Origin of the sequence: Mesorhizobium sp. WSM1497 (assembly GCF_001672455.2) — a bacterium.
GTDB classification, from domain to species: Bacteria; Pseudomonadota; Alphaproteobacteria; order Rhizobiales; family Rhizobiaceae; genus Mesorhizobium; species Mesorhizobium ciceri.
In genome coordinates this window covers 1353616-1410428 of the sequence record NZ_CP021070.1, presented here as the reverse complement: position 1 = coordinate 1410428, position 56813 = coordinate 1353616, and the positions used below count along the sequence as shown (strand labels likewise).

The following is a 56813-nucleotide window of genomic DNA, read 5'->3' as shown; positions in this document are numbered from 1 at the left end:
AACGTATGCCGCTGCCGAGATCCATCCCGGAGACAGCCTTGGTGACCTCCGCCTGCACGGCCGCGACCTGGGCGCCTGCGGCAACGTTTGCCTGGACGACCACCGTGCGCGCGCCGTCGATACGGTTGAGGATACCAACCGTCGGCTCCGGCTTGCGCACGACGAAATTCGAGATCGGCACCGAGCCTTGCGAGGTCTGCACCCTGAGCTCGTCGAGCGTCGACAGCGTGCGCCGGTCTTCCGGCAGACGCAGCCTGATGTCGACGGCGTCGTCGGCGCCGGCAGGCCGGTATTCCGAAAGCTTCAGCCCGTTGGTCACCAGTTGCACCACTGTGCCGACAGCGGTTGGGCTGATGCCATATTGCGCTGCCTTGGCACGGTCGACCTCGAGCGCCCAGTCGACGCCGGGCGGCGGGAGGCCGTCGGAAATGTCGATGACGCCAGGCACCTTGCCGATGCGTGCCGCAACCGCGCGCGCTTTGTCGTCGAGCCCCTTGGGGTCGACGGCCGAAAGCCTGATCTGGATCGGCTTGCCGGTCGGCGGACCGGCCTCCGGCACGCGCACCTCGACATCGACGCCGGGAATGCCGGCCATGACGCCGCGCAAATCGTTCAGGATCTGGTTCGCCGACTTGCGCTCGCGCCAATCTATGAATTCGTACTGGATGACGCCGACGACGTCTTCAGGGACATCCTGGCCGCCGCCTTGTGTCTTGCCGACGCGGGTGTAGACCGACTTGATGCCGGGCCAGCCGAGCATCCTGTTTTCGGCAATCTTGGTCGCCGTATCCATTTCGGCCAGCGAAAGGTTGCCGCGCGCGTGCACGTAGAGCAGGCCGTAGTCGGGCTCGACACTGGGGAAGAATTCAACACCGGCGCCATATTTCGAATAGGCAAAGCCGACGCCGAACAGCAGAGCGACCGTCAGCAAAACCACCGTAATCGGAAACCGCACCGCCTGCTTGACGATCGCCATGTACCAGCCGTCGCGATTATCATCCTCATGATGCTCCGGCGCCTTGGCGAAGATCGCCCCCAGCGTCGGCGCGAACACCAGCGCATAGAGCATCGAGGCCGATAGCGTCACGATCAGGGTGATCGGCATGTACTTCATGAAGTCGCCGATGATGCCCGGCCAGAACAGCAGTGGCGAGAAGGCGGCTATGCGCGTCATCGTCGCGGCAATGACCGGACCGGCCATGCGCTTGGCGGCCAATGCGAAGGCTTCCGCCTTCGGCATGCCCTCGCTCATCCGCCGTTCGGCGAACTCGGTGACGATGATGGCATCGTCGACCAGCATGCCGACAGCCAGGATCAGGCTGAACAGCACGATCATGTTGATCGTGTAGCCCATCATCGCCAGCAGCAGGATGCCGATCAGGAAAGACGACGGAATGGCCAGGCCGATCAGCAGCGAGGCACGACCCGACAGCGCGTAGAGGATGACGATGAACACCAGGATGACGGCGATCATGACGTGGTTCTGCAGATCGCCGAGCAACTGGTTGACGAAGACCGACTTGTCCTGCGTGTAGGTGACGTTCATGCCTTGCGGCATCGTCTTGACATAGGCGTCGGACACCTCCCTCACCTTGGCGAGCGTGTCGATCAGATTGGCGCCGATGCGCTTCTTGACTTCGATGGCGATGGCCGGCTTGCCATTGAGGCGCGTGATCGTCGTGGCATCGGCGAAGGTCGAGCGGATCGTCGCGATGTCCTTGGCCTGCACCACGGCATTGGGGCCGGCGACCACGGGCAAGGCCGCCACGTCCTCGGGCGTCTCGATCAGTGACGGCACCTTGACGGCGTATTTGCCTTCCGAGCCTTCGATATTGCCGGCGGCGACCAGACTGTTGGAGGCCCCGACAGCGCCGATCAGCTGATCGAGTTGCAACCCGTAGGACGACAGTTTCATCGGATCGATGACGACTTCGACAAGATCGTCGCGCGTACCCTGCAACGAGCCCTCCAGAACGCCTGGCACTTCCTGGATACGGTCGCGCAGTTCGCGCGCGGCGGCGGTCAGCACGCGTTCGGGCAATTCGCCCGACAGGGTGACGACGAGGACGGGGAATTCGGAGATGTTGACTTCGGTAACGACCGGCTCTTCGGCCGCCTGCGGCAGGTCGGCCTTGCCGTCCTGGACCTTGGAGCGCGTGTCCTGCAAGGCCGTCGCCAGATTTGTCTGCGGCTGGAACTCGACCAGCACATAGCCGCCGCCCTGGAAGGCGGCCGAGCGCATTTCCTTGAGGCCTTTCAGGCTCTTCAGCTTGCTTTCCATCGGCCGCAGCAGAAGGCGCTCCGAATCCTCCGGCGAAATGCCCTGATAGATCAGGCTGATATACATCATCGGAATCGGAACGTCGGGCTCGGCTTCCTTCGGCGTCGACTGATAGGCGACCCAGCCGGCGAGCAGAAGGAAGACGAGGACCGAAATGGTCAGGCGGGCATTGTTGATTGCGAGTCTGACGATATCCATGGCTAACGCCTGTTCTTGAATTTCACGAGCTGCGTCGCAGCCAAGTGTCCCCGCCCGGGGTCTGTCCGCCGTACCCCATGCTACTGCGTGCCGGCGGTCGCTTCGCCCAGCAGTTTCTGGATGGTTGCCTGGTCGGCTTCGACCGGCTTGACCTCATCGCCTTCCTTCACCAGTTCCTGGCCGGCAACGATGATGCGCGCATCGGCAGGGATGCCGCCAAGCACCAAGCCGGTCGGCGTGTCGTCGACGAGGTCGATGGGGAAGAACGCAACCTTGTTGTCCTTGCCGACGGCACGGATGCCGAGGTCGCCCTTGTCGCCGAGCGTCACCACCGAGCGCGGCAGCAGCACCGCATCGGTCGGCAGCGCGCTGAGTGCGATTTCCGCCGTCATGCCGGCCGGCACGGAGCCGTCGGCATTGGGGACGGCAACCTCGACGCGGAAGGTGCGGGTCGCCGAAGAGGCGTCGCGGCTGATGTAGCGCACGGTGCCTTCGACGGTCTGGCCGCTGACCAGCCGTATGGTGGCCTTGTCCCCGAGTTTCAGGTAGCCGAGATCGCGCTCGCTGACTTCGCCGCGGGCAATCACCGGATCGAGCTTGAGGATGGTTGCCACCTCGCCGCCCTGCATGATGGAACTGCCAAGTTCCACCGGCACCCGGTCGATAACGCCGTCGAAGGGCGCCTTCACCTCGTTGCGGTCGAGTTCGGCCTGTGCCGTTTCCAGTTGCGACTGCGCCGAGGTCAGGTTCGAGCGCGCGGTGTCGAGCTGCAGCTTCGGCAGATTGCCGGTCTTCATCAGCCGCAAGGCTGCGTCCAACTCGGCCTGGCGCTGCACCACCAACTGCTTTGCATTGTCGACCATCGAGATCTTTTCTTCCGCCGCAAGCATCAGCACCAGATCCCCCGTCTTGACGTGATCGCCTTGCTTGACAGGCAGCTTGTCGATGACACCGGCGACGCGCGTCGCCAGCACCGCCCGCTTGTCGGCTTCGGTCAGCCCGGAAATGCGGATGGCGCGTGCATAGGTCTTGCGTGGCGGCGTCACCACCGCAACGGTGCGCAGCGGTGCCTTCGGCTCGGCTTCAGCCGTCTTCGGCTTGGCCGCGTCCGGCGCCTTGGCCTGTTCGGCTTCGGCTGCCTTGGCTTTGTTGGCGGCTACGCTGCCGACCGACGAAAACTCGCCTGTCGCCATCCACGCCGCGAAACCAATGAGCACAACAATGGCTGCAAGCTTGTGAAACCTGATTCTCGGCATCGTCGTTGTTTTCCACTGCGGGTTCGGCCAGCGTCCTCATAACGCGGGCGCGTCGCCGATATGGGTGCGCGCCAAGCCGTGTTCAATTTGCCGTGATCGGCGAAGCGCGCTTCTACATCAAAGTTGCACCGCAATATAGTCTGAAAGTTGCAAGATCATTGCCCCGGCGGACAAGATGCGCCCGCCGCGGCCCAGTCTTCGATCGCTTGATACGTCGCTTCGGCAGAGCCCGGAGCCGGTTCACGATCCGGCCCCGGCGCCCAGCCCCAGGCGACCAATCTGTCGTCGCGAACATGCAGCGCGATGTCCTTCAAGCTGCGGTTGCCATTGCGCAGGGGATCCTTGATCTGGGCGCAGATTTCGGCCGAGGATTTGCCAAACCAGGCCATCTCGGCCGGCGCCAGATGCCAGTTCTCGGCCCCGGGCGGCCCGTGCAATGCCTTGGAATTGCTGGAGAAATGGCAAGTCGTGCAGCGCAGGCCCGGATTGCCGAAGCCCGACCCGTCAGCACCGCGCTGGACATTGAAGGCGTGAACGCGCGTACCGCGATAGTGCGCACCCGACCATCGCGGCCGGTCGTCCGCGATGACAGTCGGCGCAGCGCGGATGCGAGAACACCGCATAGACCTTGTCCCATTCGGACAGGCCTTTCGCCGCGTCGACGGTCGCCGGCGCCGGCGTCTGGCTCTCTTGCGCAATTGCAAACGGCGCTGCGAGCACGAGCATGGCAGCAGGCGTCAGCATGATGAGGAGCTTCTTCATGCGAAGGCCACCGTTTTCGACAGCGGCAGCGTGCGGATGCGCTTTCCGGTGAGCGCGAAGATGGCGTTGGCGAGTGCTGGAGCCGCCGGCGGTGTGCCGATCTCGCCGACGCCGCCCATCTTGTGGAAATTTTCCAGGATGGCGACTTCGAAGACCGGGCACTGGAAGATCCGCATGGCATCGAAATCGTGGAAGTTCGACTGTTCGACCATGCCGTCGGCGAAGGTGATTTCCTGACCCATCGCCGCCGAAAGGCCGTAGATGGCGGCGGAAATCAACTGCGCCTCGATGATGCCGGGATCTAGCGCGGTGCCGACATCGGCGGCGATCCACACCTTCTCGATGCGGATGCCGGCCGGCGTGTCCGCCACCTGAACGATCTCGCCGACCCAACTGCCGAAGGACAGCGTGAAGGCCATGCCCTTGGCCTTGCCGGCGGGCAGCGCCTCGCCCCATTTCGCCATCGCGGCGACTTTCTCGACCACCTTCACCGCCGAGGGATAGGCGGCCATCAGTCTCTTGCGCATCTCGACCGGATCGATTTTTCCGGCGACCGCGATCTCGTCCATGAAGCCCTCATGGAAGAAGCCGTTGACCGAACTGCCGACCGAACGCCAGGAGCCGACAGGGATGGAGACCGGCGCCGCGATACCCCTGACCCGATAATTCGGGATGGTGTAGGGCTGGTCATAGGCGCCATCGACAATGGTCTTGTCGGGACCGAGCGGCGATACCGAGGGGAACAGCCGGCGCAGCGTACCGGCAATCACCGATGGCGAGGCCATCTTCATGTCGACCGCGATCGGCATGCCATCGTCACCGAGCCGCGCCTGGAACTTGCCGATAGCAGCCGGCCGATAGGCGTCGTGCCGCATGTCTTCTTCACGCGTCCACGTCACCTTGATCGGGCGTCCGCCCGTCTCCTTCGCCATCAGCGCGGCACACAGCGCGTAGTCCATCTCGACGCGCCGGCCGAAACCGCCGCCCATGAAGGTGGTGTGCACATTGATCTTGTCCTGCTCGATGCCGACCGCGTTGGCGCAAAGCTGCCGCACCAGGGTCGGCGCCTGGTTGCCGCACCAGATGTCGAGCGCACCGTCCCTGAACTGTGCCGTGGCGTTCATCGGCTCCATCGTCGCATGCGCCAGATAGGGTACGGCATAGTCTGCCTCGATGATGCTTTCGCGCGGCGCGTCGGCAAAGGCGGTTTCGACATCGCCATTGTCGCGCATCACCGACCCCTTGGTGGCAAGCGCCTGCTTCAGCACATCTGAAATGGCGGCGCTGCTGAGCGGATATTCAGGATCGGACCACTGGGCGTCGATCGCCTCGGCCGCCTTGAATGCTGCCCATGTATTATTCGCGATGATACCGAAGCCATGGCCGTAATTCGTCTCGAGCGGCACGATCTTGATCACCCCAGGCATTTTCTCGGCTTTGGAGAGGTCCGCCTTGACCGGCTTCGACCAGAAGCGCGGGCTCATCTTGACCGTGCCGTAGACCATCTCCGGCAGCCGGACATCGATGCCGAAGATCGGCGCCCCGGTGAGCTTTGCCAGCATGTCGATGCGCTTCTGCGGCTTTCCCAGCAGCTTCCAGTCGGCCCGGTCCTTGAGCCTGACTTCGGCCGGCGGCGCCATCGCGGCGGCAGCCGCGGCGACCGCGCCGTAGGTCAGCGATTTGCCCGACGCCTTGTGCAGGATCGAACCGTCGGCCGTTTCCAGATCGGCCGCCGCGACACCCAGTTTTTGCGCTGCCGCTGCGACCAGCATCTGCCGGGCAGCGGCACCCGCTTGCCGCATCTTGTCAAAACCGTCGCGTGTCGAAGCCGAACCGCCGGTGCCCTGCAGGGCAACGAATTTACCGACCACACCGAGACCGGAACGCACCGCCTGCGCGGTCATGCTTTCATCGAAGAAGGCGAACGGACCGCCCTCCTCGAGGATCGCGGCGTTGTAGTAGGCATGGGATGCCGGTCCATGCTCGACCATGACCCGGTCGAGCCCGACGTCGAGTTCCTCTGCGACCATGGCCGCAAGCGTCGTCGAAATGCCTTGCCCCATCTCGGCGCGCGGCGCGACGATGGTGATGGTGTTGTCGGCGCCGATTTTCACATAAGGGTTGAACGTCGCCTCGCCCTTGCCAAGCTCGGCCTCGAGCGGGTTCGGGAACGGCTTGCGATAATAGTAGTAGCCGACGGCAACGCCGCCAGCGACAGCGGCAGCGCCAATCAGAAACGTGCGGCGGGCGATCTTTCCGACGCTGGCCATGGTCAGAGCCCCGCCGTCTTGAGCGCCGCGGCCTTTTTGATGGCCGAGCGGATTTTGGGATAGGTGCCGCAGCGGCAGAGATTGCCGCCCATGGCGTTGTCGATGTCGGCATCGCTTGGGTCGGCGACTTCATCGAGCAGCGCCACCGCGCTCATGATCTGGCCGGCCTGGCAGTAGCCGCATTGCGCGACCTGTTCCTCCAGCCATGCCTGCTGCACCGGATGCAGTCCGCCTGCCGTGCCGATGCCTTCAATAGTCGTGACAGCGCCGCTGACCTGCCCAACTGGGAGTGAGCAGGAACGCGCCGGCTGACCGTTGACATGCACGGTGCAGGCGCCGCAGGCGGCGATGCCGCAGCCAAACTTTGGCCCGGTCTTGCCAATGAGATCGCGCAGTGCCCACAGCAGCGGCATGTCCGGATCGGCGTCGATATCGAATGACTGACCGTCGACGGTGAGGCGCATGGGGATACCCTTTGTTGTCGTCCACTGCCAAGGGCGAAGCGGCCTCCCGGCCGTTTCGCTCCGATACAGATTGACAAATTTCGTCATTTTGTCAATTAGGATTTTGCAGGATAGAATTGCTCGATGAACCAGATCGAAGACATCGCCACCGCCGATCCCAAACGCGCCCGTATTCTGGATGGCGCGATGAAGGTGTTTTTGGCCTATGGCTTCTCGCGCACCACCATGGACGACATCGCCCGTGCCGCCGACATGTCGCGCCCGGCGCTCTATCTCCTGTTCAAGAACAAGACCGACATTTTCCGCGCCATCGCCATGATGATCCTGTCACGCTCGGTCGAGGCGGCAAGGTTTGCCCTATCCGGCGACGGCCCTTTCACCGAGCGCATGATGCGAGCCATCGATGAGGCCTTTATCTTGATGATGAGCGCGGTCGTTGCCTCGCCGCACGGCGCCGAATTGCTGGACATGAAATCGAGCCTTGGCGATCTGGTGGGCTGCTGGCGCGGCGGGCTTGGCCAACACATCGGCGCCGCGATAGAGGGCGAGGCAGCCAGGAACGGCGTCGATCTGGCGGCCAGGGGCCTGTCGGCGCAACTGCTTGCCGACATGCTGCTCGACGGGCTGGAAGGCATGAAGGCGCGGATCAGAGATCCGGAAGGGCAGCGGCAGGCAGCCGCTGCCCTGATCAGGGTGATCGACCTGACCTTGAAAGCATGATTGCGGACCAATCGATGCACATCGATTGGTCGCTCAGGCGCGCCGGCGCTCTGCCTCCGGGTTCTTGCGGGCCGCAAGAAATTCCTTGACCCGCCGGCCGGGTGCCGGACCGCGCACCGGCTTGTAGCCGTCATCCAGTTCGCCGGAGAGATCGAGCGTCGGTCGCTTGCCGACGGCGTCGTAATTCTCTTCCAGCCAGTCGCTGGCGGCGGTGCGGCCGAGATCTCTGAGGTAGGTCAGAAACGCCCATTCGGCGTTGACCTTCGAGGACGCCGACAGGTCCTTGAACGCCTCGTCGGCATCGATGCGGTGCATGCGGATGTCGCGGTACTCGCCATGTGGCAGACGGCCGGCGGCGATCAGCTCCTTGACGAAGGCAATCGAGCGGAATTCGCGCAGCAGCCCGGCGTTGAAGGTGATCTCGTCGATGCGGTTCTGGATCTCGTTGGCGCTTCTTGGTGTTCCCTCGCGCACCACCGGATTGATCTGCACCAGAAGCACGTCCTCGGTCGCAGCCGTCTTGAAGAACGGATAAAGCGCCGGATTGCCGCCATAGCCGCCATCCCAATAGGGCACGCCCTTGATCTCGACGGCGCGGAACAATTGCGGCAGGCAGGCCGAGGCCATCACCGTATCGAGGTCGATCTCCCCGTCGGAAAAGACGCGCAACTGTCCGGTCTCGACATTGGTCGCCGAGATGAACAGTTCCATCGACTTGCAGGCGCGGACGTTCTCGAAATCGATCTCCTGCTGCACCACGTCGCGCAGCGGATTGAGGCCGAGTGGGTTGGCGACATAGGGCGAGAACACCCGCGACATGGTGTCGAAGAAGAGATAGCCGGGCGTGTTCTCGATCGACCAGTTGCCCCAGGCGACGTCCCACGGCATGCGCTGCACCGGGCTGAACCGCCCCTTGGCCGCCACCGCGCGCCAGAAATCGTCAAGTTTTTGCCGCGCGCCTTCGACACCGCCGCGCACATATCCGTCGGCCAGCGCCACCGCGTTCATGGCGCCGGCGCTGGTGCCGGACACTGCTGATATCTCCAGCCGTCCGTCCTCCAGCAGCCGGTCGAGCACACCCCAGGAAAAGGCCCCGTGCGAGCCGCCGCCCTGAAGCGCTACGTTGATCTTCTTCGTCTCCTCCGCCTTGCCGTTCTTGGTCATGGCGTCGTCCTTGATCTGTCCCTTTGGGTGGATGAGAGAGTTTTGCGCCTCACGCGGCGGTCCAGCCGCCATCGACCGAGAGATGCGTGCCGTTGACCTGCGCCGCCGCGTCCGAGCACAGGAACACCGCCGCTGCCGCGATCTGCTCCACCGTGACGAATTCCTTGGTCGGCTGCTTGTCCAGCATGACCTCACGGATGACGGTCTCGCGGTCCATCTGATGGGCTTTCATCTGGTCGGGGATCTGCGCCTCGACCAGCGGCGTCAGCACATAGCCGGGGCAGATGGCGTTGCAGGTGATTTTTTCGCGCGCCAGTTCGAGCGCAACGGTTTTGGTCAATCCCATGATGCCGTGCTTGGCCGAGACATAGGCCGATTTGAACGGCGACGCGACCAGGCCATGCGCCGAGGCGATGTTGACGATCCGGCCGCCGCCGGCCTTTTTCATCTGCGGGATGGCGGCCGCGATGGTGTGGAACGCCGACGACAGGTTGATGGCAATGATGGCGTCCCATTTCTCGATCGGAAACTCTTCCACCGGCGCGACATGCTGGATGCCTGCATTGTTGACGAGAATATCGACCGAACCGAATGTCTCGGCCGCCTTGGCGATCAGCGCCCGGCATTCGGCCGGCTTCGACATGTCGGCCTTGATATAGGCCGTCTTCACCTTGTGCCGTCTGGCGATCGCGTCAGCGATGGCGTGGTCGGCAGCCGTGTCGGAGAAGGAGTTGACGACGACATTATGGCCTTCGGCCGCCAACGCCTGGGCGATGGCCAGGCCAATGCCCGATGTGGAGCCGGTGATGACTGCGGTTTTTCTGGCGGCCAAGGTCGAAATCCTCTGGTTGCGGCAAGAGCGATCTTATGTTGCAGTGCAGCATATATGCTCAATGCGACGCAATAACAGCGGCCAGAATTTTTCGACGAGATGAAATTTTCGTCATGGGCGGCCACACGGCCGCTCACCAGGAGGATCCTGATCGGATCGGTGTCGCTCGCCAGGCGCCGAAAGAACCTCAGGCGACCAGGTCCGGCACCGGCCCGACATAGCGCGACTGCGGTCGGATCAGCCGTCCAGTCGTCTGCTGTTCACGCGCATGCGCGATCCAGCCGGCCACGCGCCCGGCGGCAAAGACATTGCTGAAAGCTTGCGGCGGAAAGCCCGCCGCTTGCAGCACCAGCGCGGTGTAGAACTCGACATTGGTCTGCAGCGAACGCTGCGGCTTTGCGATCCTAAGCACCTCGAGCGCCGTTTGCTCGACGGTCTCCGCAAAGGCCAGCCGGCGACCGGTTTCGCCCTCGCCGCCGAGTTGCCGCACCACGGCCTTCAGCACATCGGCGCGCGGATCGCGCACACGGTAGATGCGATGGCCGAACCCCATGATGCGCCTGCCGCGCGCGATCTCGTTGCGCAGCCAGCCGGCGGCATCGCCATGCGCCTGGATCGCATCCAGCATCTCGATGACGGGGCCAGGCGCGCCACCATGCAGCGGCCCTTTGAGCGCGCCAAGCCCGGCCAGCACAGAGGATGTCTGGCCGGCCTGCGTGGAGGCGACCACGCGCGTCGCAAAGGTCGATGCGTTGAGGCCATGGTCGCAGACGGTCACCAGATAGGTGTCGAGCGCTTTTGTGAGCGCCGGCGAGGCGACGCGACCACTCAGCATCCTCAGCATGTCGGCGGCATGATCGGTGCGGCTGTCCGGCGCGATCGGCTGCTCGCCGCGCCGCAGGCGCAGCAGCGTCGGCGTCAGCACGGCGGGCGCCGCGATCAGCAGCAAGGCGTCGGTCAAGGTCTCGCCATCCGGCAGCTGCGCGATGCCGGCGCGCATGGCGCTGTAGACATCGAGGGGCGCCAGCAAAGGCAGCGAGGGCAAGAGCCGTTCGAACACGTCCGCACGCGCCTGTCCCAGCGCCCGCGTCAGTTGCGCATCATCGGGAAGGTCGTTGAAAAAGCCATCCAGCAGCAGCCTAACCACCTGGGCATAGTTCCAACGGCCGGCCAGTTCCGGCAGCGAATGACCTCGGATCGTCAGACGGCCGCCAAGACCATCCACATCGGAAAGCACGGTTTCCGCCGCCACCACATCATCGAGCCCATTCGCCATAGCCTGTCTCCTTGAAGCATTTCCGGATCGGAGATAGAGATGGGCAACGTTTCCATCAATCTTGATCAATAGAATCAATATCAGGGCTCGATATGTCCGAGTGGTTGTCCCGGGAAGAGGCGCTGGAGAGGCTCAAGGTGCGGGCGCAGACGCTGTACGCCTATGTCAGCCGTGGGCGCATCGGCATGCGGCCCGACCGCGCCGATCCGCGCCGCAGCCAGTACCGCGCCGACGATATCGCCGCACTGGCGACCCGCCGGGCGCGCGGCCGCAGCCCGTCAGTCATCGCCGAAAGCGCCATCGCCTGGGGCGAGCCCTCGATCGTAACGGCGATTTCGACCGTCTCGCACGGTCGGCTCATCTATCGCGGGCAGGACGCCGCAGTGCTCTCCGGGCACGCCACACTGGAAGAAGCCGCCGCCGTTCTCTGGGCTCTGCCGAAACCGGTGGCTTTCGAAGCAGCGTCGCCGGACGCACCCCATCAAGCTGGCCGAGCCTCGGCCTTTGCGCAACTTGCCGTGCTTGCCGGCCAGGGGCGCCCGTCGCTCGGGCGCAGCGCCGCCTCGCTGCATGCCGATGCCGCGCACGCGGTCGGCGTGCTGGCCGCCGCGCTGGGCGCACCGGCGGGATCAAATCCCGTCCATCGGCGGCTTGCGCAGGACTGGTCGGTGGATGCCGGCCGCGCCGATGCGATCCGCCGTGCGCTTGTCCTGCTTGCCGATCATGAACTGAATGCGTCGACCTTCGCCGCGCGCGTCGCAGCCTCGACCGGCGCGCCGCTGGCCGCTTGCCTGCTGGCAGGGCTCGCGACGCTGTCAGGCCCGCGCCATGGCGGCGCCGGCGAGGCGGTGATGCAACTGGCGGAGGATGCGGCGCGGCATGGCGCCGATGCGACGATCCGGCGCTGGCTCAGCCATGACCGGCCGCTGCCGGGGTTCGGTCATCAGCTCTATCCTGACGGCGACCCCCGCGGGGCGGCGCTGCTGTCGGTGATCGAGGTTGACGGCACACTATCGTCGCTGCGCGACGCTGCCTTTGCGGCGACCGGCGCGCTTCCCAACATCGACTTTGGGCTGGCCGCGCTGACGCGCAGCCTAGGCTTGCCGCGCGATGCACCGTTCCGCCTGTTCGCGCTCGCACGCAGCGTCGGCTGGGCCGCGCACACGGTCGAACAGATAACAAGCGGAAGTGTCATCCGGCCGCGCGGCCGCTATGAGGGCGTGCTGGTGTAAGGCCGCAAGAACGCCAGGCGCTCAGGACATCGTGTCGAGCTTGCGCTGCATGGCCGCGATCTGGTCCTTCAGTTCCTGAAGATCGTCGGGCTTGTCAGGCGTTTCCTTCCTGGCCGGCTCGGGCGACGTCGCAGCGGCTGGCGCGGAGCCAGCGGGCGGGAACGGCGTGAACAGCCGCATCGCATTCTGGAACATTTCCATGTTGCGGCGCGTCTGTTCCTCCAGCGCCTTGATCGGCGTGGTGATCTTCATCATGTCGAGCGGCGACTTGCCGAGCGCCCCCTTCATCTGCTCGCGAAAGCGCTCCTGCTCCTTGGAAAAGGCAAGCATCGACTGTTCGAGGAAGCTCGGGACGATCATCTGCATCTGGTCACCGTAATAAGCGATGAGCTGGCGCAGGAACGGGATCGGCAGCATGTTCTGCCCGTCCTTGTTCTCCAGTTCGAAGATGATCTGGGTCAGCACCGGATGCGTGATGTCGTCGCCGGTCTTGGCGTCCTGGACGGTGAACTCCTCGCCCTTCTTGACCATCTCGGCGAGGTCCTCGAGCGTCACATAGGTGCTGGTGCCGGTGTTGTAGAGGCGGCGATTGGCGTATTTCTTGATGATGATCGGATCGTCTTTAGCGGCCATCTACATCCTCCCGGGGACACCGGCGCGCCTCTGAGTAAGCCGCCGATAACGATTGTGCCTTTTTTGAGGATATGCGCAAAAGCCTCACAATTCCAAGCAGTTTGTGCAGTGCGGGATCACTAAATGCTGCATGGCAGGCAAAATATGCTGCGCAGCAATGGACGAATGGCCGCCATGGCAAGGCATGGCCTGCTTGCGGCGCATGGGCGCCATGCCCATTTCCGGTTTGACTTGGGGTTGGGAAAGGGCAAGAAAAGTCCCCAACGACAGAGCAACACCCTTGAAGTCTGGAGAAGAAAATGTCCGCTTCCATCGTCATTGCCAGTGCGGCGCGCACGCCGGTCGGCTCCTTCAACGGCGCTTTCGCCGCCACCCCGGCGCATGAGCTCGGCGCCGTCGTCATCACGGAATTGCTGTCACGCGCCGGCGTCGAACCAGGCGAGGTCGACGAGGTCATCCTCGGCCAGGTGCTGACCGCCGCGCAAGGCCAGAACCCGGCCCGCCAGGCATCGATCAATGCCGGCCTGCCCAAGGAAACCACCGCCTGGGGCCTCAATCAGGTTTGCGGCTCGGGCCTGCGCGCCATCGCGCTCGGCATGCAGCAGATCGCCATCGGCGATGCCAAGGTGATCATCGCCGGAGGCCAGGAATCGATGTCGCTTTCGACGCATGCCCAGCACCTGCGCGCCGGCGTCAAGATGGGCGACTTCAAGCTGATCGACACCATGATCAAGGACGGGCTGTGGGACGCCTTCAACGGTTACCACATGGGCAACACAGCCGAAAACGTCGCGCGTCAGTTCCAGATCACCCGCGAAGACCAGGACCAGTTCGCGCTCGCCTCGCAAAACAAGGCCGAGGCCGCGCAGAAGGCCGGCAAGTTCAAGGACGAGATCGTCGCCGTCACCATCAATGGCAAGAAGGGCGACACCATCGTCGACCAGGACGAATACATCCGCCACGGCGCCACGATCGACGCCATGACCAAGCTGAAACCGGCTTTCGACAAGGACGGCACGGTAACCGCCGCCAACGCCTCCGGCATCAATGACGGCGCCGCCGGCGCGCTGCTGATGAGCGAAGCGGAAGCGGTGAGGCGCGGCATCACCCCGCTGGCGCGCATCGTGTCCTGGGCAACCGCCGGCGTCGATCCGCAGATCATGGGCACCGGACCCATTCCCGCCTCGCGCAAGGCCTTGGAAAAGGCCGGCTGGTCGGTCGGCGATCTCGACCTGGTCGAGGCCAACGAAGCCTTTGCGGCGCAGGCCTGCGCCGTCAACAAGGACATGGGCTGGGATCCCTCGATCGTCAACGTCAATGGCGGCGCCATCGCCATCGGCCATCCGATCGGTGCGTCCGGCGCTCGCGTCTTCAACACGCTGGTCTTCGAAATGCGCCGGCGCGGCGCCAAGAAGGGTCTGGCTACCCTGTGCATCGGCGGCGGCATGGGCGTCGCCATGTGTGTCGAAGCACTCTGAAGAAAGTCACTAAACGGGCGGCGTGCATGCATGTCGCCCAAAAGTGCGCAGCGGTTTTGGGAACACCGACATGCATAAAACCAAACAGCTGAAGCGCATCGCCTGAACCTACTTCAGCGCGACGCGCTTTAGCCGCCCGTTCTGTATCCAGTGCCTGCCAAGCCCGACAACAGGGCGATATCAAAAAAGGGGAAATGCATGACCAAGGTAGCAATCGTCACAGGCGGATCGCGCGGCATCGGCGCGGCGATCTCGATCGCATTGAAGACCGTCGGCTATTCGGTTGCGGCGAACTATGCCGGCAATGATGCCGCAGCGGCGAAATTCAAGGCTGAGACCGGCATTCCGGTCTACAAATGGTCGGTCGCCGACTATGATGCCTGCGCCGCCGGCATCAAGCAGGTCGAGGCCGATCTCGGCCCGGTCTCGGTGCTGGTCAACAATGCCGGCATCACCCGCGACGCCATGTTCCACAAGATCACGCGCGAGCAGTGGAAAGAGGTCATCGACACCAACCTGTCCGGCGTCTTCAACATGACGCATCCGCTGTGGAGCGGGATGCGCGACCGCAAGTTCGGCCGCATCATCACCATCTCCTCGATCAACGGCCAGAAGGGCCAGGCCGGCCAGGTTAACTATTCCGCCGCCAAGGCCGGCGATATCGGTTTCAGCAAGGCTCTCGCCCAAGAGGGGGCGCGCGCCGGCATCACGGTCAACGTCATCTGTCCCGGCTATATCGCCACCGAGATGGTCAAGGCGATCGACGAGAAGGTGCTCAACGAGCGCATCATTCCCCAGATTCCTGTCGGCCGCCTCGGTGAGCCCGAGGAAATCGCGCGCTGCGTCGTCTTCCTCGCATCCGAAGATGCCGGCTTCATCACCGGCTCGACCATTACGGCCAATGGCGGCCAGTATTTCGCCTGACGACGGCGATGTAGGCGCAGAGATCGACGGGCCGGCGCGCCGGCCCGTTTTCGTTGGCGCCATGGTCCTTCGAAGTGACAGCACGGCTGCTGACCCAATCCGGCACGCAGAGGCTAACAGCGGCCCGGCCGGCCTGTGCGAAACCTGCTTCCAAGCCTGTGGATTCTCGGTGGATAAGCTGTTCACAACACAAGATATTGGGGTGAACAAAACGGGAAAATTCCGCTATCGCTGATTCGTCGCCGATTCGTTCCGGCTTTGAGCTGAACGTTAACGACGACAGCCGGAATCGCCTGCTAGTTGCTTAACGCGGATTAAGAAAGATCAACAATTTCATAACCTTGGTCGAGGCATGCCAAGCCACTGTGATCGTTTATCGACAAAGGTTAATGGCAATGCCCTCTTAGCACGAAACGGGCCAGTTCAGCGATTCAGCATGTGGTGCGTGTCGTGGTCGCGAAATCCACATATAGCCGTGAACAAAAGCTGAATCTGCAGGAGTCACTGATTCGTCGCCGATTCGTTCCAGACTCGTTCTATCCGTTAATCCGCATCTGATTGAGAGCTTGACAGAACCACCTTCTGGCCGCCGACGGAACATTCCGCTTTCGCTTCGCGCCCGAAATCCCTATGTGTCGCCTGTCATACGCGCCCATTTGAGGCACGCTCCCGACAACCAGAGGCCAGAAGCCTTATCTCCAGGTCCCGGAAGCCTTATTCTAGGTTGATGAACATCCAGCCCAAACACACTGAGCCGCTGATCCTGTCGGGCCGCGACGTGACCGCCGTGCTCGGGCCGACCAACACCGGCAAGACCCATCTCGCCATCGAGCGCATGGTGGCGCATGAGAGTGGAATCATCGGCCTGCCGCTCAGGCTTCTGGCGCGCGAGGTCTACGCCCGCGTCTGCGAAAAGGTCGGCGCCCACAAGGTTGCGCTGATTACCGGCGAGGAAAAGATCCAGCCACCGGGCGCCAAATATTCGGTCTGCACCGTCGAGGCCATGCCGCGCGAGACCGACGCCGCCTTCGTCGCCATCGACGAGGTGCAGCTCGCCGGCGACCTCGAGCGCGGCCACATCTTCACCGATCGCATCCTGCACCTGCGCGGCCGCCAGGAAACGCTGCTGCTGGGCGCCGCCACCATGCAAAGTATCCTGCAGCGCCTGCTGAGGGGTGTCTCGGTGGTGACGCGGCCGAGGCTGTCGCATCTTGCCTATGCCGGCTCCAAGAAGCTGACCCGCCTGCCGCGGCGCACGGCGATCGTCGCCTTTTCCGCCGACGAGGTCTACGCCATCGCCGAGTTGATCCGCCGCCAGCAGGGCGGTGCCGCCGTCGTGCTCGGCGCGCTCTCGCCGCGCACCCGCAACGCCCAGGTGGCGCTGTTCCAGTCCGGCGATGTCGACTACCTCATCGCCACCGATGCCATCGGCATGGGTCTCAACCTCGATCTCGACCACGTCGCCTTCGCCCAGAATCGCAAGTTCGACGGCTTCCAGTACCGCAATCTGACGGCGGCCGAGCTTGGCCAGATCGCCGGCCGCGCCGGCCGGCATCTGCGCGACGGCACGTTCGGTGTCACCGGCCAGGTCGACCCGCTGGACGAGGATCTGATCAAGAAGATCGAAGGCCACGACTTCGACCCGGTGAAGGTGCTGCAATGGCGCACCGCACATTTCGACTTTGCCAGCCTCAACGCGCTGAAGCGCTCGATCGAAACCAACGCCCCGGTCGAGGGACTGACACGGGCATTGCCTGCCGTCGATGCACAGGCGCTCGAGCATCTGTCGCGCGACGAGGACATCCGCGCACTCACCACCAATGCCAAGCGCGTGGCGCTGCTGTGGGAAGCCTGCGCGCTGCCCGACTACCGCAGGATCGCGCCGGCCCAACATGCCGACCTCATTGCCTCGATCTACACGGACCTCGCACGCCACGGTCATGTCGACGAGAATTACATGGCCGAGCAGGTGCGCCGCGCCGACACAACAGAGGGCGACATTGATACGCTCTCGCATCGCATTGCCCAGATCCGCACCTGGACATTCGTGTCGAACCGGCCCGGCTGGCTGGCCGATCAGGCACACTGGCAGGAAAAGACGCGCGAAATCGAAGACAGATTGTCGGATGCGCTGCATGAGCGGTTGACGAAACGCTTCGTAGACCGCAGGACTTCCGTCCTCATGCGGCGCCTTAGAGAAAATACCATGCCTGAAGCCGAAATTAGTTCTACCGGAACCGTCCTTGTCGAAGGCCACCATGTCGGCGAGCTGCAAGGGTTCCGCTTCACCGCCGACCAGACCGCCGGCGGCGAAGACGCCAAGGCGGTGCGCACCGCTGCCCAGAAGGCGCTGGCCGCCGAGTTCGAGGCGCGCGCCGAACGCTTCGGCGCCTCGGCCAATGGCGATATCGCGCTCGGGTCGGATGGCACGCTGCGCTGGATCGGTGCGCCGATCGGCACGCTTGTATCAGGCGAAGACGCGCTGAAGCCGCGGCTGGTGCTGCTGGCCGACGAACAGCTGACCGGCCCGGCGCGCGACAAGGTCGCCGCGCGTGCCGAGCGTTTCGTCAATTTCCAGATCGAGTCGCTGCTGAAGCCGCTGGTCGACTTGAAAAATGCCGACCAGATTTCCGGCATCGGCCGTGGCATCGCCTTCCAGCTGGTCGAGAATTTCGGCCTCATCAACCGCCGCGACATCGCCGAGGAGATGAAGTCGCTCGACCAGGAAGGCCGCGCAGCCCTTCGCCGGCTTGGCGTGCGCTTCGGCGCCTACCATGTCTTCGTGCCGGCGCTGATCAAGCCGGCGCCTGCCGGGCTGGTGACGCTGCTGTGGGCGCTGAAGAACGACGGCAAGGACAAGCCAGGTTTTGGCGACGTGGTCCATGCGCTCGCCTCGGGTCGCACCTCGGTGGTCATCGACCCCGCCTTCGACAAGACCTTCTACAAGCTTGCCGGCTACCGCAATCTCGGCCGTCGCGCCGTGCGCATCGACATCCTGGAACGGCTGGCGGATCTGATCCGTCCGGCGACCAACTGGAAGCCCGGCCTCGGCCAGCGCCCGGACGGCGCCTATGACGGCCAGTCCTTCATGGTGACGCCGCCGATGATGTCGATCCTCGGCGCCACCGCGGACGACATGGAAGAGATCCTCAAAGGTCTCGGCTACCGTGCCGAGCCGAAGCCGGCCGTCGAGGTCAAGGCGCGGCTCGAAGCACAGGACAATGCCGCGCGCGAAGCAGCGATGGCGAAGCTTGCGGCGGAAGAGGCTGCACGAGCCGAGCAGACCAAGGCGGCGGACGCCGCAGCAGAGGCAGCAGTCGAAGGGTCGGAGCCGGCATCGGACGCAGTGGCCGTTTCGGAAACGGCGGCCGAAATGACCTCCGACGCCGCGGCGGAACCTGCTGCGCCTGCCGTGGGAGAACAGGCGGACGCTCCGGTCGAAACCGTGCAAGACGAAGCGCCTGTTGCCGAGGCTGCTGCTGAACCGGCACCGGTTGAACCGCAGGCAGAGGCTGAAGCTGCCGAGACTGAAGCCGCAGCGGCAGAAGAAGTTGCACCGGCCGAGCTGGTGTCAAATGCCGCGCCGGCAACGGACGCCGCGCCGGACGAACCCGTGACGGTGACTGAAGCAGCCACCGGGGAACCCGCCCCGGAAGCCGAAGCGCCAAAACCCATCCTGTTGTGGCGTCAGGGTCGTTTCGAACAGCGCCCGCGCAACCGCGACGACAACCGCAGGAACAATCGCCCACGCAACGGACAAGCGCGCGGCCGAAGCGATGCGCCTGCGGACGCCGGCGCACCGAACGCCGCTGCACCCGGAGAGCGTCCGGCCCATGAAGGACGGCGCGATGGAGCCGGCAAGCCGCGCTTCGACCGCTCGAAGTTCAAACCCAAGCCGCAGGCCGAAGGCGAACAGCGACGTGACAGGCCGCAGGGCGAGCGTCCCGACCGCCGCGAAGGCCGTCCCGACTGGAAGGGTGGCAGGCCGGATGGCAAGGGTGGTCCGCAAGGCGGCAAGCCCGCCTTCCAGCCAAAGCCGCGCGAGGAGCGCCCGGTGCGTTTCGATCCGGATTCGCCCTTCGCCAAGCTCGCCGCTCTGCGCGACCAATTGAAGAAGTAGAACCCGGCTCGCTTCGATGGTTGCCGAAGGCCGCCAGCGCATCGACAAATGGCTGTTCTTCTCCCGCGTCGTGAAATCGCGCTCGCTGGCGGCGAAGTTGGTCGTCGCCGGCCGGGTCCGCATCAATCGCGACAAAGCAGCGCAGGCTTCCGATCAGGTCAAGCCAGGCGACGTCCTGACCATCACGCTCGAGCGGCGCATCTTCATCTGGAAGGTCCTCGGCGCGGGTGCGCGACGCGGCCCGGCCGAGGAAGCCCGTACGCTCTACGAGGATATGTCGCCACCGCCCGCACCGAAGGGCGAAGCCCCTCCCGATGCAATTCCGGGGCTGCGCGAGGCCGGCAGCGGCCGCCCGACCAAGAAGGAACGTCGCCAGACCGACCGATTGCTCGGCGAAGATTGATGCCTGGCGTCCAAAAACAGGCGGCGCTTGCCAGGATAACGACGTGTTTGAAGCAAAACTGAACCCGGCAAACAGGAAGCCCTGCATGAGGTCGCCGGCCTCTGGGGCGCCGGCTGCCTGGAATTCCATTTCGAAACGCTGATGCCGACAGGAATGGCTGCCCTTGCAAGCAGCGGCCAAAGGCGTTACCTGACGGAAAAAGCCCAACAAAATGGGACGTCCCGGAGCCGACCGATGACCTATGTCGTGACCGACAATTGCATCAAATGCAAATACATGGACTGCATCGAGGTCTGTCCGGTCGATTGTTTCTACGAAGGCGAGAACATGCTCGTCATCCATCCCGACGAGTGCATCGACTGCGGTGTTTGCGAGCCGGAATGCCCGGCCGACGCGATCAAGCCCGACACCGAGCCCGGCCTCGACAAATGGCTGCAGGTCAACACTGAATACGCCGAGAAATGGCCTAACATCACCGCCAAGAAGGAACCGCCGGCAGACGCGAAATCCTTCGACGGCGAGGCCGGCAAGTTCGAGAAATACTTCTCCGCCGAGCCCGGCGAAGGCGATTGACAATACGGCCGCAGAGGCCGGTATTACGCAGGGTAAGAGGCACGTCACATTAACCGGCTTGACAGCCGGCGCCGGGTTGTGGCCTTCGCGTATGCAGCAAAACCTTGATTCTTCCGACTTTTTGTGTTACATCAGCGAAACATGCCGGTGACACAACGTCGATTTATGGCGCAGACGCCCCAAATCACTGAAAGGTGAAAATCCCATTCGGACCAGAGCGATCTGGGCCAGGCGGTCGCGATGTTGCGGTTTGCCGGTCCGGCTTTTCCGATGGGTTCATCTGTTGTGCGGCTAACGGTCGGTTTCTCCGATCGCGCGAGTTCGGGCCGGCAGGACGCCGGTACCACAACAAGGAGTTCAGTGCGCAATGGCAACGATCACCCCGCAGAAGAAGTCCACCGCTGCGCGTCACGGTTTCAAGACCGGCGAGTACATCGTCTACCCGGCGCATGGCGTCGGCCAGATCGTCTCGATCGACGAGCAGGAAGTTGCTGGACACAAGCTGGAACTGTTCGTCATCGACTTCTCGAAGGACAAGATGCGCCTGAAGGTGCCGGTCGCCAAGGCGACCTCCATCGGCATGCGCAAGCTGTCGGAAGAGGATTATGTCGAGCGCGCGCTGAAGGTCGTGCAGGGCCGCGCCCGCGTCAAGCGCACCATGTGGTCGCGCCGCGCCCAGGAATATGATGCGAAGATCAATTCGGGCGACCTGATCTCGATCTCGGAAGTCGTGCGTGACCTCTACCGCGCCGACAACCAGCCGGAGCAGTCCTATTCCGAGCGTCAGCTCTACGAGGCGGCGCTCGACCGCATGGCCCGCGAGATCGCGGCCGTCAACCGCATGTCGGAAACCGAAGCCGTGCGCCTGATCGAGGTCAACCTCAACAAGGGCCCTAAGCGTGGCGCCAAGGCCGACAATGAAGAGGCCGAGCAGGAAGAAGCTGCCTGATCTTTCTCACCTTTCGAGAAATCCTGCCAGAAACGATTGGAGGCTCCGGTTTGACCGGGGCCTCTTTTGCTTTCGGGCGGCAGCTTCGAGGTTGGTAGGCCCTGCGCATCAGCATGCTGCATCGCGGCTTGCCGGCACACCGAGCCGTCGAGCGCGCGTTTTCGTTTTAACGTGTGTCGCCACTTATCGCCTTGCCGCCAAAGCAGACCGCGGCAATGGTCTCGCGCAATTCCTCGTCGGCGATCGGCTTGTGCAGGATGCGGCTGCCGCTGGCGCTGATCTCCTTGAGGCGCGCCGGCGACGTATCGCCAGTAATGATGATGGTCGGGACAAGCCAGCCGATATGGGCGTGAAGCGCACGGATCGCGTCGGTGCCGGTGGTGTCATTCTCGAGACGGTAGTCTGCGATGATCAGGTCGACCGGCGCATCGCCGGCAGCCAGCGCCGCCGTATGGGCCTCCTGCGCCTCTGCGGCGGAGCGGCCGGGATAGACACGATGTCCCTCCAGGCTGAGCAAGCGCACCATGGCATCGAGAACGTCGCCCTCGTCCTCGACCACCATGATGCCGGCGGCACTGCTGGCCGGCGATGTCGTGTCGACCTCCAAGCGAGCTTGCACCGCGCCGGCCTTCGCGACGGTGATGGAAAACAGGGAACCGCGCCCGGACGTCGAAGCCAATTTCAGGGGGTGCCCCAACAGCTCGGCGGTGCGGCGAACGATGGCGAGCCCGAGTCCCAAGCCTTGCGTGCGGTCCCGCGCCGGGTTCTGCAACTGCACGAACTCCTCGAAGACCATCCCCTGCTGATCGGCGGGGATGCCGGGGCCGCTGTCGAGGACCTGTATCTCCACACATGCGCCGCGCCGGCGACAGCCCAGCAGGACACCACCTTGCTTGGTGTAGCGAAGGGCATTCGAGACCAGGTTGTTGAGGATGCGCTTCAACATCATCGGGTCGCTGTCGACGTAGAGACTGCTGTCTACCACCCGCCACGTAAGTCCGCGTTGTTTTGCCTCGGCGGCGAATTCATTGCGAAGATCACCAAAGAGGTCGCGCAGCGGCACCGCCTCGCTCGCGACCGTGACGATGCCCGCATCGAGCCGCGAGATATCGAGCAAAGCGTTGAGCAGCCCACTGAAGTTGCTGACAACCGATTTCGCCCGGCTGGCCAGATCGCGCGCCTCGCCGGAGGGTACGTCGCCGCGCTGCCCCAATATGGCAAGCGTCGAGACCAGCAGGCTCAGGGCATGGATCGGTTGGCGCAGATCGTGACTCGCCGCCGCCAGAAAACGCGTCTTGGCACGGTCGGCGGTCTGCGCCCTGTCGCGTTCCTCTTGCAGGTGCTCGACCAGCGTTTCGTTCTCCAGTCGCAGGCTGACGGTTTCGCGCAGCATGCGGTAGGTGATACGGCAGTAGTAGAAATTGATCGCCACCAGCGATGCGAGCAGGAACAGGAAGGCGCCGGAAATATCGCTTTGGGTGGTCAAGCAGCGCAAGGCGACCGGCACCACCGTGGCCAGGATGGAACCGACCAGCGCCGGCGGAAAGGCCGACAGCGACGGCACCGTACCGCAGACGAGACCAGTCAGGACGATGACCGTGAAGGACAGCACGATCGGCGCCTCGGGCATAAAGCCGACCCAGCCAAGCACCCCCCACAGAAGGCCCGACATACAGGAAAACGCCGTGGCCAGCCATGCCCAGTGCAAGATCGAGCCGCGATCCCTTGAGCGGCTGAAAAAACGGCGCGACGCCAGCACCCGGATAGCCGTCAGCAGATACAGCGCCGCCAGCCAGCCGGTCAGCCAATTGGCGGAAACGGCCGTTCTCAGAACATAGACCGCCGCCATCGAGATCACGATGTTGGAGATGACCACGCCGTAGGAATTGCGATACAGGAGTTCGACCAGGGCCTGGCGTATCTTGTCTTCCTGCATCGAATCCCTCCAATTGTCCCAAGTAATTCTCCGGCCGGTCTTCCCCGGTACCGTTGATCTACCGGCAACCTGTTTCGCATAAGTTGGCGATCGATCCATATACGCCGCTGCAGCCCTGGATGGTGCCCCGATGAACCGCTCGCTCACCGCCATACTCGCCGACGACCATGCCATCGTGCGCGAGGGGCTGAAGCTGCTTATCTCGGCTATGGACAATATCTCGGTCGTCGCCGAGGCTGCGGATGCCGAGGCGCTGCTTGGCCAGCTGCGAAGCACGCGCGCCGACCTTTTGATCCTCGACCTCGGCATGCCAGGTGTGACCGGGATGCAGTTTATCGCCACCATCAGGACCTTGGCGCCACGCCTGCGGATCGTGGTGCTGACGGCCAATGTCGAGCCGAGGACAGTACGCGCCGCGCTCAGCGCCGGCGCCAACGCCTACCTGACCAAGGATGGCGATCCAGAGGAACTCGGCGCTGCCATCGAAGCGGTCAAGAACGGAGGCACCTATCTGGCGAAAACCGTTCGCTTCGCGGTCAGCGATATAGGCAGGGAAAGCGAGCCGATAGCCGCGCAGGAAATCCTGTCCCCGGTACCGCTGACGCGGCGCGAACGGCAGATCCTTCAACTGGTGGCGCAAGGCATGATCACGCGCGACATCGCCGAACGACTGGGCATCAGCCTGCCGACCGCTCGCAAACATCGCGAAAATCTGATGGGCAAGCTCAGTCTCCACAACACCGCCGAACTGACCGCCTACGCGGTTCGTCTGGGATTGCCCACCGGCTGATATCGCAGCCGCGACAATGGGCAACCCGGCAACGTCCCCTTAACCATCGGCAGATTAGCCAAACCCGATCATCATCCAAATACGGCATCCGCCGTATGTTTTCGGCCTGCCCCCCGGCCTACTCCTCCCACGGCTTGATCATGGGAGGAGCTGTCATGCCATCGCTGGATCTCTGGATTCCGTTCGCCCTCGCAACGCTCGCCTTCGCCTGCATGCCAGGACCGGCGATTCTCTACATGACAGCGCAGACGCTGGCCCATGGCCGTCAGGCCGGATTGATGGCGGCACTGGGTGTCCATCTTGGTTGTTACGTGCACATCCTGGCCGCGGCGGTCGGGCTCGCCGCACTGATGGAACACGCGCCGGTCGCTTTCTTGGTGATCCGATGGGCGGGCGCCGCATATCTCATTTCGCTGGGCCTTGCCATGTTCCTGGGCTGGAACCGGATGGGTGAGGATGGTGCCAGGCCGGCCCCGAATACATTTCGCGACAGCATGGTCGTCGAGATCCTCAATCCCAAGACGGCACTGTTCTTCCTGACCTTCCTGCCGCAGTTCGTGGATCCGTCAGCCGGCATGGCCGTCGGGTTGCAGTTCCTCATCCTCGGCATCATCGTCAATCTCATCTTCTCGATGGCCGACCTTGCGGCGGTCGGCATCGCCTCGCTCGCCGTTGGCCGGTTCACTGGCGCCGGATGGGTGATCCCCAAGACATGCGGTTCGATCCTCATCGGACTTGGCGTGGCGCTCGTCAGCCATCATATCTGAACCTGCAAATGAAGAGCCGCGATTTCGGGGGAGATCTGACGGTGAAATTTCAGCGGCTGCTGGCGGCAAGGCCCGATATGCCGAAGGATGGCTGACGGCCTGCTCGCGCATCCGGCAAGATATACCGGAACCGGCGCGCCTTCGGGGCCATCGCCCGAATTCTACAGACCCTAGGCCGCGCCTACCCGCCGCCGCCTTCCTTCTCAGCCTCCTGCTTCAGCGTCGCAATGAACCGCTTCGTCCGTTGCTGCTCCGGATTGTTGAACAGCACCGCGGCCGGTCCCTTCTCGACGACGACGCCGGCATCGAGGAACACCACTTCCTTGGCGATCTTGGAGGCGAGGCGCAGATCATGCGTCGCCATCACCATGGTCGTGCCTTCACTGGCGAGCTTGCCAAGCACGTCGACCACCTCTTGCGCCAGTTCCGGGTCGAGTGCCGAGGTCGGCTCGTCGCAGAGCAGCACTTTCGGCGACGGCGCCAAGGCGCGGGCGATCGCCACGCGCTGCTGCTGGCCGCCCGACAGCGTCGCCGGCCAGGCGTCGGCCTTGTGCGCCATCCCCACCTTCTCCAGCAGAGCCAGCGCCCGCTCGCGTGCCCTCTCAGGCGCCCATTTCAGCACCGTCACCAGCCCTTCCATGACGTTCTCGATCGCGGTGCGATGCGGAAACAGCTGGAAGTTCTGGAACACCATGCCGGTCTGCAGCCGCAGGCGCTGGATATCCCTGGCCGGAACCCTGCCACCAGGATGGAATTCGAGCGTCTCGTCGCCGATGCGCACCGTGCCCGAGGTCGGGATCTCCAGGAGGTTGATGCAGCGCAGCAGGGTGCTCTTTCCCCCGCCCGACGGGCCGACCAGCGCAGTGACGCTGCCTTCGGCAATGGTGACCGTCACGCCCTTCAACACGAGATTGTCGCCAAAGCGCTTTTCGATGTTGCTGAGGCCGATCATGAGCGTGCCTCCAGGAAGCCGCCATAGCGGTTGAGCCGGGTCTCCAGCCGCGTCTGCAAGGCCGACAGCACCGAACTCAGCGCCAGATAGAGGATCGCCGCCTCGACATAGAGGATCAGCGGCTCATAGGTGGTGGCGACGATGCGCTGCGCCGCCTGGAACATCTCCGGCACGGTGATGGCGGCGGCCAGCGACGTATCCTTGACCAATGAGATGAAGGTGTTGGAAAGCGGCGGCACCGCGACCCGGCCGGCTTGCGGCAGGATGGTGCGCCGCATCGCCTGGCTCCAGGTCATGCCGATCGAATAGGCCGCTTCCCATTGGCCCTTCGGCACCGAGCCTATGGCCGCGCGGATGATTTCCGACGTGTAGGCGCCGATGTTGAGCGTGAAGCCGATCAACGCCGCCGTGAAGGCGTCGAGCAGGATACCGACCGACGGCAGGCCGTAGAAGATAAGGAACAGCTGCACCAGCAGCGGCGTGCCGCGGAAGATCCAGACATAGAAGCGCACCAGCGCGACCAGCGGTTTCGGACCAAACAGCCGGGCAAGCGCCGCACCCAACCCAACGGTCAGCCCAAGGACGAAGGACAACAGCGTCAGCGGCACGGTGAAGATCAGCGCCGCCCACAACAGCGAAGGCAGCGACTCCAGCATCAGTTGCAGCCAGTGCGGCACGTAACATCCTCCAAATAAGTCGAGGCTTCGTCGAGGCGCGACATATCACGACAAAAGCGGCGGACCGTCAAAGACGGCTCGCCGCTCGATATGTCCTGTGGGCCGCGGAGCGGCCCGCCTCATAGATTACTTCGAAACGTCCTGGCCGAAATAGGTGTCGGAGATTTTCTTATAGGTGCCGTCGGCCTTGATGTCGGCCAGCGCCTTGTTGATCGCCGCGACCAGCTCCGGATCGCCCTTGCGCACGATGACGCCGGAATAGTCGGCGTTTTCCTCTTGCGCGGCGATCTTCACATTGGCGTCGGGCTTTTGCTTCTTGAAGTCGAGGAACGACAGGCTGTCATTGATCGTGGCGTCGGCACGGCCTGTCAGAAGCAGCTGGATCGATTGGTCGAAGCCATCGGTGCCGACCAGCTCGGCGCCGTTCGTTTCGGCCAGCTTGCCGAAATTCGAGGTCAGCGACTGCGCCGACTTCTTGCCCTTGAGATCGGCAAAGGTCTTGATGTCTGTGTTGTCGCCGCGCACGATCAGCACCGCCTTGGAGGCGATGTAAGGATCGGAGAAGTCGTACTTGGCCTTGCGGGCATCGGTGATGCCGACCTCGTTGATGACGGCGTCATAGCGATTGGCGTCGAGGCCGGCGATCAGCCCGTCCCACTTGCCTTCGAGGAATTCGACCTTGACGCCGAGCTTGTCGGCGATCGCCTTGGCGATTTCGACGTCGAAGCCGACCAGTGCGCCCGAAGTGTCATGATAGGTGAATGGCGCATAAGTGCCTTCCGTGCCGACCTTGATGACCCCGGCCTGCTTGATCTGGTCGAGATTGGCGCCGGCATGGCCTGCGGTGACAGCCAAGGCCTGCAGCGTTCCGGCGATGATGAGCGACTTGAGCCATTTCATTTTTCTGTGATCCCGTCCTTGGCCGGCCGACCGGCATATTGTGAGCGCTGGAAACTGACAGATGCAAGCCGAAAAAATAAGGAGCAGAATTCCAAAAACAACCAGTTTCTGAAATCGCATACTCAAACTGGCGCTTTCCAGCCGACACCAGAACTGTCGCGGATCATCCCCGGAGCCCGTCGGGCAACACAATCCCGCAGCCACGGTCGCGGAACCTTTCCCGCGCATGGCAGTTCTGGCTGTTCTAGGGCACGGCGCCGCCATTTCAACCCGGGCGCCAGCCAAGTTTGCAAAGTCATCCGCACCACCCAGGGAGCGCCTCATGATGGAAGACACGGCAGGACGGATCATGGTCCGCGCGGCAATGAAGGCTCCCTACCTCGAACGTGACGAAGAGCATCGGCTTGCATTGCTCTGGAAAGAGGACAACGACCAGAACGCGCTGCACAGCATCACCGTCGCGCATATGCGGCTGGTCATTTCCATGGCCTCCAAATTCCGCCATTACGGCCTGCCGCTCGGCGACCTGGTCCAGGAGGGTCATGTCGGACTGCTCGAGGCCGCCGCCCGCTTCGAGCCGGAGCGCGAGGTGCGGTTCTCGACCTATGCGACATGGTGGATCCGGGCCTCGATGCAGGACTACATCCTGCGCAACTGGTCGATCGTGCGTGGCGGCACCAGCTCGGCGCAGAAGGCGCTGTTCTTCAACCTGCGACGCCTGCGCGCGCGGCTGGCGAATGGCGCCGAGCCACTGTCAAACGCAACGCTCTATCGCGAAGTATCGGAAGCACTCGGCGTCTCCGAAGCCGACGTGGCGATGATGGATTCGCGGCTGTCGGCTCCCGACTCCTCACTCAACATGCCGGTTGCCGACGATGCGGGTTCGACCGAGCGCATGGATTTCCTGGTCTCGGACGATCCGCTGCCCGACGAGATCGTCGGCGACAAGATCGATGTCGCGCGCCGCTCGCTCTGGCTGAGGGAGGCGCTTCGCGCGCTCAACGCACGGGAGTTGAGGATCATCGAGGAACGCCGGCTTAACGACGAGGGCGCGACGCTGGAAGCGCTCGGCGAAACCCTCGGCATCTCCAAGGAACGCGTCCGCCAGATCGAGGCCCGCGCCATGGAAAAGCTGAAGGTCGCGTTGGTGAAGCAGAATCCGGAGTTCATGGCGACTGCCGCCTGAACGGCGGCAGGCGTCCGGAGGTGCCTACTTGTCCGTGACGATCTTGACCTTGTCGCCGGCCGAAACCGCCGCACCAGGCGACAGCGCGTTGAGGACGCGGAACAGGTCGAGCTTACGGTCGACGCCGACCATCTGCGCCGAAAGCGAACCCATCGTCTGCCCAGGCTGGACAGTGACGACGCGGATGCGCAGCGGCTTCAGCGCCGCCTTTTCGGCGGCACTCAAGATCCGGAACGAGCCGCTGACCGAGCGGGCGATTGTGTCCAGCGACGTGCTGGCCGAAGGGGCCGCGGTCAGCAGCCGGTAGACCTGGCCGCCGGCGCGGATCACCGCAATGTCGAACTGCCAGCCTTCGGCGCCGGCATGCGCGGTCGCTGCCTCGTTGCCGTTGATGGTTTCCTGCCTGACGCTGCTGTCGACGAGACCAGCCACCCAGCCGCTGCGGATATAGTCCGTCAGCGCCCGGTTCTTGTCGATCGACACGCCATCGAAACGGATCGCTATGTCGCCGGGGCCGGTGGCCGTCACCGCTGCCGCCGAATTGTCGATGATGAAGCCGTCCGGTACCGTGAACGAAACGCCAAGGCCCGGATGCAGGAAGGTTTCGCCGCGCACATAGCCTTCTTCCGGCGTGTCGCCATAGAGCAGGCCGTCTATGCCGGCGAGGAAGGAATCGCGGTCGCGCGTGCCGACGCCCGGCGCGCCGAACTGGCGGGCATGGCGCTGCGCCAGATCGATGCGCTGCGGCGTATTGGGGTGCGTGGCCAGGAAGTCGAGGCTGGCGTCGGTGGCGCCGCTGATCGAGCGGAAATCCGTGTAGGCCGACATTGATTGCAGGAAGCGGCCGGCGGCGAAAGGATCGTAGCCGGCCTCGCCGATCGACTTGATGCCGATGGCGTCGGCTTCCAGTTCCTGGTTGCGCGAGAATTGCGCGAGCCTCAGCTTGCCGCGGATCAACGCCGCCTTGGCGGTCGGGCTGTCGCCGAGCACATCGGAAACCACCTTGGTCGCCAAGCCTTCCTCTGCCTCGAGTTGCTGGCGCTGCAAGCCGTGATTGGCGGTGACGTGGCCCATCTCATGCGCGATGACAGCGGCAAGCTCGGCCGAATCATTGGCCAGCGCCAGGAGGCCGCGCGTGATGTAGAGATAGCCGCCCGGCAGCGCGAAGGCATTGACATTGGGCGAATTCAAAATGGTGATGCGATAGGTCTGTGTCGGGTTGGCGGACACCACCGTCAAACTACCGACCACCTTGGCGACCATGCGCTCGAGCTTGGGATCGGAATATTCGCCGCCATAGGTCGCCAGGATGCGCGGATGCTGCGCCCTGGCCAATTCGGCGAGCTTGTTGTTGGCGCCGACATTGTCCACCGTGATCGGCTTGTCGGAAGGCTGGAAGCCGGATTCCTGAACTTCCGGCGGCGTGAACATCTGGCAGCTTGCCAACGCCACGGCAAAGCCGGCCAGCGCGAGAAAGCGCGCCAGCGGTTTCATTCCCAATGTGTTAGCGCCGATCGCCAGAACGGCTTCCTTTCGGGTCCCGGCACATGACATTGAAAATCGGGGACGATCTTCAGAATGTTCACGTGCCATATCTCAAACTGCTGCAGTATCCGCGGCCCATCCCAGGGGCGGGCGCCGGATACTGCAGGCAAATCACGGCCTGTGCCGGACCGGTAGGGCGGACCTAGCCACACTCCCCCGGTCATGGCAAGCAAACGCCACATCGCCTGGAGCCGGTTTGACCGTAAATTATGTCCGCTTCCGGGCAACATCGCGTGATGTGGAATATCCGGCACCCGCGCCGATATAGCGCCGGAACGCCTCCGGACCAGCCCCGGCGAAGAAATCATCAGCCTTGCCGGTGGCGGCGACCAACCCATTGTCGACAAACACCATATGCTCGCCGATGCGGCGTGCATCCTCCGGCTGGTGGGTGACGAATAGCACTGTCATGGCGCGTTCGGCATGAACGGCGGCAACCAGGTCCAGCATCTCGTCGCGCAAAGCCGGTCCGAGCGAAGCGAAGGGCTCGTCGAGCAGCAACACCGGTCGGTCGCGCACCAGCACGCGGGCCAGGGCGACGCGCTGACGTTCGCCCCCGGAGAGCTCGCGCGGCAGGCGTTTCTCCTTGCCCGCAAGACCGGTGCGCGCAAGCGCCTCGGCGACCGCGGCGCGGTCCGCCTCGGTCAGCCGCAGGGATGGCGAGCGGCCGAGCCCGACATTCTGCTCGACGGAAAGATGCGCGAAGAGATTGTTCTCCTGGAACACCATCGACACCGGCCGCGCCGAGGCCGGCTCGGCGCTGACATCGACACCGCCGACCAGCACGCGGCCCGACCGTGGGGTCTCGAAGCCGGCGACCAGATTGAGCAGTGTCGACTTGCCCGAACCGCTCGGCCCCATGATGGCGGTGATCGTCGCCGCGGCAAACTCGACATCGAAAACAAGCGGCGCCTCGCCATAGCTGCCATAGCTGAACGACACTTTGTCCAGCCGCACCGGCGCGCCCTTCGCGAGCCCGTTGGCCGCCTTTTCACGCATCACGGACCTCCTCCCTTCCCAGCCAGTGCGCCGCCACGATCAACGCGAGACAGACGAGGCCGAGCAGCAGTGCGAGGCCGGCGGCATCCTCGGTGCGGTAGCTGCCCATCCGAACCAGAAGAAGGTAGGGCAATGTCTGCACGGAATCACTGCCGAACAAGGCAATGACACCGAGATCGCCGAGCGACAGCGCCATGGCGAAAGCGAAGGCCGTGGTGAGCGGTCGCCGCAGCGACGGCCAGTCGACCAGCATCAGCCGGTTCCAGCCCGCAATGCCGAGCTGTGCACAGAGCCGTTCGTGACGCTCGCTCGCTGCATCATAGGCGGGACGCACGGCGCGGAGCGCAAACGGCATCGCCATCACCGCGTTGACGGTGACGACCATGACCGGGGCGATGGCGAAGACATCGCCGACATGGCGCAACAACAGGAACCAGCCGGCGCCGACGACGATCGGCGGCACGACCAGGACAAAACCGGCGCCTGTATCGGTCGCGTGTTCGAGCAGTGTCTTTGCGCCGGCACGGCGGGTCAGCGCCAGCGCCCGCCGCGCCATGGTCAGCGCCAGCGACAGCATCACCGAAAGCAGCGCCGACAGGAAGGCGAGCGCCGCACTGGTCAGCGTTGCCTGCCGGACAGTGGCCTCGCCGGCCAAGCGGGCGAGATCGGCACTCAATCCGGCCATCACGGTTGCCGCCATCGGCCCGACAACGAACAGCAGCGCCAGGACGATGAGTAGCGCGTTCAACCAGGTCTCGCTCCGATTGACCGAGAGATAGCGGCGTTGCGCGACCGGCAAATTGGTATCGCCGACCACATTGGCGCCTAGCCGCGTCAGTGCCAGCACCACGATAAAGGTCAAGGCGATCTGCAGCAGCGTCAGTGCAACGGCCCGTGCGGGATCGAAATCGAAGCGCAGCGCCTGGTAGATGCCGACCTCAAGCGTCGTCGCGGCCGGCCCGCCGCCGAGCGTCAGCACGATCGTGAAGGATGTGATGCAGAGCATGAACACAAGCCCGGCGACGCCGGGCAGTGCGGCGCGCAGCGTTGGCCATTCGATCAGCCGGAACGCCGGCCGCGCCGCCATGCCGAGTTGGCTCGCCAGCCGCCATTGGTCGGCCGGTATGGTCTGCAGCGCCTCGAGGAACAGCCGCGTCGCCAGCGGCAGGTTGAAGAAGACATGGGCGACGAGAATGCCGGACAGGCCATAGATGCCCGGCCAGCTTCCGCCGCCGATAACGGCAAGCACGCCGGCGAAATAGCCGGCACGGCCATAAAGCGCCAGGATGCCGAGCGCTGCAACGATGGCCGGCAGCGCCAACGGCACGGCGAAGATCTGCAGGATGAAGGCGCGGCCGAAGAAACGTGGATGCCGCGACAGAGCGCGCGCCACAAACAGCCCCGGGATGACCGAAAGCAGCGTCGACAGGACCGCTTGCCAGAGCGTGAAGCGAATGACGCGAAGCAGATAGGGATCGAAGGCTGCCCAGGCGCCCGAGAAATCATGGGCGCCCTCGAAAAGCAGGCCGGCAAACGCGCCGCCGATCAGCAGCGCGATTGCAGCGAGCGCTACAATGCCGGCACTGACGCGGGAATCCGTGGAATGCGCCGGCGCCATCGCGCTGCCTACTTGCTCATCGCCGCCAGCCATTCATCGACCCAGGCCTTGCGGTTGGCAGAGACCTCTTGCGGGCTGAACAGCAAGGTCTTCGTTGGCTTGACCAGTTTGTCGAAGGCCGAATTGAGCGGCTTGTCGGTCTTGCCTGCCGGGAACATCCAGTTGGTCTCGGGGATGGCATCCTGGAATTTCGGCCCGGTCATGAAGGCCATGAACTTGGCCGCCAGCGGATTCTTGGCTCCTGTCGTGGTGATACCCGCCACCTCGATCTGCAGATACTCGCCCTCCTCGAAGGAGGCCGCCTGGTAGCGCTCCGTGTTCTCGGCGACCATGTGGTAGGCTGGCGACGTCGTGTAGGACAGCACCATCGGCGCCTCGCCCTTGGTGAACAGCCCATAGGCCTCGCTCCAGCCCGGCGTCACGGTCAGCACCTTGGCCTTGAGCTTGGCCCAGGCCTCGGGTGCCTTGTCGCCATAGACCGACTTGACCCAAAGAAGCAGGCCGAGGCCTGGCGTCGAGGTGCGCGGATCCTGGATGACGATCTTGTCGTTGGCACTGCCTTCGATCAGCTCCTTCAGGCTCTTCGGCGGCGTCTTCATCTTCTGCGTGTCGTAGACGACAGCGAAATAGCCGTAGTCGAAGGGGACAAAAGTGTCGTCGCTCCAGCCGCCCGGCACACTGACATCCGTCACCGCGCCATGCGGCGCGAACAAGCCTGACGCCTTGGCATCGGCGGTGAGATTGGTATCCAGGCCAAGCACGATATCGGCCTTGGTCGATGCGCCTTCCAATCTGACGCGGTTGAGCAGCGCGACGCCATCGGCGACCGAGACGAAGTCGACGTCGCAGCCGCATTCGGCCTCGAACTCCTTCTTCACCACGGGACCCGGACCCCAGTCGGCGGTGAAACTCTCATAGGTGTAGACGGTGAGCTTGTCCTTGGCCAAGGCGGGCCCGGACAAGGCCACGACCGTTGCTGAAACAAGAGCGTATAAAAGCGTGCGCATCGGCGCCTCCTTCGTTTGAATTGAAAGGAATTGAGGCGTCGGACTGTCCGAAACGTCTAATCCCTCCGCCGGTACAAACCGGATCAGGTTCAGCGGGTTGGCGAGACTGCCTCTCAGCCGGTCCGCGAAGATCGCGTCCGGCACCCCGTTAGAGCGTTTCGACACATAGGCCGGGCCGATCCGCCATGCAAGCGGGAGTTTGCCGCCTTCCGTTTCCCGTGCCGGGCTGGTAAGGGCCACACGATATGAGCACATTCACCATCCTGCTTGGCGGCGATCTCATCCGTACGCCACGGCTCGACCGTCAGGTCAAAGGCTCCCGCGTCATCGCCGCCGACGCCGGCATCGGTCATGCGCGGTTGCTGGGTCTCGTGCCGGAGCTGTGGGTGGGTGATTTCGATTCGGTGCCGGCCAACCTGCCGGACGATCTCGCTTCCGTGCCGCGCCGGACCTTCCCGGCGGAAAAGGACCAGACCGATGGCGAACTTGCCGTCGCCGCGGCACTGGAGCGCGGCGCGACCCGCCTGGTGCTGGCTGGCGCCTTTGGCGGCAAGCGCGCCGACCACGCTTTTCTGCATCTGTCGCTCGCCCTGCGGCTGGCGGAGGCTGGAACGGACGTGCTTTTGACCAGCGGCGCTCAGGAAGGCATCCCCCTGCTGCGCGGAACGGCCGGCTTCGACTATGCCGACGGCACGCTGTTTTCGGTGCTCGGCTTTTCCGAGCTCGACGGCCTGACCGTCACCGGCGCCAAATGGCCGCTCGCTCACGTCAAGGTGGCGTTCGGTTCGTCGCTGACCATTTCCAACGAGGTCAAGTCCGACAAGACCGGGGGCCGCCTCGAAATCGCGCTCGGCCATGGCCGCGCGATGCTGCTCGCTCATCCCTATCCCTTACCTGAAAGCTGACATGGCCCCGCCCCTTCTCAACCTCGACGGGATAAAACTGACCTTCGGCGGCACGCCGCTGCTCGATGGCGCCGCCTTGACGGCTTCGGCCGGCGACAAGATCGCGCTGGTCGGCCGCAACGGGTCCGGCAAGTCGACCCTGCTGAAGATCGCCGCCGGCCTGATCGAGCCGCAGGACGGCGAAGTGTTCCGCCAGCCTTCGGCGACCGTCCGCTATTTGCCGCAGATGCCCGACATGGAAGGTTTTGCCACTGTCCGCGCCTATGTCGAGGCCGGGCTTGGCCCCGCCGACGATCCCTACCGCGCCAGCTATCTGATGGAGCATCTCGGCCTGTCGGGTGAGGAACGTCCGAACGACCTGTCGGGCGGCGAGGCGAGGCGCGCCGCCCTTGCCCGCGTCATGGCGCCGGAGCCCGATATCCTGCTGCTCGATGAGCCGACCAACCATCTCGACCTCTCGGTCATCGAATGGCTGGAAGAAGAACTCATCCGCACCTCCTCGGCGCTGATCGTCATCTCGCACGACCGCCGCTTCCTCGAACGCGTGTCGCGCGCCACGGTCTGGCTCGATCGCGGCCAGACCCGCAGGCTGGACAAGGGCTTCGGCCATTTCGAGGAATGGCGCGACCTGGTTCTGGAGGAAGAAGAACGCGAGCAGCACAAGCTCGGCCGCCAGATCGTTCGCGAAGAGCATTGGCTGCGCTACGGCGTGACGGCGCGGCGCAAGCGCAACATGCGCCGGCTCGGCGAGTTGCAGACCATGCGTCAGCGTTTTCGCGGTCATCGCGGAGCCGAAGGGTCGGCGACCATGGTGGCGAGCGACGCCACCGAGTCCGGCAAGCTGGTGATCGAGGCGAAAAACATCGAAAAGAGCTTTGGCGATCTCACCGTGGTCAAGGCGTTTTCGACCCGCATCCAGCGTGGCGATCGCGTTGGCCTGGTCGGGCCGAACGGCGCCGGCAAGACCACGCTCTTGAAGATGCTGACCGGCGAGATGAAGCCGGACGCCGGCTCGGTGCGGCTCGGCACCAATCTGGAGATCGCCACGCTCGACCAGAAGCGCGAGGCGGTCGACCCGCAGGAGACGCTGGCACAATATCTCACCGATGGGCGCGGCGAGAACCTCGTCATCAATGGCGAGCAGCGCCACGTGGTCTCCTACATGAAGGATTTCCTGTTCAAGCCCGAGCAGGCGCGCACGCCGGTGCGCGAGTTGTCCGGCGGCGAGCGGGCGCGGCTCTTGCTGGCGCGCGTGCTGGCGCGGCCCGCAAACCTTCTGGTGCTCGATGAGCCGACCAACGATCTCGACATGGAGACGCTTGAACTGCTGCAGGAACTGGTCGCCGGTTTCGCCGGCACCGTCATCCTGGTCAGCCACGACCGCGATTTCCTCGACCGCACCGTGACCAGCCTGATCGCGCCGGATGGTGAAGGCCGCTGGATCGAATATGCCGGTGGCTACTCCGACATGCTGGCGCAGCGCGGCGGCACGAAGCTGGACGACCGCAAGGCGCGGGCGAGAGCCGAAAATGGCGAGGCGCCCGCGTCAGGCAAGAGCGAAGCCGCCGCGCCAAAAGTGCCGGCGAAGAAACTGTCGTTCAAGCAGAAATTCGCACTGGAATCCCTGCCGAAGAAAATCGAAGCTGTGATGGCCTCTATCTCGCGGCTGGAGAACAACATCGCCGATCCGGCCTATTACGAGCGCGATCCGGCCTCGTTCCAGAAAACCATCGCCGCCCTCGACAAGGAGCGCGCCACGCTGGCCGCGCTCGAGGAAGAATGGCTGGAACTGGAGATGTTGCGCGAGGAGATGGAGGGGTGAGGAGTGTTTCGGCCGTAGGCCGATCAATCGACGACGATTTGTCGATTGAAGCGACGAACGCCCGGAGCCATAGCGAAAGGGGCCGAGCGCCCCTACCTGCAGCTAGAACCGCCTGATTGCCTCCATACAGAAATGCGCATATATTATGCGCATGTTGCGGAGGCTATTATGCGCAAAATTGCCTTGAGTGCGACCCGTCAGCCAGCAAATCTGTCGATCGATTCGAACCTCATGAGGGAAGCCAAGGGACTTGACGTGAATGTCTCGCGCGCTGCGGAGGCCGGCATCGCGGAGGCGGTGGCTGCCGAAAAAACGCGACTGTGGAAGCTTGAGAACCGCGCCACGATGGACGCGTGGAACGACTATATCGAGAAACATGGCATCCCGCTGGAAGAGTACCGGCAGTTCTGATGCCCCGCTATGATGTCTTCGCCGGTCGCATCGAAGGCAGCTATTTGCTCGACGTTCAGTCAGAGCTGCTCGACAATTTCAAGACGCGGGTGGTCGTGCCGCTTCTGCCGGTCGCAATAGTGCCACCGCCGATGCGAAAGCTTCATCCGATTTTTGAGATCAACGGTCGAAAGCTCGTTATGGCAACACACCTGGTTGCCACCGTTTCGGCCAGCGAATTAGGCGAAAGTCGGCTGAACCTGATCAAGCACCACGACGACATCGTCGCTGCGCTCGACATGCTGTTCCAGGGCTTCTGAACGGCGGCTACAGCGTTCTCAGCCTGCCGTCTTGGCCTGCCAGGCCTTGATTGCCTCGTCGAACACCTTCTCTCCGGGAATGCCCTTTTCCATGGTCAGCAACGCCCGCCGTCCGGTCTTGTAGACCACCGGCACGTCGATCCAGTCCTGGCCGCGCAACAAGGTCATGTTGGCGTCTTCGTCGGCCTTGGTGTCGTTGAGCGCAACGAGGAAGAAGCCGTCGGCAATCTTGGCCGGAATGCCGATCAGCGGGCTGCCGGCATCCTGCTCCGAAGCCTTCATGGCAACGCGCAGGATGTTGTCGACACCGCCGCCCTCGAAACCGTCGGGCGTCAGGAAGATCATCTCGATGATGTGGCTGGCCGGCAGCGTCTGGTCGGTGTTGCGGCGGATGGTCATGCGCAACTGGATGTCCTTGCCGGGAATGGTCGCCTCGGCGCGGATCGCCGGCTCCGGCGGCAGGTCGCCACCGGGCGATTCCTGCACCAGCGACCAGACGATGTTGCCGGGCTCGGCGGAGCCCTGGGCGGTGCTGGTGCGCTCCTCATAGAAGATCGCCTTCTGGCCGACAGGCAGAGCGGCTTCCGCAGGCGCAGCCGCCGGCGCGGGCGGCGCGGCACCTGCCGGTGCTGGCGGCGTGCCGGCAGCACCGGCCGGCGCTGCAGGCGCTGCTCCGTTGGCAGGCGGCGTTGCGGGGGCGGCATCTGTCGCCGGAGGCGTAGTCGCGGCAGGCGTACCGGCGGCCGGTGCGGAAATCGCCGGTGCGTTCGTGGCCGAGGGCGGGGTGGTCAGCGCCGCGACCGATTCGCCTTCGCCGATGCCGCTTTGGCCACCGGCCGGACCCGGGTCGACTTCACCACCCTGCGGTGTCAGCCGCTGGGTGAATTTCGTGCTTTCGGCTTCCGTGCCGCCAGCCGCGGGCGCCGGCGGCGCTGCCGCGGCATCGGTTGCCGGCTTGGCCGGCGCCGGCTTCACGGGTTCGGTTTTCGCTACCTGATTGCCGCCAAGCCCCAGCATCTTGCCGAAGGCGTCCTTGTTCAGCCAGATGCCGTAGCCGCCGCCGGCAACGACCAGCAGTGCGACGACGGCCGCGATCAGCCCGCCATAGCTGCGCTTGCGCTCGGCGGGACGCAGGCGCTGGAAGGTGTCCTGTACCGGCTCTTCATTGTCTTCGTTGCTGGAAAAGACATCGGCCTCGTCGTCCGCCTCCTCGGCGTTCATGCCTGGAAGAGGCGTGTCGGCGCGAGCCGGCTGGGCAGGCGCCGGCGTCGATCTTTGCCAGCTTGGCTCGACCTTGGCGGCAGGCGGCGGCGCGGGTTGATAGGGCTCGGGCTTGGCGACGGGCGGTGCCGGCCAGGCCGATTCCGCCTTCGCCGGCTGCCTCGTATGGCTTGGCTGGTTCTTGTTGCGATCGATCGACGAAAAGATGTGTTCCAGCTCCGCGAGCGGGTCGGTCTCCGGCACGCTCTTGGCATAATCGCGCTCGACGCTTGTAATGGCGTCTTCCAGCGAACGCATCTGCGTGGCTATGGCTTCGGGAGCCCACGGCGGCGAACGTTCACCAAGCTTCTTCGCCAGCATGGTGCGAACGCTGGCATAGATGCGCGTACGCTTTTCCGGCGTCTCGTCGCCATGCTTGTCGAGCGCGTTTTTCAGAATAGCAACGAAATCTGCCATGCTTCAGTCGACCTGTATTTTGCTTCCGCGTCGGCCCCCGCAAATCAGCCGCGATGCCCGGAAAGGCTTCAGAAACTAGTCTTGAAACGGATCGGTCACAAGTATCGTGTCGTCGCGTTCCGGGCTGGTGGAAAGGAGCGCGACCGGTGCGCCGATGAGCTCCTCGATGTAGCGGACATACTTGACCGCCTGGGCCGGCAGATCATTCCAGCTGCGCGCGCCGGCAGTGGTGCCTTTCCAGCCCTCGAGCGTCTCGTAGACCGGTTCGACACGTGCCTGCGCGCCCTGGCTGGCCGGCAGATAATCGATCATCTCGCCGTCGAGACGGTAACCGGTGCAGACCTTGATCTCGTCCAGCCCGTCAAGCACGTCGAGCTTGGTCAGCGCGATGCCCTTGATGCCGTTGACCGCGACGGCCTGGCGCACCAGCACCGCGTCGAACCAGCCGCAGCGGCGCTTGCGACCGGTGACGACGCCGAATTCATGGCCGCGCGTGCCGAGGAATTCGCCGACCTCGTTCTTCTGCTCGGTCGGGAACGGACCCTCGCCGACGCGTGTCGTATAGGCCTTGGTGATGCCGAGCACATAGCCGATGGCGCCCGGGCCAACGCCGGAGCCGGCGGCAGCCTGTCCGGCAACCGTGTTCGACGAGGTCACGAACGGATAGGTGCCGTGGTCGATATCGAGCAGTGTGCCCTGCGCGCCCTCGAACAGGATGCGCTCGCCAGCCCGGCGCTTGTCGTCGAGGATCTTCCAGACCCGGTCCATATAGGGCAGGATGTCGTCGGCGACCGAGGTTAGTTCCTGCATGATCGCGTCATGCGTGACTTCCGCATGACCAAGCCCGCGACGCAGCGCATTGTGGTGCGTCAGCAGCCTGTCGACTTTCAAGGGCAGTGTTTCCAAATCCGCCAAATCCATCACCCTGACCGCGCGCCGGCCCACCTTGTCCTCATAGGCGGGGCCGATGCCGCGACGGGTCGTGCCAATCTTCGTCCCGGAATTGGATGCGGCGTCCTCACGAAATCCGTCCAGCTCTCGATGCAGGGACAGGATAAGCGCTGTGTTTTCGGCTATTTTCAGGCGATCCGGCGCCACTTCGACACCTTGCGCCTTGAGTTTTGCCACCTCGGCGACGAAAGCGTGCGGGTCGAACACGACGCCATTGCCGATGATGGACAGCTTGCCCTGGCGCACGACGCCCGACGGAAGCAACGACAGCTTGTAGATCTTGCCGTCGACGACCAGCGTATGGCCGGCATTGTGGCCGCCCTGGAAACGCACCACGACATCGGCGCGCTCCGACAGCCAGTCGACGATCTTGCCCTTGCCTTCGTCACCCCACTGCGAGCCGACGACCACCACATTGGCCATGTTTCTTTTCCCTTGAGACGCCGCCAAGCGGCTTGAATATGGTTCGAAACGACAGGCCTCTATAACGTCAAGACCTCGCGAGCGCGACCTTTCTTTGCCGTCGAAAATGCCCTGAGGCACAACAATTTTCGGCTTTGACATCATTTACTTGGGCGAGCGAGGGCAATAGGCCGGCAAACACCGCAGCTCCGGCGACTGGAATCCCGCGATGCATCGAAGCGCCTACATATTCCTGCTGCTCACCACCTTGCTTTGGGGTGGAAATTCGGTGGCCGGCAAGCTGGCGGTCGATCACGTCTCGCCGATGACGCTGGTCTTCCTGCGCTGGGTGCTGGCCGTGGCGATCATGCTGCCCATCGGCTGGAAGACCATCCAGAAGGACTGGCCGATGGTCCGCAAGCACTGGTTCGTGCTGGTCGCCCTCGGCGCCAGCGGCTTCACCCTGTTCAACACCATCTTCTACACGGCGCTCAACTACACGACAGCGATCAATGTCTCGATCGAACAGGCGGCGATGCCGATCCTGATCATGACTGCCAATTTCGTCTTCTTCCGCCTGCGCGTGAACTGGGCGCAGATTGTCGGCGTCGTGCTGACCATCGCCGGCGTGATCCTCACCGCCTGCCATGGCGACCCGCGCCGGCTGTTGACGCTGGAACTCAATTTCGGTGACGCCATCATGCTGGTCGCCGTCTTTCTCTACAGCGGCTATTCGGTGGGGTTGCGGCTGAAGCCGGTGATGCACTGGCAGAGCCTGATGCTGGCCCTGTCGTTTTCGGCACTCGTCACCTCGTTGCCGTTCTTCCTGTGGGAGGTCCTCGCCGGCAAGGTCATCATGCCCGACGCGCGCGGCTGGACCGTCATCGTCTATACGGCGATCGGCGCCTCGGTCGTTTCGCAGATCTTCTACATCAGGGGCAACGAGCTGATCGGCGCCAACCGCGCCGGCCTGTTCATCAATCTGGTGCCGATCTTCGGCACGCTGCTGTCGGTGCTGATCGTCGGCGAGACGTTCCAGCTCTATCAGGCGCTGGCCTTGGTGCTCGTGCTGGGCGGCATCGGGCTTGCCGAATACAGCGGGCGCAAGATGGCAATGGCGGACCACCGCGGATGACATTTGGCGGCTGACGCCCTCCGCCGTCGCGGCAACGCGAACGGCCTGGACTTCGCCAATGGCGCGGAAACAGCGGCATGAATCCTGCCGCGTCCCCTACTTGGAACATTTCACCTCCAGCGGAGTTTGAACGCCAGGGAGGCGACATGATGAGCCACAACCCTCGCAGCACGGCAAGCATTGCTGGTCACCCTATCCACCCGATGCTGATTCCGTTTCCGATTGCCTTTTTTGTCGGCACCTTCGTTTGCGACCTTATCTTCTGGCGAACAGCCGATCCCGGATGGGTCACCGGGTCGCTTTGGCTTCTCGGCGCAGGCCTGATCATGGCTGCCCTGGCTGCGCTTGCTGGCTTGACGGATGTTCTCGGCGATGTTCAGGTCCGCAATCTCACGACGGCATGGCTCCATGCCGGCGGCAATGTGCTCGTCGTGTTGATCGAGCTTTACAACTGGTACTCGCGGTATGCCGGCGGAGCGGCGGCCGTGATGCCAACCGGCATCGTCCTATCGCTGATCGTGGTTCTCATCTTGCTGTTTACGGGCTGGAAGGGCTGGGAACTGGTCTACCGACATCGCGTGGGTGTCTCCGATGGCTCGGATGAGTTGACATGAACCGGCCGCCGCGGCGGCCGGCGTCAACGAGGTGGGTCGGCGACCGCCTGTCCTCAATCACATCGCGTTGACGTCGAACTGCAGCCGCTTGGCCGAGTCGATCGACTTGTGCGCCTTGACCTTTTCCAGCACGGCTTCCGGGAACGGCGCGTCGAGATAGAGCAGCGCTATGGCATCGCCGCCCGGCCGGTTGCGGCCGAGCTGGAAGTTGGCGATGTTGACGCCATTCTCGCCGCAGACGGTGCCGAGCAGGCCGATGATGCCCGGCGCGTCCGCATTGGTGGTGTAGAGCATGTGCTGGCCGACCTCGGCATCGAGGTTGATGCCCTTGATCTGGATGAAGCGTGGCTTGCCATCCGAGAAGCATGTGCCGGCGATCGAGCGCGTCATGTGCTCGGTCTTCACCGTCAGCTTGATATAGCCGTCGAACACGCCCGACTTGTCGCGCTTGACCTCGGCCACGATGATGCCGCGCTCCTTCACCATGATCGGCGCCGACACCATGTTGACGTCCGAGACCTGAGGCCGGATCAGCCCGGCGAGTGCTGCACTGATCAGCGCGCGCGTGTTCATCGTCGCGGTCGAGCCGTCGAACAGGATCTCCACCTCCTTGATCGGATCCTCGGTGACCTGGCCGACAAAGGCGCCGAGCACCTCGGCGAGCTTGACGAACGGCTTCAGCCGCGGCGCCTCCTCGGCGGTGATCGACGGCATGTTGATGGCGTTGGAGACGGCGCCCTTGATCAGATAGTCGGCCATCTGCTCGGCAACCTGCAGCGCGACATTCTCCTGGGCCTCCGTCGTCGAGGCGCCGAGATGCGGCGTCGCCACCACATTCTCCATGCCGAACAGTTCGTTGTTCGCGGCCGGTTCGACCTCGAAGACGTCGACGCCGGCGCCGGCCACCTTGCCGCTCTTCAGCGCTGCGACCAGATCGGCCTCGACGATCAGACCGCCGCGTGCGCAATTGATGATGCGCACGCCCTTCTTCATCTTGGCGATCGCCGCGGCATCGATGATGTTGCGCGTCTTGTCGGTCAGCGGCGTGTGCAGGGTGATGAAATCGGCGCGGGCGAACAGCTCGTCGAGCTCGACCTTGTCGACGCCAAGCTCCTCGGCACGGCTGTCCGACAGGAACGGATCGAAGGCGATGACGTGCATCTTGAGGCCAACGCCGCGCGTCGCGACGATCGAACCGATGTTGCCGCAGCCGATGACGCCCAGCGTCTTGCCGGTGATCTCGACGCCCATGAAGCGGTTCTTTTCCCATTTGCCGGCATGGGTCGAGGCGTTGGCTTCAGGGATCTGGCGCGCCAGCGCAAAGATCATCGCCACCGCATGTTCGGCTGTGGTGATCGAGTTGCCGAAGGGCGTGTTCATCACGATGATGCCCTTGCGGCTTGCCGCCGGGATATCGACATTGTCGACGCCGATGCCGGCGCGGCCGATGACTTTGAGATTGGTAGCGGCGTTGATCAGCTTTTCGGTGACCTTGGTCGCCGAGCGGATGGCGAGGCCATCATACTGGCCGATCACTTCGGCGAGCTTATCCTTGTCCTTGCCGAGATCGGGCAGATAGTCGACCTCGACGCCACGATCCTTGAAGATTTGCACGGCGGTGGGGGAGAGTTTGTCTGAGACGAGAACGCGGGGCGCCATGGCGGCCTCCTTGAAATGGATTTGATCCTGATGGGAGTGGGCGGCCCGAAGGCCGCCGCGAACGATCTCAGGCCGCCGCTTTGAGCGACGCCTTCTGTGCGGCGAATGCCCAGTCGAGCCAGGGCAGCAGCGCTTCGAGATCCGACGTCTCGACCGTCGCGCCGCACCAGATGCGCAGGCCGGGCGGTGCGTCGCGATAGGCACCGATATCATAGGCGACGCCTTCCTTGTCGAGCACCGACACCAGCCCCTTGGCGAAGGCCGCCTGCCCGTCGGCATCGAGCGCGGACACGTCCGGATCGGTGAAGGACAGGCAGACGGACGTGTTCGACCGTGTCGCCGGCTGGACGGCGAGATGACCGAGCCAGGAGGACTTGCCGACAAAGCGATCGAGGACGGCCGCATTGGCATCCGCCCTGGCGATCAGCGCGTCGAGGCCGCCGGTCGACTTCGCCCAGTTGAGCGCATCGAGGTAATCCTCGACGCACAGCATTGAGGGCGTGTTGATGGTCTCGCCCTTGAAGATACCTTCGATCAGCTTGCCGCCTGAGGTCAGGCGGAAAATTTTCGGCAGCGGCCATGAGGGCTTGTAGGTTTCCAGCCGCTCGACGGCGCGAGGCGACAGGATCAGCATGCCGTGAGCGCCCTCGCCGCCCAGCACCTTTTGCCAGGAGAAAGTGACGACATCGAGTTTTTCGAAGTCGAGCCTCTGCGCGAATGCGGCGGAAGTCGCATCGCAGACGGTCAGGCCCTTGCGGTCCGCGGGAATGAAATCGCCGTTCGGCACGCGAACGCCCGACGTGGTGCCGTTCCAGGTGAACACCACATCGCGGTCGAAATCGATCTTGGTGAGATCAGGCAGCTCGCCGTAGCCGGCTTCGATCTTGCGCACGTCGGCGAGCTTCAATTGCTTGACCACGTCGGTGACCCAGCCGGAGCCAAAGCTCTCCCAGGCGACCATGTCGACACCGCGCTCGCCGAGCAGCGACCACAGCGCCATCTCGACCGCACCGGTGTCCGACGCCGGCACGATGCCGATGCGGTAACCCGCCGGGACCTGGAGAATCTCCCGCGTCAGCTCGATCGCCTGTTCGAGCTTGGTCCTGCCGATCTTGGCGCGGTGGGAACGGCCGAGCGCGGCAGCCTTCAGCGCCTCGACCGACCAGCCGGGGCGCTTTGCGCAGGGACCTGAGGAGAAATTGGGGTTTGCCGGACGGAGTCCGGGCTTCGTATGCGTCGTCATCGTGGTCTATCCTTCCAGATAGTGGCCCCTCGTTGGGGAGGGGTGGCCCACGGACGGCGATATTCGTTCGGGCTTCAGGCGTCAAGAGGAAAGTTTTTGTCGTTGCCGGGATACCGGCGATCCTGATCAGGATGTCGTGACTTCAAACGCAAACGGCGGACCCCGAAAGATCCGCCGTCCTGGTCCTCGTACTCGCCGCGCCTACCAGAGATCGTAGCGTAGCCCGACCTTGACCTGATGATAATCGAGCCCCTTTTTGAACTCAGGGTTGCCGACAGCGTCTGCTGTCACGTATTTCGCGGAAGGCAGAGCCGTGTATTGATAGCCGACATCGACTGCAACATTCTTGCTGACCTGATAAGCAAAGCCGGCGCCGAGCGTATAGGCGAAGCTGAACTGCTTCTCCGACTGCGTCGTCCCATCATAGCCGTTTGGATCGTCGCATTCAAAGATGGTCGTGGTTGTACCTGATGTTGTCGATGAATTCTGACAGTTGCGAGCGCCTTGAGCGTACTTGTAGGTGCTGTACGCTATGCCGACACCGCCTCCGACATAGGGCGTGAAGCCGACATAAGTGCCCAGGTCGACAAAGGCGCTGGCCATCACATCGTAGGCCTTGTTGTTGCCGTCGTTGGAGCCTTCGCATCCACGGGTGCTTGGGCCGGCGAACGCGCTTGTGCTGCCACCGCTGGTGACAGTCACCGTCTGCGTTCCATCGCAAGTACTGTCGAATTTGCTGGCGAATTTGCTTGTCGGCAGCAGACCGAAATTCAATTCACCACGGAAGTAATCGTTGAAATGGTAGCCCATACCTATCGAACCAGACAGCGGGCTGGTATCCGTAACCAGACCGGCCGGAGTTTCCGAAAATTCATAGGGCTTGTTGAAGGCATAGCCGAGATCACCGCGCAGATACCAGCCGGAGCCGACCTCGACCGGGACGTAGTCGGGCGCCTGGTCGACATAGATCGGCGGATCGTAGTCGGCCGCGTGCACCGGCGTCAGCGGCAGGAGGGCTAGTGCACCGAGCGCCAGCGCCATACGCGATGTAAGTTTCATGGTCCCCGACTCCCGAATTTGGCGCAGCCCGCAATCGCAGCGGCAGCCATCGTTTCAAGGAGCATTGTTAACCATAGTGGTTAAGTGCCGGTTAAGGCTAACAGACCGTTAGCGAATTCATTTCCGAGTGCTCATGGCCCAAACGAAAACCGCCCGGCTTGAGGCCGGGCGGTTCGTGGAAAATTCAAGCAATAGGGGAGTTACTTGGTGTAGATCGGCTCGGGTTCGGGCTGGTAGGCAACGACCGGCGCGGCGCAACCGTTGTTGCCACCGAACTGGTAACGCAGGCCACCGCGCACTTCGTGTGTGTTGATGCCACGATCGAAGCCGGGACCGGAGCTGGTGATGTTCCAGTCGAACATGCGGCCGCCCTGGATATGGGAGAAGCGGTAGCCGGCATCGAGAATGATCTTGTCGGTCAGGCAGTACGAAGCGCCGGCCATCAGACCGTAGGCGAAACGCCAGCTTGATCTGCCGGGATTGAACTCGGTGGTGTTCGGGTCGTAGACATCATCCCACTTGACGCGGGCGCCGCCGATGCCGGCGCCAACGTAAGGCGTGATGCCGTGATAGGTGCCGAGATCGACATAGGCGTTGGCAAGTAGCAGCAGGGCGCTCATCTTCGACACTTCGGTCGATGTTCCGTTGATATCCGAGGTGCCGCCGTTGAAGTTCGACTTGAACCAGTAGTCGGCGGTCAAATCGGTCCGGAAGTGGTCGTTGATCTTGTAACCAACGCCGGCACCGAGCGAGAACCCGCCCTTGAGCTTGCCGAAATCGAAACTTCTGGTGCCGGGCGTGACCGTACAATTACATTGATCGATGGTGTAGGTCATATAGTCGATGCCGCGCACGGTCGACTTGTGATAGTCGATGTCGCCGCGGATATACCAGCCGCCGACTTCTACCGGCTGCTCGTAGACGGCCTGAGGCGGAGCCTCTTCGACGATCGGTTCCGGCAGGTCGGCCGCGAACAACGGCCCCGCCAGGCCTGCGAACAGTAAGGCGAGCAGGGCCTTTCTTGCTGTCTTGAACATGCTTGTCACCCCTGAGAAGCTCGGAACGGCAAACCCGCCCGAAATGCGATTGGCTTTCAGTCGTGGATAATGAATTGCAAAGGTTAAAAGGCGTTTAACCCTGTTGCTTAACCACGAATCTCGAAACTTCTGGGAACCGGCGCGAGATTTCCGAACAGCGAACAGACTGGGAGCCGACAAGAAAAAGCCCGCCGAAAGGCGGGCCTTGGACAGGTTCAGGCGACGACGTCCTGCCGGGCGCTGTGGGGGTCAGGCGGCGCTGCGCGTTTCCGAGATGATGTCCACGATGCCATTCACCACGGACTCGACCAGTTGCGGGTCGTCGCCCTCGGCCATCACGCGGATCAGCGGCTCTGTCCCGGATGGCCGGATAACCAGCCGTCCGGTCTTGCCGAGCCGGTTACGCGCGTCTTCGATGGCGGCCTTGACCGGCGCCTCCTCGAGCGGCTTGCCGCCGGAAATGTGAACGTTCTTCAGGAGTTGCGGCACGGGTTCGAATTTCTTCGACAGTTCGCTGACCGGCCGGCCCTGCCGCTTGATGCAGGCCAGCACCTGCAGCGCCGAAACCAGGCCGTCGCCGGTGGTCGAAAAGTCGGACAGCACGATATGACCCGACTGTTCGCCGCCGACATTCAAGCCATGCGCGCGCATATGCTCGACGACATAACGGTCGCCGACCTTGGTGCGGTGCAATTGCAGCTTCATGTCGCCGAGGAAGCGTTCGAGGCCCAGATTGGACATGACGGTTGAGACGACACCGCCGCCGGCAAGCCGCCCGCTCTGGTGCCAGGATTCGGCGATCAGCGCCATGATCTGGTCACCATCGACGATCGCGCCGTTTTCATCGACGATGACGACGCGATCGGCGTCGCCGTCGAGCGCGATGCCGATATCGGCGCGCACTTCGTGCACCTTCTTTTGCAGGCCGGCCGGGTGGGTCGAGCCGCATTCCTTGTTGATGTTGAAGCCGTTGGGCTCGACATTGATGGAGACGACTTCGGCGCCCAGTTCCCACAGCGCCTCGGGCGCCACCTTGTAGGCCGCACCATTGGCGCAATCGACGACGATCCTCAAGCCCGCGAGCGACATCGAGCGCGGCAAGGTGCGCTTGGCGAATTCGATGTAGCGGTCATGCACGCCGTCGACGCGCTTGGCGCGGCCAAGCCCGTCGGAATCGGCGAGCGCCAGTTCGATATCCCTGTCGAGCATGCTCTCGATGCGCTCCTCGATCTCGTCGGAGAGCTTGTAGCCGTCGGGTCCGAACAGCTTGATGCCGTTGTCGTAGTAGGGGTTGTGCGAGGCCGAGATCATGACGCCGATATCGGCGCGCAGCGAACGCACCAGCATGGCGACAGCCGGCGTCGGGATCGGGCCGAGCAGGAACACGTCCATGCCGGCGGCACAAAGACCGGCGACCATGGCATTCTCGATCATATAACCGGAAAGTCTGGTGTCCTTGCCGAGCACGACACGATGTCGATGGCTGCCGCGCTGGAAGGAAAGGCCGGCGGCCATGCCGACCCGCATCGCGATTTCAGCGGTCATCGGAAACTTGTTGGCGCGTCCGCGAATGCCGTCCGTGCCGAAATAATTCCCTGCCATGCCAGTCAGCTTCCTCGACGTTTCTTCCCCGGCACGTCATGCCACAAGTGGCCAGGGCGCTATGATCACATTGTGTGATTATACGTTACCAATCCTTAGAAAACCATTGTTGTGCACTGCACACAACGTGGCCGCAACCTGACATGCCCAGACTGCCATGCTGCAATATTCAAGTCATTCGAGCCTTTCAGCGCGGATGCACCAGGAAAATCTTGCTCTGAACCAGGCAACGGACAACGATTTCATCACCTTATCGGGAGAAGCCGATTTTCGGCGATATATACGCCACTTAGCATCTGGCGCAACCGACCGTTGAGCGTTATTGATTTGCAGGGACGTATCATGGGCTGCTGCAACGGAGAAACGCTATGCTCATCCACCGACTTGCCACTTTGACCGGCCTCGCCGTCGCGACCTTGTTCCTGGCCGCGCCAGCCAACGCACTGACGATGGCCGAGTGCAGCACGAAGTATAACGCCGCCAAGGATGCGGGGACACTGGCCGGAGCGACCTGGAACCAGTTCCGCAAGGCTCAGTGCGGCACCGACGCCGCAGCGACGACCGACGCCAAGCCGGCCGATGCCAAGAAAGCGACCGACACCACGAAGGCTGCCGCGGCGGACGACAGCACGGCCAAGGGCCTGACGGCGAAGGAATGCAGCACCAAGTATCAGGCGGCGAAGGCTGCCGGCACGCTGAACGGCATGAAGTGGAACGACTTCCGCAAATCCGAATGCGCCGCCGGTGCATCCGCCGCTGCCGCCGCCAAGCCGGCGACCACCAAGGCCGCCGCGGCTCCCGCCGCTCCCGCAGACAATGGCGGCAAGGGTCTGAGCATGGCCGAATGCAGCACCAAGTATCAGGCCGCCAAGACGGCCAACACGCTGAACGGCATGAAGTGGAACGACTTCCGCAAGACCGAGTGCGGCGCAGCCGCCTCGGATGACGACACCGTGCCGGCCGCCGACGAGGCGAGCTACACCAAGGAGCCGGCGAAGCCGACGACGGCTGCGCCCAAGGGCGTCAAGTTCCCGTCCGCGATCTCGGCGAAATATGCCAGCGAGACCCCCGGAAAGGGCCGCATGCACACCTGCCTCGACCAGTACTATGTCCTCAAGGACGCCAACGCGCTCGGCGGCCTGAAGTGGATCCAGAAGGGCGGCGGCTTCTACAGCCTGTGCAATGCCAAGCTGAAGGGCTGATCGCTTAGCCATAGTCTCCAAACAAAGGCCCGCGCATCGCAAGATGCGCGGGCCTTTTTTGTTGCGCGAAGACGCACACTGCCTTGCTCGCATCTGCATGTCGCCGGCTGCCGGCATCATCAATTCGCCTACACTGCCCACCGCCAAGCTCATCGGTAGTCCGTAAAGATTCTGGTTGAACATATAGAGAACAAACCATATACAAAAAGACGTCAAACTTATTATCAACCAGGAGGGTCTTATGCACGGTTTGAAATTGGCGGTATTGGCTGCGACCGCATTTGTCGCTTGGAGCGTCGCCCCCGCAAGCGCACTGACGATGAAGGAATGCGGCGAGACCTATCGAACAGCCAAGGAAGGCGGCACTCTGAACGGCATGGACTGGACGGCTTTTCGCAAGGAGAAGTGCGCGACATCAGCAGCGGACAGTGTCAGCGAGGATACGGTCAAAACCGAGCCGCAGACGAAAAAAGAAACCAGCGCGGCGGTCGCCCCCACTGTAGCGCCCGCGGGCGTGACATTTCCGACCACGCTGGCCGCCGAGTTCAAGACCGAAAAGCCCGCGAAGGCGCGCATGAAGACCTGTCTCCAGGGCTACCATGGCAACAAGGACGCGGGCACGTTGAACGGCCTTCGCTGGATCCAGAAGGGCGGCGGTTATTACAGCCTGTGCAATGCCAAGCTGAAGAGCTGAGCGACAAGACATCTGAAGAAGAGAAGGCCTGCGAACCGCAGGGTTCGCGGGCCTTTTTGTTGCCTTCGAGGGCACGCCAGCGGCGACGTTACCAATCTCCCCCTTGTGGGGGAGATTGGCTACCACCTAGAGCCAATCGTCACCGTCGCAGATGCGAGGTCGCGGACAACTCCTCCCCAACGCCAAAAACAAAAAACGCCGCGGAGCAAGCCGCGGCGTTCGATGAAATCGGTGGCCGAACTCAGCTCGACGGCTGTGGTTCCATACCGCCTTCGGGCTCAGGACCCTTCTTGCGGCGGCCGCCGGACTTCGGCACGGCCGAGCCACGACTTGGCGGCGTATCGTCGCCGAGGTCGCGTGCGGGCTTGTGGCCGGCGATCAACTGCTTGATCTCCTCGCCGGACAGCGTCTCGTATTCCAGCAGGCCCTGCGCCAGCGCGATCCATTCCTTCTTCTTCTTGGTCAGGATGGACTTCGCCGACGAATAGGCCTCATCGATCAGGCGGCGCACTTCGGCGTCGATGATCTGCGCCGTTTCTTCCGAGACGTTCTGCGTGCGCGCCACCGAATGGCCAAGGAACACTTCTTCCTGGTTGTCGCCATAGGCGACATGGCCGAGCTTGTCGGAAAAGCCCCAGCGCGTGACCATGGCACGCGCCAGCTTGGTCGCCTGCTCGATATCCGAAGAAGCTCCGGAGGTGATGTTCTCCTTGCCGAACTTGAACTCCTCGGCGACACGGCCGCCCATCATGATGGCGAGCCGCGAGATCATGTATTTGTAGCTCATCGAATAGCGGTCGCCTTCGGGCAACTGCATGACCATGCCGAGCGCACGGCCGCGCGGGATGATGGTGGCCTTGTGCAGCGGATCGGCCGACGGCACGTTGAGCGCGAGGATGGCGTGGCCGGCCTCATGGTAGGCGGTCAGCTCCTTCTCGGCCTGCGTCATGGCCGACGAGCGGCGCTCGGCGCCCATCATGATCTTGTCCTTGGCGTCCTCGAATTCAGCCATGGTGACGAGGCGCTTGTTGCGTCGTGCCGCCATCAGCGCGGATTCGTTGACGAGGTTCATCAGGTCGGCGCCGGAGAAGCCAGGCGTGCCGCGCGCGATCACCTTGAGGTCGACATTGGGCGCCAGCGGCACGTTGCGCACATGCACCTTGAGGATCTTCTCGCGGCCGACGATGTCAGGGTTCGGCACCACGACCTGGCGGTCGAAGCGGCCTGGCCGGAGCAGCGCCGGATCGAGCACGTCGGGCCGGTTGGTGGCTGCGATCAGGATGATGCTTTCGTTGGATTCGAAGCCGTCCATCTCGACCAGCAGCTGGTTCAGCGTCTGCTCGCGTTCGTCATTGCCGCCGCCGAGTCCGGCGCCGCGATGACGGCCGACTGCGTCGATTTCGTCGATGAAGATGATGCAGGGCGCGTTCTTCTTGGCCTGGTCGAACATGTCGCGGACGCGGCTTGCACCGACGCCGACGAACATCTCGACGAAGTCAGAACCGGAAATGGTGAAGAACGGCACATTGGCTTCGCCGGCAACCGAGCGCGCGAGCAGCGTCTTGCCGGTTCCCGGAGGGCCGACGAGCAGCACGCCGCGCGGAATCTTGCCGCCGAGCCGCTGGAACTTCTGCGGATCGCGCAGGAACTCGACGATCTCTTCCAGATCTTCCTTGGCTTCGTCGACGCCGGCAACGTCCTGGAAAGTGACGCGGCCATGCGCTTCGGTGAGCAGCTTGGCCTTCGATTTGCCGAAGCCCATCGCGCGGCCGGAGCCGGACTGCATCTGGCGCATGAAGAATATCCAGACGCCGAGGATGAGGATCATCGGCAGCCAGGAGATCAAATAGCCGAACAGCGAATTGGAACCGTCCGTTTCAGGCCGTGCATTGATGGTGACGTTCTTGTCCTGCAGCCGCGAGACCAGCGAAGGATCGCCGGGCGAATAGGTCTGGAAACCGCTGGAATTGTCGGTGTAGGTGCCGCTGATACGAGCGCCAGCAATGGTCACCGTCTTGACCCGCCCCGCCGCGACATCCTGCAGGAACTGCGAATAAGGCACATCGCTGGAAGCCCCTCGCGTCTGCGGCGTCTGGAACAGATTGAACAGGGCTATGAGCAGGACCGCTATGATCGCCCAGAGCGCGAGGTTGCGATAGTTCGGATTCATCAATTGTCCCGTTGGCGTCCGCGAGGCGGACACGCGTCATGAGAGGAAACTTGCGCCTAACATAGGGAGAGCGTCCCCCCTTGCCAAGCAGAACAGCACGTCTGGGTTAAGCTTTCGCGCAACCCTCAGCCGGCACTGTGGCCGCTGAAAGGCAAGGGCGGGACCGGGGCCGCGCCAATCAGCCCGGCGACGGCCCGCGCCGGCGCTAGGTCGAAGGATGGCAGGAAGCGGCCGAAGGGGGCAACGACCGGCCGCGCTTCCACCATCGCGGACTTCAGTCCATATCCAGGCAAACCAAGGCATTCAGCGGCCTGCCACACCGCCGGTTCGGCCGCGAGCGCGGCGCGCATCAGGCTCGACGGGGTTTTTCTTTCACCGGTCGCCAGCCGCTTCGCCGCTGCCGTGCCTAACGGGGCAATCAACAATGCGCTGCTGCTGTCGTTCAATGTGATGTGCCGGCGGCCGTCCCACAGGGTGCTGCCGGTGGCGGCAGCGGCGGCGGGCAGTCCGCGCGCCTCGCGGCGCAGGAATATGCCGGGGCGCCGGGAATCGACAACCGTCCGCGACAATGTGGCGCAAAGAAATCCAGCCCTCAGCCGCCCGAACAGAGCCTCGCTGCGGGCCTCATCCGGCAGGAAGGCAATCCCGCCGGTCGTGGCCAGAAGGATGCGCAACGCATAGATGGCCGCCTGCTCGTCACCGGAGGAGAGCAGGCACGGGTCGAGGCGGATGAGGCCGATGGCTGGCTGGCTGGCGAAGCCATCGATCAAATCGGCTGCGCTGGCGCCAAGCTGCCTGCGCTCGAGGGCGGCCTGGCCCGCGAGCATCAACATGCCCTTCACATGCTCGACACTCTCGCCGGCAAGTGCGGCCCGCACACGCGGCCGCTCGAAAGCCGCGTCGACATTGGTCGGATCGTCAGCCCAGCCGACATTTTGACGGCGCAGGACGTCGCGCAATACCGCGCGCCGCACGCCGAGGAGCGGCCGCACGATCCAGATGCGCCAGTCATAGAGGGTGGCCGGTGCCATGCCGGCAAGTCCCCGGCCGGCCATGCCGGCATGGCCTTGGCCCGCGTCCCGCGCGTGCCGCATCAGCACCGTTTCCGCCTGGTCGTCGGCGGTATGGCCGGTGAGGATCATGCCGATGCCTTCCGCTTGTGCCGCCTCGGCTAGCAGCCGGTAGCGCGCCTCGCGAGCGGCGGCGGGCAGACCGGTCGATGGCTTTGGACCCGACCATGTCAGGATGCGGTGTGAAATTCCGAGCCTGGCGCACAGCTTCGCCACTGTTCGCGCTTCCGCAGCCGAACCGGACCGCAAACCGTGGTCGATCGTCACCGCCAGCAGCCTGGTTGCCGGCGCCCTACGTTCGAGATGGTGTTTGAGAAGAAGGAGCAGGGCGGTCGAGTCGCTGCCGCCGGACACGGCCGCAACAGCGCCGCTGGTAAAATCGATATGCGAAAAAGGGTTAGTCGAAAGGTCCGGCTCGGTGTCGAGCATGATGCATGTCGCCCAAAAGTGATCCCGGTTTCAGGACAACGACATGTATGACAAGGATCAGCAGGCAGCCAGAGCCTTCTCCTGCTTGACGCGTTCCTTGAGCGCGCTGGAAATATCGGGGTAGCGCTTGCCGACCTCGCTGAAAGTGGCGCAGGCAACGTCATGCTGCTTGAGGCCGACCAGCGACACGCCGAGCTTCAGCAACATGTCGGGAGCTTTCTTGGCCTTGGGGTAGTCCTTGCTGGCGGCAAGGAACGTCTCGGCCGCATCGCGGTATTTCTGCTGGCCGAGCAATGACTCGCCCAGCCAGTAATGCGCGTCCGCGGCCTTCGCATCCTTGGGGAAGCGGGCGATGTGGTCGCGAAAACCCTGCTCGGCGGTGCCGTAGTCGCCCGAGAGGATGAACTGGTATGAGTTGCGGTAGAGCTCTTCCGGATTGTTGGTGGCGGGCAACGCCGCGACCACCGTATCGGATTTGCCGGCCTTGGGCGCCGCCCCGGCGACTGGCGCGGTATCCTGCGCCGGCGCGGTCGATTGTGTGTTGCCGCCGGCATCGATGACATTGCCGTTCTTGTCGACGGTGATGCTGCCGAAGGTCTTTTCCGGCGCTCCCGTACCGGGAATAACCTTGCCGGGGTCGCCATCCGGAGATTCGACGATGACGTCCTCGACCGTCTTGCCGACTGCCGATTGATCGTTGGCGGGCTCGGCGCCGGCATCGGCCGGCGCCCGTGTTGCCGGGGCCGCCGCCACGTTGTTGTCGGTGCCGGTGGTGGCGTCCGATTTCTTCTGCGCCGGCGGCTGTCCGCCTTGCGTGCCGCCACCTTCCAGCTGCTGGAAGCGAAATTCATTATCTTCCTGCTGCTTGCGGATCTGCTCCTGCATTTGCAGGACCTGGAAATTGAGTTCCTCGATCTTGCCGTTCATCTGCCGCAGCTGCTCTTCCAGGCTGGTGACAGCGGTAGGATCGGACTGCACCAGCTGAACCTGGTCCGGTTTCTTCTTTTGACCAAAAAAGCTGGGCAATTCGATACTGGGAAGATGGAAGGTAAAGCCGCTGTCGGTTGATTGCCCTGTGCCGCTCGCCCCGGTGCCGCTAGCCAGGGCGGTGACGCCTGATAGGAGCAGCAGCGCAAGCGTGCCGCTCAGAACCGATCTCAAATGCATGTGCCTCTCGCAGTGATTTCGTTAGCTTGTTCGCGCCTTCCAATCAGAATGGGACCAGCCAAGCGCCCTCGGCTCATAGCAGGAGCCGAGACTTCGGCCAAATTTTGTTTCGGGCATCCGGATATGAAAAAGGCGGCCCCAAGGCCGCCTTTCGCACGAGTATGTTGCATTTTTACCGCTAGACGGCCACGCGTCCTTTGACGCGCCGGTCCATGATGCCTCAGGAGCCAGCGCCGCTAAGCGTAGTGACCGCGCGGCGATTCTGCGACCAGCAAGAGATGTCGTCGCAAACCGCGACCGGACGTTCCTTGCCGTAGGAAATGGTCTTGAGACGGCTGGCCGAGACGCCCTTGGCGACAAGGAAGTCACGGGTAGCGGCTGCGCGGCGGGCGCCGAGCGCCAGATTGTATTCGCGCGTTCCGCGTTCGTCGGCATGGCCTTCGACGACGATGGCATACTGCTTGTACTGGTTCAGCCACTGTGCCTGGCGCGAGAGCGTCGTCTGCGCGTCGGCACGGATCGAGGTCGAGTCCGTATCGAAGAAGATGCGGTCGCCAATGTTGACGGTGAAGTCCTGCGCCGATCCGGGTGTTGCGGCGCCGGCGCCGTTAAGGCCAAGATCGGCCGCGTTGTTCGGCGTCTTTTTCGAGGCGCAACCGGCGATGGCGAGCATCGCCACCAGCGCGATCATGACCGGGTTTCTGGTAAGTGCTGCAATACGGCCCATGCCGCCTCTCCTTCGTAATTCGAGTGGTCTAATTTGAGTGATTTCGTTGATCACCCAGTAACCACGTTTGGGTTAACCGGCATTCAAGAAACACGGTTAAATTTTGGTTTAAGCTGCCCGTCCGCAGCCATTGGCCATGAGCCACAGTTGGCGCGGACCCTAGGCGGAAATACGGCCAAAACGCGACAAAGAGATGGAAAAGAGGAATTGAAGAGTTGGGGAATTGAGGAACTGAAGAGAGAATTCACTTCAGCTTTTCTCTCAGATTGATCAGCATGCCGTAGATATGGTCATAGGATCGCAGCCAATCGTCGTGTTGTGCCTGGCTGATGTATCCAAGGTCGAACGCATAGGAAATTCACGTCTCCACTTCGCTGCATGACCCCATTGCCATCGAAATGAACCGCGCGAATTGGGTTTGGAGTGAGTCTGCTTGGCAAATCCCTCAGCCAAATTGGCGCAGATTCCCTTGCTGGAGCGACGCAACTGATCAGCCAGTGCGTATTGCTCCATTTTCGGGAAGGCGAGCGTAGCTTTATGCACGTCAAGAGAGACCACATAAGCGCGCTTATAAACCTCTAGATCCTTCGCACGCTTGATGTGGCCGCCCGCCTTCTCCATTCTTC

Annotated in this window: 49 protein-coding genes and 1 riboswitch (1 of these 50 running past the window's edge); of the genes, 19 read left to right on the top strand and 30 right to left on the bottom strand. The window is 63.4% G+C overall.

Annotation, left to right across the window (positions count from 1 at the left end; all coding sequences use genetic code 11):
- The 5 genes from A9K65_RS06880 to A9K65_RS06860 form a co-directional block, all read right to left on the bottom strand.
- Nucleotides 1-2479: the 5' portion of an efflux RND transporter permease subunit gene (locus A9K65_RS06880; RefSeq protein WP_086081292.1), read on the bottom strand. It extends 695 nt beyond the left edge of the window; only the first 2479 of its 3174 coding nucleotides appear in the window; the start codon lies at nucleotides 2477-2479; its stop codon lies beyond the left edge, outside the window.
- A gap of 80 nt (nucleotides 2480-2559) precedes the next feature.
- A complete protein-coding gene (locus tag A9K65_RS06875; protein WP_082827499.1) occupies nucleotides 2560-3735 on the bottom strand; it encodes an efflux RND transporter periplasmic adaptor subunit in 1176 nt (391 codons plus the stop codon).
- A 155-nt stretch (nucleotides 3736-3890) separates the two neighbouring features.
- Nucleotides 3891-4358: a hypothetical protein gene (locus A9K65_RS06870; RefSeq protein WP_245321993.1), complete on the bottom strand. Its 468-nt coding sequence runs from the start codon at nucleotides 4356-4358 to the stop codon at nucleotides 3891-3893.
- Nucleotides 4359-4493: 135 nt separating this feature from the next.
- Complete coding sequence (locus tag A9K65_RS06865) at nucleotides 4494-6767, bottom strand: xanthine dehydrogenase family protein molybdopterin-binding subunit (RefSeq protein WP_064995889.1); 2274 nt, start codon at nucleotides 6765-6767, stop codon at nucleotides 4494-4496.
- A 2-nt stretch (nucleotides 6768-6769) separates the two neighbouring features.
- A complete protein-coding gene (locus tag A9K65_RS06860) occupies nucleotides 6770-7231 on the bottom strand; it encodes a (2Fe-2S)-binding protein (RefSeq protein WP_064995890.1) in 462 nt (153 codons plus the stop codon).
- Nucleotides 7232-7354: 123 nt separating this feature from the next.
- Between A9K65_RS06860 and A9K65_RS06855 the strand changes: the two genes are divergently transcribed.
- Nucleotides 7355-7951, top strand: coding sequence for a TetR/AcrR family transcriptional regulator (locus tag A9K65_RS06855; protein ID WP_064995891.1), 597 nt, complete (start codon nucleotides 7355-7357; stop codon nucleotides 7949-7951).
- A 33-nt stretch (nucleotides 7952-7984) separates the two neighbouring features.
- On the opposite strand, the gene A9K65_RS06850 is transcribed toward A9K65_RS06855, so the two are convergent.
- The 3 genes from A9K65_RS06850 to A9K65_RS06840 all read right to left on the bottom strand — a co-directional run bounded on the left by A9K65_RS06850 (nucleotide 7985) and on the right by A9K65_RS06840 (nucleotide 11223).
- Nucleotides 7985-9115 (bottom strand): patatin-like phospholipase family protein, encoded by a 1131-nt coding sequence (locus A9K65_RS06850; protein WP_013529189.1) that lies wholly within the window; start codon nucleotides 9113-9115, stop codon nucleotides 7985-7987.
- 49 nt (nucleotides 9116-9164) lie between these two features.
- Nucleotides 9165-9956, bottom strand: coding sequence for a 3-hydroxybutyrate dehydrogenase (locus tag A9K65_RS06845; RefSeq protein WP_064995892.1), 792 nt, complete (start codon nucleotides 9954-9956; stop codon nucleotides 9165-9167).
- Nucleotides 9957-10134: 178 nt separating this feature from the next.
- Entirely contained in the window at nucleotides 10135-11223 is a 1089-nt protein-coding gene (locus A9K65_RS06840) for a citrate synthase/methylcitrate synthase (protein WP_064995893.1), read from the bottom strand.
- A 92-nt stretch (nucleotides 11224-11315) separates the two neighbouring features.
- Here A9K65_RS06840 and A9K65_RS06835 point away from each other — a divergent pair, with 92 nt between their 5' ends.
- Nucleotides 11316-12455 (top strand): citrate synthase, encoded by a 1140-nt coding sequence (locus tag A9K65_RS06835; RefSeq protein WP_064995894.1) that lies wholly within the window; start codon nucleotides 11316-11318, stop codon nucleotides 12453-12455.
- A 21-nt stretch (nucleotides 12456-12476) separates the two neighbouring features.
- Here A9K65_RS06835 and phaR read toward each other — a convergent pair whose 3' ends face one another.
- Together phaR and A9K65_RS36465 are read right to left on the bottom strand one after the other, a co-directional pair.
- Nucleotides 12477-13088 carry a polyhydroxyalkanoate synthesis repressor PhaR gene (gene phaR / locus A9K65_RS06830; RefSeq protein ID WP_063169186.1) on the bottom strand — a complete coding sequence of 204 codons (612 nt, stop codon included), beginning with the start codon at nucleotides 13086-13088 and terminating at the stop codon, nucleotides 12477-12479.
- Between the two features lie 84 nt (nucleotides 13089-13172).
- A complete protein-coding gene (locus A9K65_RS36465) occupies nucleotides 13173-13301 on the bottom strand; it encodes a hypothetical protein (protein ID WP_255337222.1) in 129 nt (42 codons plus the stop codon).
- 86 nt (nucleotides 13302-13387) lie between these two features.
- Here A9K65_RS36465 and A9K65_RS06825 point away from each other — a divergent pair, with 86 nt between their 5' ends.
- The 6 genes from A9K65_RS06825 (at nucleotide 13388) to A9K65_RS06800 (ending at nucleotide 21535) form a co-directional block, all read left to right on the top strand.
- Entirely contained in the window at nucleotides 13388-14566 is a 1179-nt protein-coding gene (locus A9K65_RS06825) for an acetyl-CoA C-acetyltransferase (protein ID WP_064995895.1), read from the top strand.
- 198 nt (nucleotides 14567-14764) lie between these two features.
- Entirely contained in the window at nucleotides 14765-15490 is a 726-nt protein-coding gene (gene phbB, locus A9K65_RS06820) for an acetoacetyl-CoA reductase (protein WP_013529183.1), read from the top strand.
- A 727-nt stretch (nucleotides 15491-16217) separates the two neighbouring features.
- Nucleotides 16218-19610, top strand: a complete 3393-nt coding sequence (locus A9K65_RS06815) for a helicase-related protein (protein WP_064995897.1) — start codon at nucleotides 16218-16220, stop codon at nucleotides 19608-19610.
- A gap of 16 nt (nucleotides 19611-19626) precedes the next feature.
- Nucleotides 19627-20013: an RNA-binding S4 domain-containing protein gene (locus A9K65_RS06810; protein WP_013529181.1), complete on the top strand. Its 387-nt coding sequence runs from the start codon at nucleotides 19627-19629 to the stop codon at nucleotides 20011-20013.
- A gap of 234 nt (nucleotides 20014-20247) precedes the next feature.
- Complete coding sequence (fdxA, locus tag A9K65_RS06805) at nucleotides 20248-20586, top strand: ferredoxin FdxA (RefSeq protein ID WP_013529180.1); 339 nt, start codon at nucleotides 20248-20250, stop codon at nucleotides 20584-20586.
- 367 nt (nucleotides 20587-20953) lie between these two features.
- The gene (locus A9K65_RS06800) at nucleotides 20954-21535 is read left to right on the top strand and encodes a CarD family transcriptional regulator (protein ID WP_013529179.1); all 582 of its coding nucleotides are present in this window, start codon (nucleotides 20954-20956) and stop codon (nucleotides 21533-21535) included.
- Nucleotides 21536-21701: 166 nt separating this feature from the next.
- Here A9K65_RS06800 and A9K65_RS06795 read toward each other — a convergent pair whose 3' ends face one another.
- Nucleotides 21702-23471 carry an ATP-binding protein gene (locus tag A9K65_RS06795; protein WP_064995898.1) on the bottom strand — a complete coding sequence of 590 codons (1770 nt, stop codon included), beginning with the start codon at nucleotides 23469-23471 and terminating at the stop codon, nucleotides 21702-21704.
- Nucleotides 23472-23601: 130 nt separating this feature from the next.
- On the opposite strand from A9K65_RS06795, the gene A9K65_RS06790 reads away from it, so the two are divergent.
- Nucleotides 23602-24261 carry a response regulator transcription factor gene (locus A9K65_RS06790; RefSeq protein WP_064995899.1) on the top strand — a complete coding sequence of 220 codons (660 nt, stop codon included), beginning with the start codon at nucleotides 23602-23604 and terminating at the stop codon, nucleotides 24259-24261.
- A gap of 155 nt (nucleotides 24262-24416) precedes the next feature.
- Nucleotides 24417-25028, top strand: coding sequence for a LysE family translocator (locus A9K65_RS06785; protein ID WP_024502939.1), 612 nt, complete (start codon nucleotides 24417-24419; stop codon nucleotides 25026-25028).
- Between the two features lie 181 nt (nucleotides 25029-25209).
- Here A9K65_RS06785 and A9K65_RS06780 read toward each other — a convergent pair whose 3' ends face one another.
- From A9K65_RS06780 to A9K65_RS06770, 3 genes are all read right to left on the bottom strand, one after another.
- On the bottom strand, nucleotides 25210-25980 hold the full coding sequence (locus A9K65_RS06780; protein ID WP_013529175.1) for an amino acid ABC transporter ATP-binding protein: 771 nt from the start codon (nucleotides 25978-25980) through the stop codon (nucleotides 25210-25212).
- On the bottom strand, nucleotides 25977-26657 hold the full coding sequence (locus A9K65_RS06775; RefSeq protein WP_013529174.1) for an amino acid ABC transporter permease: 681 nt from the start codon (nucleotides 26655-26657) through the stop codon (nucleotides 25977-25979). The genes A9K65_RS06780 and A9K65_RS06775 overlap by 4 nt, the downstream gene beginning before the upstream one ends.
- Nucleotides 26658-26783: 126 nt before the next feature.
- Nucleotides 26784-27557, bottom strand: a complete 774-nt coding sequence (locus A9K65_RS06770; protein WP_064995900.1) for an amino acid ABC transporter substrate-binding protein — start codon at nucleotides 27555-27557, stop codon at nucleotides 26784-26786.
- Nucleotides 27558-27879: 322 nt separating this feature from the next.
- Here A9K65_RS06770 and A9K65_RS06765 point away from each other — a divergent pair, with 322 nt between their 5' ends.
- Complete coding sequence (locus A9K65_RS06765) at nucleotides 27880-28743, top strand: RNA polymerase factor sigma-32 (protein ID WP_027162506.1); 864 nt, start codon at nucleotides 27880-27882, stop codon at nucleotides 28741-28743.
- Nucleotides 28744-28767: 24 nt separating this feature from the next.
- Here A9K65_RS06765 and A9K65_RS06760 read toward each other — a convergent pair whose 3' ends face one another.
- From A9K65_RS06760 to thiB, 4 genes are all read right to left on the bottom strand, one after another.
- Nucleotides 28768-30237, bottom strand: a complete 1470-nt coding sequence (locus tag A9K65_RS06760) for a M48 family metalloprotease (RefSeq protein WP_024502938.1) — start codon at nucleotides 30235-30237, stop codon at nucleotides 28768-28770.
- A gap of 258 nt (nucleotides 30238-30495) precedes the next feature.
- On the bottom strand, nucleotides 30496-31287 hold the full coding sequence (gene thiQ / locus A9K65_RS06755) for a thiamine ABC transporter ATP-binding protein (RefSeq protein WP_063169190.1): 792 nt from the start codon (nucleotides 31285-31287) through the stop codon (nucleotides 30496-30498).
- Nucleotides 31280-32905, bottom strand: a complete 1626-nt coding sequence (gene thiP, locus A9K65_RS06750; protein WP_064995974.1) for a thiamine/thiamine pyrophosphate ABC transporter permease — start codon at nucleotides 32903-32905, stop codon at nucleotides 31280-31282. Before thiP ends, thiQ begins: the two co-directional genes overlap by 8 nt.
- A gap of 8 nt (nucleotides 32906-32913) precedes the next feature.
- Entirely contained in the window at nucleotides 32914-33912 is a 999-nt protein-coding gene (thiB, locus tag A9K65_RS06745; RefSeq protein WP_064995901.1) for a thiamine ABC transporter substrate binding subunit, read from the bottom strand.
- A gap of 43 nt (nucleotides 33913-33955) precedes the next feature.
- Nucleotides 33956-34070: riboswitch (TPP riboswitch) on the bottom strand.
- 87 nt (nucleotides 34071-34157) lie between these two features.
- Here thiB and A9K65_RS06740 point away from each other — a divergent pair.
- From A9K65_RS06740 to A9K65_RS06725, 4 genes are all read left to right on the top strand, one after another.
- Nucleotides 34158-34817: a thiamine diphosphokinase gene (locus tag A9K65_RS06740; RefSeq protein ID WP_027162509.1), complete on the top strand. Its 660-nt coding sequence runs from the start codon at nucleotides 34158-34160 to the stop codon at nucleotides 34815-34817.
- Nucleotide 34818: 1 nt separating this feature from the next.
- A complete protein-coding gene (locus tag A9K65_RS06735) occupies nucleotides 34819-36639 on the top strand; it encodes an ABC-F family ATP-binding cassette domain-containing protein (RefSeq protein WP_013529166.1) in 1821 nt (606 codons plus the stop codon).
- Between the two features lie 168 nt (nucleotides 36640-36807).
- The gene (locus A9K65_RS06730; protein WP_063170355.1) at nucleotides 36808-37050 is read left to right on the top strand and encodes a type II toxin-antitoxin system CcdA family antitoxin; all 243 of its coding nucleotides are present in this window, start codon (nucleotides 36808-36810) and stop codon (nucleotides 37048-37050) included.
- Nucleotides 37050-37349: a CcdB family protein gene (locus A9K65_RS06725; protein WP_064995902.1), complete on the top strand. Its 300-nt coding sequence runs from the start codon at nucleotides 37050-37052 to the stop codon at nucleotides 37347-37349. The genes A9K65_RS06730 and A9K65_RS06725 overlap by 1 nt, the downstream gene beginning before the upstream one ends.
- Before the next feature lie 18 nt (nucleotides 37350-37367).
- On the opposite strand, the gene A9K65_RS06720 is transcribed toward A9K65_RS06725, so the two are convergent.
- Both A9K65_RS06720 and A9K65_RS06715 read right to left on the bottom strand, forming a co-directional pair.
- Entirely contained in the window at nucleotides 37368-39026 is a 1659-nt protein-coding gene (locus tag A9K65_RS06720) for a hypothetical protein (RefSeq protein WP_013529163.1), read from the bottom strand.
- 75 nt (nucleotides 39027-39101) lie between these two features.
- Nucleotides 39102-40400 (bottom strand): adenylosuccinate synthase, encoded by a 1299-nt coding sequence (locus A9K65_RS06715; RefSeq protein ID WP_064995903.1) that lies wholly within the window; start codon nucleotides 40398-40400, stop codon nucleotides 39102-39104.
- A 208-nt stretch (nucleotides 40401-40608) separates the two neighbouring features.
- On the opposite strand from A9K65_RS06715, the gene A9K65_RS06710 reads away from it, so the two are divergent.
- Nucleotides 40609-41514, top strand: a complete 906-nt coding sequence (locus tag A9K65_RS06710) for a DMT family transporter (RefSeq protein WP_064995904.1) — start codon at nucleotides 40609-40611, stop codon at nucleotides 41512-41514.
- A 149-nt stretch (nucleotides 41515-41663) separates the two neighbouring features.
- Nucleotides 41664-42128 carry a DUF2231 domain-containing protein gene (locus A9K65_RS06705; protein ID WP_013529160.1) on the top strand — a complete coding sequence of 155 codons (465 nt, stop codon included), beginning with the start codon at nucleotides 41664-41666 and terminating at the stop codon, nucleotides 42126-42128.
- 57 nt (nucleotides 42129-42185) lie between these two features.
- Here the strand turns inward: A9K65_RS06705 and serA are convergent, their stop codons facing one another.
- The 5 genes from serA to glmM form a co-directional block, all read right to left on the bottom strand.
- Nucleotides 42186-43787 carry a phosphoglycerate dehydrogenase gene (gene serA, locus A9K65_RS06700; RefSeq protein WP_013529159.1) on the bottom strand — a complete coding sequence of 534 codons (1602 nt, stop codon included), beginning with the start codon at nucleotides 43785-43787 and terminating at the stop codon, nucleotides 42186-42188.
- Between the two features lie 67 nt (nucleotides 43788-43854).
- On the bottom strand, nucleotides 43855-45030 hold the full coding sequence (locus A9K65_RS06695) for a phosphoserine transaminase (protein ID WP_064995905.1): 1176 nt from the start codon (nucleotides 45028-45030) through the stop codon (nucleotides 43855-43857).
- A 201-nt stretch (nucleotides 45031-45231) separates the two neighbouring features.
- Nucleotides 45232-46071 carry an outer membrane beta-barrel protein gene (locus A9K65_RS06690; RefSeq protein WP_318011902.1) on the bottom strand — a complete coding sequence of 280 codons (840 nt, stop codon included), beginning with the start codon at nucleotides 46069-46071 and terminating at the stop codon, nucleotides 45232-45234.
- A 218-nt stretch (nucleotides 46072-46289) separates the two neighbouring features.
- A complete protein-coding gene (locus A9K65_RS06685; protein WP_027162513.1) occupies nucleotides 46290-47126 on the bottom strand; it encodes an outer membrane protein in 837 nt (278 codons plus the stop codon).
- 249 nt (nucleotides 47127-47375) lie between these two features.
- On the bottom strand, nucleotides 47376-48728 hold the full coding sequence (gene glmM / locus A9K65_RS06680; protein WP_064995906.1) for a phosphoglucosamine mutase: 1353 nt from the start codon (nucleotides 48726-48728) through the stop codon (nucleotides 47376-47378).
- Nucleotides 48729-49096: 368 nt separating this feature from the next.
- Between glmM and A9K65_RS06675 the strand changes: the two genes are divergently transcribed.
- Together A9K65_RS06675 and A9K65_RS06670 are read left to right on the top strand one after the other, a co-directional pair.
- Nucleotides 49097-49930: a hypothetical protein gene (locus A9K65_RS06675; protein WP_064995907.1), complete on the top strand. Its 834-nt coding sequence runs from the start codon at nucleotides 49097-49099 to the stop codon at nucleotides 49928-49930.
- A 241-nt stretch (nucleotides 49931-50171) separates the two neighbouring features.
- On the top strand, nucleotides 50172-50624 hold the full coding sequence (locus A9K65_RS06670) for a hypothetical protein (RefSeq protein ID WP_013529153.1): 453 nt from the start codon (nucleotides 50172-50174) through the stop codon (nucleotides 50622-50624).
- A gap of 241 nt (nucleotides 50625-50865) precedes the next feature.
- Here the strand turns inward: A9K65_RS06670 and ftsH are convergent, their stop codons facing one another.
- The 5 genes from ftsH to A9K65_RS06645 all read right to left on the bottom strand — a co-directional run bounded on the left by ftsH (nucleotide 50866) and on the right by A9K65_RS06645 (nucleotide 56808).
- Nucleotides 50866-52794, bottom strand: a complete 1929-nt coding sequence (ftsH, locus tag A9K65_RS06665) for an ATP-dependent zinc metalloprotease FtsH (RefSeq protein WP_013529152.1) — start codon at nucleotides 52792-52794, stop codon at nucleotides 50866-50868.
- 125 nt (nucleotides 52795-52919) lie between these two features.
- Nucleotides 52920-54293 carry a tRNA lysidine(34) synthetase TilS gene (tilS, locus tag A9K65_RS06660; RefSeq protein ID WP_064995908.1) on the bottom strand — a complete coding sequence of 458 codons (1374 nt, stop codon included), beginning with the start codon at nucleotides 54291-54293 and terminating at the stop codon, nucleotides 52920-52922.
- 57 nt (nucleotides 54294-54350) lie between these two features.
- Entirely contained in the window at nucleotides 54351-55460 is a 1110-nt protein-coding gene (ybgF, locus tag A9K65_RS06655; RefSeq protein ID WP_064995909.1) for a tol-pal system protein YbgF, read from the bottom strand.
- A gap of 220 nt (nucleotides 55461-55680) precedes the next feature.
- Nucleotides 55681-56187, bottom strand: coding sequence for a peptidoglycan-associated lipoprotein Pal (gene pal / locus A9K65_RS06650; protein ID WP_013529149.1), 507 nt, complete (start codon nucleotides 56185-56187; stop codon nucleotides 55681-55683).
- A gap of 270 nt (nucleotides 56188-56457) precedes the next feature.
- Nucleotides 56458-56808 (bottom strand): four helix bundle protein, encoded by a 351-nt coding sequence (locus A9K65_RS06645; protein ID WP_245321992.1) that lies wholly within the window; start codon nucleotides 56806-56808, stop codon nucleotides 56458-56460.
- Between the last annotated feature and the right edge of the window lie 5 nt (nucleotides 56809-56813).

What these genes read in the sequence shown, in the direction of transcription:
- A9K65_RS06725 (WP_064995902.1), top strand. Translation starts at nt 37,050, where the DNA reads ATGCCCCGCTATGATGTCTTCGCCGGTCGCATCGAAGGCAGCTATTTG.
- A9K65_RS06710 (WP_064995904.1), top strand. Translation starts at nt 40,609, where the DNA reads ATGCATCGAAGCGCCTACATATTCCTGCTGCTCACCACCTTGCTTTGG.
- A9K65_RS06870 (WP_245321993.1), bottom strand. Translation starts at nt 4,358, where the DNA reads ATGCGGTGTTCTCGCATCCGCGCTGCGCCGACTGTCATCGCGGACGAC.
- A9K65_RS06765 (WP_027162506.1), top strand. Translation starts at nt 27,880, where the DNA reads ATGATGGAAGACACGGCAGGACGGATCATGGTCCGCGCGGCAATGAAG.
- thiB (WP_064995901.1), bottom strand. Translation starts at nt 33,912, where the DNA reads ATGCGCACGCTTTTATACGCTCTTGTTTCAGCAACGGTCGTGGCCTTG.
- serA (WP_013529159.1), bottom strand. Translation starts at nt 43,787, where the DNA reads ATGGCGCCCCGCGTTCTCGTCTCAGACAAACTCTCCCCCACCGCCGTG.
- A9K65_RS06800 (WP_013529179.1), top strand. Translation starts at nt 20,954, where the DNA reads ATGGCAACGATCACCCCGCAGAAGAAGTCCACCGCTGCGCGTCACGGT.
- A9K65_RS06770 (WP_064995900.1), bottom strand. Translation starts at nt 27,557, where the DNA reads ATGAAATGGCTCAAGTCGCTCATCATCGCCGGAACGCTGCAGGCCTTG.
- A9K65_RS06875 (WP_082827499.1), bottom strand. Translation starts at nt 3,735, where the DNA reads ATGCCGAGAATCAGGTTTCACAAGCTTGCAGCCATTGTTGTGCTCATT.
- thiQ (WP_063169190.1), bottom strand. Translation starts at nt 31,287, where the DNA reads ATGCGTGAAAAGGCGGCCAACGGGCTCGCGAAGGGCGCGCCGGTGCGG.
- A9K65_RS06860 (WP_064995890.1), bottom strand. Translation starts at nt 7,231, where the DNA reads ATGCGCCTCACCGTCGACGGTCAGTCATTCGATATCGACGCCGATCCG.
- A9K65_RS06825 (WP_064995895.1), top strand. Translation starts at nt 13,388, where the DNA reads ATGTCCGCTTCCATCGTCATTGCCAGTGCGGCGCGCACGCCGGTCGGC.
- tilS (WP_064995908.1), bottom strand. Translation starts at nt 54,293, where the DNA reads ATGCTCGACACCGAGCCGGACCTTTCGACTAACCCTTTTTCGCATATC.
- A9K65_RS06720 (WP_013529163.1), bottom strand. Translation starts at nt 39,026, where the DNA reads ATGGCAGATTTCGTTGCTATTCTGAAAAACGCGCTCGACAAGCATGGC.
- A9K65_RS06690 (WP_318011902.1), bottom strand. Translation starts at nt 46,071, where the DNA reads ATGGCGCTGGCGCTCGGTGCACTAGCCCTCCTGCCGCTGACGCCGGTG.
- A9K65_RS06865 (WP_064995889.1), bottom strand. Translation starts at nt 6,767, where the DNA reads ATGGCCAGCGTCGGAAAGATCGCCCGCCGCACGTTTCTGATTGGCGCT.
- phaR (WP_063169186.1), bottom strand. Translation starts at nt 13,088, where the DNA reads ATGGCCGCTAAAGACGATCCGATCATCATCAAGAAATACGCCAATCGC.
- A9K65_RS06740 (WP_027162509.1), top strand. Translation starts at nt 34,158, where the DNA reads ATGAGCACATTCACCATCCTGCTTGGCGGCGATCTCATCCGTACGCCA.
- A9K65_RS06790 (WP_064995899.1), top strand. Translation starts at nt 23,602, where the DNA reads ATGAACCGCTCGCTCACCGCCATACTCGCCGACGACCATGCCATCGTG.
- ftsH (WP_013529152.1), bottom strand. Translation starts at nt 52,794, where the DNA reads ATGAATCCGAACTATCGCAACCTCGCGCTCTGGGCGATCATAGCGGTC.
- A9K65_RS06695 (WP_064995905.1), bottom strand. Translation starts at nt 45,030, where the DNA reads ATGACGACGCATACGAAGCCCGGACTCCGTCCGGCAAACCCCAATTTC.
- A9K65_RS06815 (WP_064995897.1), top strand. Translation starts at nt 16,218, where the DNA reads ATGAACATCCAGCCCAAACACACTGAGCCGCTGATCCTGTCGGGCCGC.
- A9K65_RS06785 (WP_024502939.1), top strand. Translation starts at nt 24,417, where the DNA reads ATGCCATCGCTGGATCTCTGGATTCCGTTCGCCCTCGCAACGCTCGCC.
- thiP (WP_064995974.1), bottom strand. Translation starts at nt 32,905, where the DNA reads ATGGCGCCGGCGCATTCCACGGATTCCCGCGTCAGTGCCGGCATTGTA.
- glmM (WP_064995906.1), bottom strand. Translation starts at nt 48,728, where the DNA reads ATGGCAGGGAATTATTTCGGCACGGACGGCATTCGCGGACGCGCCAAC.
- A9K65_RS06670 (WP_013529153.1), top strand. Translation starts at nt 50,172, where the DNA reads ATGCACGGTTTGAAATTGGCGGTATTGGCTGCGACCGCATTTGTCGCT.
- A9K65_RS06730 (WP_063170355.1), top strand. Translation starts at nt 36,808, where the DNA reads ATGCGCAAAATTGCCTTGAGTGCGACCCGTCAGCCAGCAAATCTGTCG.
- A9K65_RS06855 (WP_064995891.1), top strand. Translation starts at nt 7,355, where the DNA reads ATGAACCAGATCGAAGACATCGCCACCGCCGATCCCAAACGCGCCCGT.
- A9K65_RS06840 (WP_064995893.1), bottom strand. Translation starts at nt 11,223, where the DNA reads ATGGCGAATGGGCTCGATGATGTGGTGGCGGCGGAAACCGTGCTTTCC.
- A9K65_RS06645 (WP_245321992.1), bottom strand. Translation starts at nt 56,808, where the DNA reads ATGGAGAAGGCGGGCGGCCACATCAAGCGTGCGAAGGATCTAGAGGTT.
- A9K65_RS06835 (WP_064995894.1), top strand. Translation starts at nt 11,316, where the DNA reads ATGTCCGAGTGGTTGTCCCGGGAAGAGGCGCTGGAGAGGCTCAAGGTG.
- A9K65_RS06795 (WP_064995898.1), bottom strand. Translation starts at nt 23,471, where the DNA reads ATGCAGGAAGACAAGATACGCCAGGCCCTGGTCGAACTCCTGTATCGC.
- A9K65_RS06760 (WP_024502938.1), bottom strand. Translation starts at nt 30,237, where the DNA reads ATGAAACCGCTGGCGCGCTTTCTCGCGCTGGCCGGCTTTGCCGTGGCG.
- A9K65_RS06810 (WP_013529181.1), top strand. Translation starts at nt 19,627, where the DNA reads ATGGTTGCCGAAGGCCGCCAGCGCATCGACAAATGGCTGTTCTTCTCC.
- A9K65_RS36465 (WP_255337222.1), bottom strand. Translation starts at nt 13,301, where the DNA reads ATGGCGCCCATGCGCCGCAAGCAGGCCATGCCTTGCCATGGCGGCCAT.
- A9K65_RS06850 (WP_013529189.1), bottom strand. Translation starts at nt 9,115, where the DNA reads ATGACCAAGAACGGCAAGGCGGAGGAGACGAAGAAGATCAACGTAGCG.
- A9K65_RS06685 (WP_027162513.1), bottom strand. Translation starts at nt 47,126, where the DNA reads ATGTTCAAGACAGCAAGAAAGGCCCTGCTCGCCTTACTGTTCGCAGGC.
- phbB (WP_013529183.1), top strand. Translation starts at nt 14,765, where the DNA reads ATGACCAAGGTAGCAATCGTCACAGGCGGATCGCGCGGCATCGGCGCG.
- ybgF (WP_064995909.1), bottom strand. Translation starts at nt 55,460, where the DNA reads ATGCATTTGAGATCGGTTCTGAGCGGCACGCTTGCGCTGCTGCTCCTA.
- A9K65_RS06780 (WP_013529175.1), bottom strand. Translation starts at nt 25,980, where the DNA reads ATGATCGGCCTCAGCAACATCGAAAAGCGCTTTGGCGACAATCTCGTG.
- A9K65_RS06675 (WP_064995907.1), top strand. Translation starts at nt 49,097, where the DNA reads ATGCTCATCCACCGACTTGCCACTTTGACCGGCCTCGCCGTCGCGACC.
- A9K65_RS06735 (WP_013529166.1), top strand. Translation starts at nt 34,819, where the DNA reads ATGGCCCCGCCCCTTCTCAACCTCGACGGGATAAAACTGACCTTCGGC.
- pal (WP_013529149.1), bottom strand. Translation starts at nt 56,187, where the DNA reads ATGGGCCGTATTGCAGCACTTACCAGAAACCCGGTCATGATCGCGCTG.
- A9K65_RS06705 (WP_013529160.1), top strand. Translation starts at nt 41,664, where the DNA reads ATGAGCCACAACCCTCGCAGCACGGCAAGCATTGCTGGTCACCCTATC.
- A9K65_RS06715 (WP_064995903.1), bottom strand. Translation starts at nt 40,400, where the DNA reads ATGGCCAATGTGGTGGTCGTCGGCTCGCAGTGGGGTGACGAAGGCAAG.
- fdxA (WP_013529180.1), top strand. Translation starts at nt 20,248, where the DNA reads ATGACCTATGTCGTGACCGACAATTGCATCAAATGCAAATACATGGAC.